Consider the following 56,849-nt stretch of genomic DNA (forward strand, 5'->3'; position numbering starts at 1 on the left):
TAGTGCTGCCTTTTTCTGCAACTGTGGCCTTTTTCTGCAACTGTGGATTTAATTTTCATGGGAGTTCAGTCACTAATCGGGAATAGTTATGATTTGCTCCCCTTCTTTAGATAGGCCGATTATTGTTGGTGGAAGTGCACCATTTTGCCCAATTGAATTCTCATAAGTTATGAACCATATCCTGGTTCCACCCGACATTTGGATAATCTTAGCTTTGTTTTCCAACGACTGAACTTCGAAAATATCTGGATCTGTTATAACGCCGTATGAAAAATATAAAGCAATCTCATCCATATTGGAGTGAATTACTGATAAACCGCCGTCAGGATTAAGGTTAGTGTATCCTGAACCCGTTACCCATTCCCAATTATTCGATTGCTGCTTAAAAAATCCTGTACCCAAACCTTCGTTGTTTTTAAAGAAGACAAGCAGACCATTTCCAATCATCTCGGCATGCAAAATTCCTTCATTTTGAAAATCTGAAGGAAATTCTTTTTGAATTCTTTCTTTTATAGATTCTTCATTTTTTGTGCATCCACTAGCCACAAATAAAATCATTGTAATGACAACAATTATCCAAGGTTTTAAACGCAAATCGACTCCCCCCGATATATGATCACCTACCATAATTTTACGATTCCAAAGGTTGGAAAGTTGCGTTAAACTGCCCGTTAGGTGAACAAAGACTGCCGTTCATGCCGGCAGTCTACTCCTGGGTGTCTATTCAGCTATCGTGCCCATTTAGTTGAACAGGCCACCGATCTTGTCGGCAACTGGTGTCAGTGTGTTAGTCTCCCGTCAGCCTAATGACAAGTCGATATTGAACTTGGGATTATTTGTGTAAATACGGTTGGAGCAACAATACAAGCCCGATGATCGCACATATTGCAGTTCCAATTCGAGAAAATACAAAATAGGCAGTCGAAGGCTCGCGTGTTGCCTTCCAACCTTGGGTTATGCTCCAAAAAGTTTTTGGTTTTATAGTGGCGAACAAAGCGGCTCCAGTCCAAAGTACAGCGCACTGCCGTTTCGTACTCCCATCGTACCGAGGCGCTCTTTTTTTTTTGCAAAGCGGAAATATAACGCTCTACAGGAATGCGAACGGGCAGTTTAGTCATAATGAACGAGGCGGCCCCATTCGCTTAACGTAGGTTGCGTTTGGTTACAATGTGTAGTGGATTCTACTTAAAACACATGCAGAGCTACACTCGAAAGGAGCCGCTAATATGAAGGATTTCACAAAATTTGTTGGTTTAGACGTATCAAAAGATATCATCTCTGTTGCTGTCGCAGATACTGGTCGTGGTGAACCACGTTTCCTAGGGAACTTTCCACACACACCTGAAGCCATGCGTAAACTCATGAAGAAAATTGGAACACCGGAGCAATTGCACGTCTGTTACGAAGCTGGACCAACGGGGTATGGTCTCTTCAGGTTTTTGTTATCGCTTGGAATTGACTGTGTTGTTGTTGCGCCAACACTCATTCCAAAGCGTGCTGGAGATCGTATCAAAACCGATCGAAGAGATGCATTACGATTAGCACAACTTCTTCGAGCCGGAGAACTTACGCCTGTTTGGACCCCAGATGAAGATCATGAAGCGTTGAGGGATTTGGTTCGTGCTCGTCATGACGCAAAAGAAGACTTGCACCGTGCTCGCCTTCGCCTTGTCCAGTTTTTACTTCGTCATGACCTGCGTTCACCAAAGGGTACACGAAACTGGTCCGTCACACATCGAGAATGGCTGCATGGTCTTCGCTTTGAAAAATCTTCATTACGAATGGTATTCCAAGAATATCTTCATGCCATTGATGAAGTGACGGATCGAATAAAACGAATTGAAGCTGAAATCCATGAACAAGCAACATGCAGTACTCACGCCCCTGTTATCCAGGCTCTTCAAACCATGCGTGGCGTAGCAGAGGTAACCGCAACCACGTTAGTAGCGGAAATTGGGCAGTTCTCTCGCTTTTCAAGTCCCAGGCAGTTAATGTCGTATGCAGGTCTCGTTCCTAAAGAATATTCAAGTGGTGCTAGTCGTTGGCAAGGATCCATTACGAAGGTTGGGAATGCTCACATTCGTCATGTCATCGTAGAATCTGCTTGGTCCTATCGCCACTCTCCTTCTCTAAAAGGACAACTCCGCTCTCGCCAGGAAGGCCAAGATCCAGAAGCCAAGCGTATTTCCTGGAAAGCTCAACACCGATTGCATCAGAAATATGAGGGCATTACTTCTCGGGGGAAAGCCGGGAAGCAAGCTGCTGTTGCTGTTGCCAGAGAACTCATCGGGTTCGTTTGGGCTATTGGGTGTGCCATTGAGAAGAAGCAGTCGGAAACAATATTAATCGCTTAGTTTGTACGGAATGCGTAAAACTACGGGGGATTTGAAATCTTGGCTCGGAGGCAAACACCGGTAAGGAGAACCCTCATATTAAGCTATGCACTAGGCAAGGATTTTTAGCCGAACGTGCGCCTTTAGTCCGAGGCAGCTCCGCGACGGATGGATTGAAATGCGGTACCCAACCCGCGCATATCAGACTGTTAACTACCGTCAACGCTTTGCCTTCGTGCCAAGATTTTAAAGCAATTCCCCCTTATAAAATGATTTTTGAAAAGAGGTATTGACCGCCTCGTTCATATCAGTTTAATGATCAAAAATAATAAGCAGGAGATAATATCGTAACTCCGAATTGTTAAAGTATAAAAATATTAGGAGTTTAGAAAAGGGGTATCTACGTAATTTTATTGCGTAAAACGATCTTATTACGGTAATTACGAATTGAATTTCGTAGAATAAAAGTTAATATGACATATCCGAAAACCAAATTTCACATTTTACTATACTGTGACAAGATGTTAATCGATTGGAAGGAATTAGTAATTCTTGATAGAATAAATATGAAGATGATCAGGTAATAAATTTGTACACATAAGGAGATAAAACTATGGCAAAAAACAAATTACTAAGAATGGACAATGTTGGCATCGTTGTAGAATCCCTTGATGACGCAATCTCTTTCTTCGAGGAGATTGGCTTGAAGCTCGAAGGGCGAGCTACTGTCGAAGGTGAATGGGCTGGTCGCGTAACCGGGCTGGGTTCACAGTGTGTAGAGATTGCTATGATGGTTACCCCAGATGGCCACAGCCGACTTGAACTTTCGCGATTTCTCACCCCTCCTACTATATCAGATCACCGAACTGCTCCTGTAAATGCCCTCGGTTATCTACGCGTCATGTTCACCGTTGAAGACATTGACGAAATGGTATCCAGACTCACTAAGTATGGTGCTCAGCTCGTTGGCGAAGTGGTTCAGTACGAGGACTCGTATCGGCTCTGCTACATTCGTGGAAATGAAGGACTTCTAATCGGTTTGGCGGAACAACTCGGTAATAAATAAGTGACGAGACTTACATGACCGAAAATTCATAATGACGAAGAATATCCTCGACAAGAACCGGTATGGGTAGGGATAGGCTCTTGTGACATTTTCTTGCTCTTTCTCTTGCATTGGCAGAACATCAGCCGGCGGTTCAAGGAATTGTATTTTCCGTCGGACTTAGTGTGGAGAGCGAAGGCCGTCGCGGACTGCAGGCGCGCCTATGAAGGGGTCATTCGGGGATTTGAATAATAGAACAAGGATTTTAAAAACAAAAAAGCTCCATCCCGCTAGAGATGGAGCTTATCAGATGATTCGATGTCAAAACAAGCTGCTGAGCATAACGCATACGATGATCAGCTTAAGCAGACCCACAGGAGCAGCATGCCCACGATGCTTCCCGGAATCTGAAGATGGAGAGCTTGCTGTACCGCGTTTCCTGCCAAGGAAAACAGAAAGAGCAGAGCAATCTGCAGGAACACCTTCATGAACTTCATCGCAAAATAACGCTGCCTTCTTCCTTAGTCAATAAGCGCGTACTTTTTATCGATTTTCGCTACGAGCGAGTAATTCGGATCGACCATGTTGCCCACATACAGTTCGCCGATCTGAGTCAGTGCCTGATAAGCCTCCCATTTGTCCCATCCCAGCTCTTCAAGCCAGACAATTAATTCAGCGTATGCGATACGGGCAGCATCCTCCATCGGACGGGCGCTTCCTACGACCATATATTCTGTATCGCTTTCAATTCGGGGCCAATTAATAGACTTATTCTTGATTAAGTCGAATTGAATCGTCACTTTAGCGGAAATTTCAAGTGCCACGCCGCATAATTCGCCTTGGCCTTGACCGCCGTGAACATCCCCCGTAAAGAAATACGCTCCGGGCACCCGAACCGGCAAGTAAATCGTATTTCCCGGCTTCACATCAGGTACGTCCATGTTGCCGCCATGATCATATGGGGTGATGGAAGAAATGGCTTCCAATGCGGGAGCTGTACCGATCGTCCCTAAAAAGGGGCGCCAGGGAAAAGAGAGTCGTTTATTGTTGGTCAAAACCCCATCCTCTAACTTATAAATCCATACCTTTTCAGGGATAGGCTCATTTAAAGTACGCGTGATGTTGGTATTCGATAGTCCTCCAAAATTAGGAATCAATGCACTTACCGCATAATCCCGGGTCGGTTCAATTTCGATAATGCGGGCAACCAAAGTATCCCCCGGTTCAGCCCCTTCAATATAAATCGGTCCTGTCTGAGGATTTGGGTTGGACATAATTTGTGAAGGGCGGTCGGTTTCTTTAGAAATTTGATCCGTAAACGCATCTTTGGTATAGATGGCTACCGTTTCACCTGGTTTAACAGTAGCGATCGGCTCTTCATATTTTCCATATACGTAACTATAAGCTCCGGGTTGTCTAATTTCTCGCATTGATAGCAACTCCTTAATATGTGATGAGTTATACAGCCAGATAACGTTGAATCGTTCTGTAATCCGATAAATCTTCCCTGGGAATCTCTCCGACAATACTTCCTTTATCCATGGCATAACAACGATGGGACATCTTCTGGATCATCGCAATGTTTTGTTCCACAAAAAGTACGGTTAAACCCAGTTCGCCGTTAATTCGGCCAATGGTTTCGCTGATTTGTTCAACCAGATTCGGCTGAATCCCTTCCGACGGCTCGTCAAGCAGTAATAAATCCGGATTCCCGACCAGCGCGCGGCCAATCGCAAGCATCGCTTGTTCACCGCCGCTCAGCGTACCGGCCATTTGTTTATGGCGAGTCTTCAATTTGGGAAAGAAATCGTAAACCAGGTCATAGTTCTTTGCAGTCTTTTGTTTGTTGATCTGTTCACCCATTCGGATGTTTTCTTCCACCGTTAGTCTGGGGAACATTCCGTGCCCCTGGGGAACGTAACCTATGCCTAGATGAGCGCGCTCATAAGGTTTAAGACCGACCATATTCTGGTCTTTAAAAACAACATTACCGCTCTTGGCTTTAAGAAGACCGATAATCGTCTTGATAAATGTGCTTTTTCCGACTCCGTTCCTGCCGATAATCGAAACGACTTCTCCATTTTGAACGTTGATATTTACATCGCGCAGGATCATGACCTTGTCATACCCGGCGACCAGGCCTTTCACTTCAAGCATTCGCCATCCCTCCGGCAACGTAAGATGTTGATCATGAATGGGGATTTAAATGCTCCCCAAATAAATCCTGATCACGTCTTTATTAGATTCAATTTCGGACATGCTGCCCTCCGCAAACGGCTTGCCGTAATGAAGCACGGTCACTTTCTCTGCCATGGTCCGAACAAACTCCATGTCATGATCAATAAATAAAATGGTTAACCCCGCCTTGTTGAGAGAACGTACCAATTGAGCCGTAAACTCCGTTTCTTCCGGCCCCATACCGGCAGCAGGTTCATCCAACAAGAGAAGGTCCGGTTTTGAAGCCAATGCCATGGCAATCTCTAGCCATTGCTGCTGTCCGTGCGATAAATTTTTCACGAGAGGATTGCCTAAGTTCTCAATGCCCACCAAATGGATCAGACGATCGATTTCTTCATGAATCTTGCGCACCGGCACATAGTTCTGAACGGCAATTCGCATATTGTCCCGAAGCGAAAGCTCGCCATAAACGCCGGGTATCTGCATTTTGATGCTAAGACCAAGTCGCGAACGTTTCCATGTATTCAAGTGGGTAATGTCTTGCCCTTTGAACCGAATCTGTCCTTGAGTAGGAGCGTACAAACCCATGATCAGCTTAAAGACTGTACTTTTGCCGGCGCCGTTCGGCCCAATGAGGCATCGCAGCTCGCCGCGATCCACCTTCATGTTTACGCCGTCTACAGCCGTTAGTCCGCCAAACTGCTTGATAATGCTTTGCAGTTCCAATAGCGGTTCTGTGCCGGATACGTCTATCGCCTGCGCTGTACTCGTTACATTACTTTTCATGCAAAACCTCCTTGACAGGGTTTATTTCGTACGAGGCCCGTGCCTTCGGCCGCAGCTTCAGCGAATCAAGCCAATTGAAAAGGGCAACGAGCATTCCTTGCGGCAAAAGCAAGATGACAACCAATAACAGCAAGCCCAGGATGACCAGCGCATATTGATTTCCGTTCGCAGACAAGTACTGAGCGAACCATAAATAAATCAGCGTGAAGATCATTCCTGCGGTTAAATTCTTCCGGCCGCCTGCAGCTACTAGGACAACCGGAAGCGTCGCTGCGCTTAGGCTCATGGTGGATGGAGTCATGTAGCCTCCCCAACATGCATACAAAATGCCGCTAAGCGATGCCAAAGCTCCGCCTAATGCAAACACCATCGTTTGAATAAAAGGAACATTGTATCCGAACATCTTGCTGCGTTCCCGGTTTTCCCTGATGGCAATGAGCGCGTACCCCCAGCGCGATACCACAAGCAATCGAAGGGAAATGTATACGACCAAAAGCAGGATCAAAATGAAATAATAAAGATTGTTGCCGACAAGCGAAAATGATCCGATGGAAATGGTAGGTATACTATTAATGCCGTTATAGCCGCCGAGCGATACATTGCCGATTTTCCATTCAGGCCCTGCCGTTTGTGCCATAAACGTTTCAATAGCCAGCGTCACACACAACGTGATTAATCCGACAAACATATCGTTGACGCCGCCATAAAAAATAATGTAACCCAATAACCATGAAACCAGCCCTGCAACCACTACTCCCAATATAAAAGCGACCAAAGTAAATGAAGGTTGAGTGACATTCAGCATCAAAATTCCATAGAAATAGCCGCCGATTCCAAAAAACAGAGATTGGCCGGAACTGAAAATGCCCGCATATCCCCAAATGAGCGCTACACTCAGCGAAATAAAAACCATCGAAAGAAAGCTGGCCAAATTTAACACTTTGTAAGCGGATGTCATAAGGGGATAAACGATCAGAAATAAAAATAGCAATGTCGCAATCATATTTTCTGTATTCATTTTTATTTTCATAAAATTACCTCCTTTTCATTGCGATCTTCTCTGCGATTCCAGAAAAACCATTCGGAAGAATTCGTATAAAGATAATCGCAACAATCAACAAACCTAATTTGCCAAAATAGGTCCCAAAGAAGGTCGACAAGGAACTGTGCACGATGCCTAACGATCCGCTGGATAATAAAGTTCCTACCAGAGGATTCCCTCCGCCTACAATGACCGTGACGAAGCTCTCCATGATAAATCCGGAGCCAAAATTAGGGGTAATCGAAGCCATCGGCGCATAGAGAGCACCGGTTAAGCCGGCAAATGCCGATCCTAGCATAAACGTGACGGTATACATTTTATTCGTATTGGTCCCTAAGCTGTTGGCAATCTGATGGTTTTGCATCGTCGCTCTGGCACGCAAACCAAACTTCGTACGCATAAATAACCAAAGCATAAAAGCAAGCAACGCGATGGCACATACGATTAACAATACACGATACATTGAGTAAGTAGCTTCTCCAACGGTGAAGGACCCTAACGGAGTCGATGCGCCCCCTTGAAAGGTGGGACCCATCATAATCAGCATTCCTTGTCCCAATATCATGCTAAGGCCCCAGGTCGCTACCACCGAATCCATGGGCCTTCCATACAAATGCCGAATAATCAGTCTTTCAATGACAAAACCAAAAATACCTACACAAACCGCTGAAATAGGAATCGCTAAAAGCAATGGAACGTGTGCGAGCGTAAGGAAGTTCACGGCGTAGGCCCCGAGCATAATAAATTCCCCATGAGCCAAATTTACGATTCCCATCATACCAAATATGATCGCCAATCCAATTGCACACAGGACTAGGTACGAGAAGCTATCGAGAAATTGGTAGATCATATTAAAAATGCTGTATAAAATTTGCATCCGGGGTCTCCTTTCGGTTTCAAGTATGCAGGGATTGGCACCTTTTTCATGATTCCATACTGCACCAAGAGCAGATCGCATCTTGGTCCAGCATGGATGAAAAGGACCAGATAATTAATCCAGCGGTGTATATTGCTTATTGTCGTTCTTCTGCGTCAAGTCAACGCCTTTTTCCTTCGACAACCAATCCGGGTGAATCTGCTCCAACTTTTTCACGAATTCAATGTTTTGTTTGTCATCGGTGCGAATTAACCAGAGATCTTTGATCACATGATGCGTCTTGCCATCGATCGTTACTTTGCCCGCAGGGCCATCATAGCTGATCCCGCTTTCCAGAGCTTTAATAACAGCTTCTTTGTCCGTGGTGCCGGCTTTTTCCACCGCTGCCTTATAGAGATAGAATGCGGTATATTCGGTTTCGGCTTCCATCCCGATATACGGATCATCCGGGAATTTCTTTCTGTAATTATCTACAAATTGCTTCGCTTCTGGCGATTTTGTTGCCAACTCTTCAATAAAAGGAGCTGTGACATACATGTTGGCAAGCGCCGGCGGTTTAAACTGCTTGTGTTCATATGCCTCTGCAATCGTTACAGTTGAAGCCATCGGTACTCCCTTGATTCCCGATTTGCCCCATTGCTCGAAGAAGGAATATTGCGGTCCTCCAGCCAACAAAGTAATCAGAATATCAGGCTTCGCCTGTTGGATTTTGTTGATGCTGCTGCTAAATTGCGAGACGCCGAGAGGCACGAATTCTTCGCCAATGATTTTGCCGCCATTCTCTTCCGCAACCTTCTTGACCCATTGAGCGGTAATTTGGCCAAAGTTATAGTCAGCAGCAATGGTATATATATTGGGCCCATATTCCTTGATCAAATCCGGCAGCAAGGTGACCACTTGGTGATCCGGCACAACTCCGGTAGCAAACGTATAATGGTCGGCTACACCGCCCTCATACTGTTGGTTATAAAAGTACAACATTTTATTTTGATCCATAATGGGGCGGATAGCTTCACGAGAAGCGCTGGTAATCCCACCAAACACAACATCGACTTTATCTTCAAGAATTAATTTTCTTGCCATTTCCTGATACCGTTGGTTATTAGACTGCGGGTCAGGAGCAACCAGTTCAACCTGGCTGCCCATAATACCGCCGGCATTGTTGATTTCTTCAACAGCAAGTTGAGCCGCATGGTATTTATACTGGCCGACAATCGCAAAATCCCCCGATTGATCCTCGAGCAAACCAATTTTAATCGGTGTTTTATCTCCGGAATCTCCTGAACTCGTACTTGATGCAGGCGTTGAAGAACTGCAACCCGCTAAAATAATTGTTACAGATACTAAAAGAAGAACTACGAGACGAAACTTCGCAGTCATATGTACACCTCTCATCCATAAAGTAAGTTCAAGAATGTTCAACAATGCCGAGAACTACATTTCATTTCACATTTCATATTTAATAAATCTAATATATATCACCTCCTAAAAAGCGGTAAGTGTACACCGTATTATGTATTGTGTATACACAATACGAGTGTAATATTTCATGACACAAATGATCGCGCACCTTTAATACTTCTCATTAATGTCAGGTTTCTTTCCATTAATTTATATTGTGGTAATAATTTTACTACGCGATCCTCATTTATGCAATATAGTTTTCTTGGATCTGTAATAAAACTTTCATATGATGTAATAATTCTTAACATTTAGTTAATGCTTCACAAGATACGCTTGCGATGAGGCAACGTGATGCAAAGTACCAATTAGCAGGCTTTGTTGAGCTCGATGACGCTTTTTTCGGCGGTGAAACCGAAGGAAAAAAGCGTGGCAGAGATACCGATCAGACCCCCGTTCTTGTCGGCCTCTCATTAAATGAGAGCGGTAATCCACAGTAACTGTGAAAGAAAACCCGATCATCTGGATTGGCTTCATAAGAAAATTTCCAATGCAAAAGCCTTTGTCGGCGGAACCTTTCATGGACTAGACAGCAAGCACCTACAAGCTTATTTGAATGAGTTTTGCTGCCGTTTTAATCGAAGAAAAATCCGAAATCGAGTTCTGGATCATCTCATGACTTTATGTGTTTCGTCGTTGAGAATTACCCATTCTGAGTTAGTGGGATAGCCAGAAACATTTATTATGAGCTCCGCTGATTGACTTGAATTTTTGTAACTGCTTAGGTTCATTAGAAGCTAAATTGGCCCTTTAAAGCGTTGGTGAGCGAGGAGAGAACGGGACGATGCTGTTTGAGCAACGTGGAAATGACGCTGCGCATAAGGGCAAATCGCTTTGCACCGGAGGCGGTGCGGAAGGAACCGGAAACTTTTTGCTTGACCTGTACCATGCGAAAGTCTCGTTCGGCCTGGTTGTTGTCAAATGGAATCCGGGCATCCCAAAGAAAGCGGAGAACGGCGAGTTGCCAGCTTTCTTGGAGCAGTTCGGCCATCCGGCCCGACCAGACCTGACCGTCATGCTCCGTAATCCCGCGGCACTCTCGCAAGAGATGGCATTACAAAGCGCATGACCGAAATGGTACCGATCTTTGAAGTAGGCTGGCCAGCAGTCATGCACCACGTCGCCCAGATAGAAGGGAAAAAAGCCGAGTTCATCCCTCTCCCGTAATCGACGGGAGACCTGAGCAGTAACGAATTTTTAAGAATTATCCATCGAGCTTAATTTTTACATTATTATTTTCTTTGATGTGTAACATTAATTAACATAAAAAATGAAAATGCCACTGTTTGATGGACCTTGAAACCGGCACCACAGTGGCAAATACTTGGATGCAATTAGTTATTCAATGATTCTTTCGTTCTTATTAAGTGATCTCTCATAGCAGCTGCCGCCAATTCTTCGTTCTTCATTTCTAAATGGTGAATGATATTGCGATGCTCGGACAAAACTTCGTTCATTCTGTTGTTCTTTTTAACCGATCGCATGCCAATAAGGTGGTATAAGTTATGCAAATTGTGAAGGACCTGCTCAATCAATTTATAGTCAACAAATTTCGTGATGGCAATATGAAAAGATTGATCGAAATTCAGAAATGCCACTTCATCATTTTGATTCATAGCCTCTTCTTGTTCCAGACATATTTCCTTCAATTCGTCAATTTGCTTCGGTGTGATGAATTTTGTTAATTTGATGATTACTTCGCTTTCAATTGAGGTTCTAATCAAGAAAATTTGTTCGATTTCGCTTTTGGAAACATTCCGTACCTTCATTCCTTTTCTAGGAACGGTTAAGATTAACCCTTCTCTGATTAGGTCTTGGAGCGCTTCACGAACAGGGGTTCTTGACGTATTTAATACTTCAGCCAATTTAACTTCGGTAAATATTTCATTCGGAGAAATACCCCCGTTTAAAATCACGTTTTTGATTTCCTTGTATGCCCGTTCTTTCGTCGTAAAAATTTTTTCTATCGGTGTTAAATTAAATTTAAGCAACTGTTATACCTCCTCCCGTATAGACTGTATACATTGTACATCATCAATCATAACACACATGTAAATGATTAAAAAAAATAACCGATGGAATCTTTGTAGGATCTCCAGATTTATACTTTTCCGTCCGATACCAAAGTCGCCCAAATACTCAAAACCTCCGTCGCAGTAGTAGACCCCTGGGTGCTCCTTCGGTACTTCGTACCAAAATCGCTCAAATTCAAAACCTCTGCGCTGCTTGGACGTTAGGCAAGGATTGCTTAATAAAAGGGCTGAACCAGCTTCGTAGTAAGCCGCTTCAGCCCTTCTATTAAGATCTTGGCAGATGATTCTCATCAAATATGAAAACTTCAGCGGCCGGGATGCCGATCGTGACACTATCAGATGGAGATGTGTCTCTTAGCCTGACCTTAAACGATTCCTTATACTCGCGCAGCCCATCATCAGCAAAAGGGATGTCGATCAACTTTTCCGTTTCACCGGACTTGAATGTCACTGATTGCGGCGTTTGATAAAAATCTTTGCCGATGATCGGAACATCGATCCGTTTCCACGATTCCCCGTCAGCAAAGGCGATGGTGCCGCTAGTTCAAAGAAAAGGTCAAATGCCATTATTTTCAAGAACTTTATATCCATTTTTCACTAGTACTTCATTTGCATAATTTATCTGTGGTTCTTCATCAAAGTTGATGTAAAGTTGTCCATTATATCCTTCACGACTTTCTAACAATATTCCTAATGTTTATGTTGTTTTCTCCTAATAATGATGCAACTCTTATACCCAAAGCCATTTCCCACATCATCTGAACTGCTTTATATTTCGATTCAGCTGAGTGGGTGTGTTGGATTCTGCCCATGAAAAATCCCCTCCAAGTTAACAGTAAGAGTCATTCTCTTATCTGTCTACCTAAAGGGGATAATATCATTCATCAGGAGTCATCTTTTTTAATGTCCATTGGTAACGCTCCGAATTATAGTACGCGTTGCCTAAACGCCATCCGCTGCGTTTTACTTAGTAAACAACTTCTCGGCATCATCCAGAGCCATGCTTTGACCCATAGAGGAATAATCCAGCCATCTTTGTCCATCGAGGATATAAACATGTTTATTTTTCACGGCTTTCAGGTTTTGCCACACAGCATTTTTCTCCATCTCTTCGAAATTGCTCTTCGCTTCACTCCCGACGCTGATAATAACGAAGATAGCGTCCGCGTCAAAATCCGGAAGAACTTCTTTGGAAATAACCTCGAAAGGCTTATCGGCGCCGATCTTCTCCACACCAACCGCCGGTTTCAGCTTCAGATCCTCAAACATAATCGGTCCAACAGGATTTCCAGTACTCATGACGCGTAGCTCCTTGGCTGTCATGCGAATAGCCATAACTCTGGCATCCGCGCCGAGCTCATTATGGACTAACGTTTGAACCCGCTCTGCTTTGGTTGCATAATCCTGGATAAAAGCATCCGCTTCCTTCTCTTTCCCCACATGCTGGGCAAGGAGCTTCAGGTGGTCGCGCCATGTTCCTTTATTCATATCTACAACGATCGTTGGGGCAATTTTCTCAAATTTGGAGAGGTCCTTGCCTGAATATTCTTCATCGAGATAGATGTAATCCGGCTTCGAGGCAAGCAGGGCTTCCATATCCGGATCGGATACGGTGCCGTATTTCGTAGCACCCTTCAGAAGATCCGCGACATGGGGCAGAAAGTCCTTCACATCGCCTCCCACTACCGAACCGATTGGCGTAATGCCAAGAGCAAGCAGGTTGCTTGTGATATGAATGGACATGGAAGCAATCTTCGCGTTGGCAGCGTGAACGATAAAGTCCGGTGCCGAGGCTGCCGTATCCGTGGAGGTATTCTCAGGCGCTGCAACCTCAGGTGTTATACCTTCAGCAGCCTCACCTGCTGTATTTTGCGATGCCGGTTTATTGGAGTTCGCCGATTGCCCGCAAGCGGCCAAAAGACCAATTATCATAATCATGGATACGAGTACCAATATCTTCTTCATTTCGTTGTCCCTCCATTGATGTGTAATTCTATTTGTTTGTTTTAAAGAGCAAGTAGAGAAAATAGGGTCCTCCAATGGCTGCGACCACAACCCCCGCCGGAATCGCATTAGGACGAAAAATAGAACGTCCTATGGTGTCTGCCGCGACGAGAATAACAAGACCTACCAGCGCCGCTACTGGAAGAAAATGCCGATGCTGCGGTCCGGCTAGCCGTTTGGCGATATGAGGTGCCGCCAGTCCGATAAAACCGATTCCTCCTGCCATCGAGACGCTGATGCAGGATAGCGCCACCGCAAGCGACAGCATATGAAGCCGGTTTTTCGTCACATGGCTGCCTACGCCTGACGCAACATCATCACCCAAAGCGAAAATATCCAGGGTTAGGGAGCGCATATAGATGAAGGGAACGATCAGCACAATCCATGGTAGCAGCGCCCATACATGAATCCAGTCTCTTCCCCAGACGCTGCCAGCCAGCCAACTGGCCGCGAAGGAATATGTATCCTCATCAAGACGCAATGACAACAGAAGCGTGATTGAGCTGATTCCGGCCGCAACGGCGATGCCAACCAGAATCAGGCGGATGGGCAGTAAGCCTCTGTACCGGTCATAGGCAAATATGAAAATTATAACAGCCGTCAATGCTCCCCCTGCAAAAGTAAACATAGGAATCAGCAGCGCGGATGGGCCCTCTATCGTGCGGAAGAAGGACACGAAGATAATAAGTCCGAATGCGGCCCCTGCATGAATACCAAGTATGCCGGGATCGGCAAGCGAATTTCGGGATATCCCTTGAAGTACGGCGCCGGAGATGCCAAGTCCAATGCCTGCAAGCATCGTAATCAGTATACGCGGAAGCCGGAAATCAAACATGATGATCGTCTCATCCGTCGAGCCGTTCCCAATCAACGTCCGTACCACGGCTAATGGGGATAAGCGAATCGTGCCCGTATTCAGGCTGATGAGAACAACCGCCAGTGCAACCAAAAATAAGACCAGACTGGCATAAACCGCTCGCCTTGCTCTTTTTTTGTCCTGCGCCTCGATGTCCATCTACAAATCTCTCCTTTCTTTACGCGCCAGATAAAGAAAGAAAGGCACACCTACAAGGGAAACCATTGCTCCTATTGCAAATTCTCTGGGAGGGCTAACCATCCGGGATGCAAAATCCGCCCAGATAAGCAATACCGCCCCCAACATAGCCGATAATGGAATCAATATACGATAATCCACTCCGATCAGCCGCCGCGCGATATGAGGAACAACTAGGCCGACAAACCCGATGGAGCCGGCCGCCGATACGGATGTTCCAGCCAAAATGACGGCCGCAGTCATGCCGAACAGACGGATTCTTCGGGTCCGCACACCCAGGCTCACAGCCGATTCCTCTCCCAGCGACAGGAAGGTAATGGAGCGTCCCATCGTAATGGACCAGACCAGAGTAAGAATAATCACGGGAACCAGCACCCTAAGATGCTCCCAGGTAACACCCGCTACCCCACCGGCATACCAGAAAGCCAGATCCTGGCTCAAATCGAAATATATCGCAACTCCGGTACTGAATGAATGAAGCATGGCTGCGACAACCGCTCCCGCAATTGTGAGCCGCAGGGAAGTAAGTCCGCCTTTCGCAGCCGAGCCAAGTCCTATAATAAACAAGGTAGTCAGCGCCGCTCCGATGAATGAGAAGATCATCAGCATGGAGTAGGATAAGCCAGGCAGGAAAGCAAAGCAGAGCGCAACAACGAACGCTGCCCCCGCATTGACACCAAGGATGCCGCTGTCCGCCATCGGATTCCGTGTGACCCCCTGCATAAGCGCACCCGACACCGCGAAGGCCATACCTGTAATCATGGCCCCCAGTACGCGGGGAAGCCTGAATTCATGAATGATCTGATGGGTTGTCACGTTAGAATCATAATGAAAAACGGCCGCCCATACTGTAGCAAGCGTCATATCTTTGGCGCCGTAAGATATTGCAAAAAACATGCTGAGCAATAATCCTGCCGCTACAGCGAAAAACCATATTCCTGTGATGAATCCTTTACTCCATTTCATAGTAGACGAGTTGAAAGGCCTCCCTCTTGCGATAATACTGATAATCATTATCAATAACTTTTTATATCTTACCACAGAAGTTGTTGAATGGCATTAATTAAGATTTAGAAATTCGGAACTTTTTTCGGCACGCGGTATCCTCCTGCAAAGCTAATATAAAAAGCAGATGGGGCAGCCTATCTGCTTTTTTTTTGAATATGTGATATTACGAAAAAAACAAGTCCTATCAAAAGTGAAAAGTCTAAAATAGATACACTAGAGTTAAACATTACATTTACCCTGGTTATTATAATGAGCGGAATAATAATAGAAAACATCGCGGCATTGTATGGAAAGTAAATAACAGCACCAAAGTAGTAATTTCCTGTAAATGTTTGTTCCAATATAAAGACACCAAAAATAAAAGAAAATAAAAACGAAATAACAGTTATCGTTCCTCCGATTAGACAACCGAGCACAATCCCCTCCATTCTACAATACTTTGATGTTGGTACCCCACCATTACCCACCCTAGCTTGCGTTTGCAGCTCCTTATTTTTCTCGCCGGCGGTCTTGTATTCGTCAACCAAGCCGGAAAGCGTATCGATCACAAAATAGTTATGTATCGAATTTTTACCCTCATTTTACTACTGTTATGTATCGAAAAAACCAGCCCCCTTATAGGACTGATTCGCCGAAGTACGTTTGGCCGTCAATGATAACTGAATAACCGCCGTTAACACAATTCGCTGAGGACGCCGCTTGCGCGGAGTTACCGAAACCAATTGCCGAGTATAAAACAATAACCGCTGCCAACAAAACTGCTGCTAATCTCTTCATACTGTGATTACCTCCATTTTTTAAAATAGCCTATCGGTAATCGCCGAGGTGGTATATAGGTTTGATCATCAATTATTCATTAACCATTTGCAGCTCCTTCATCTTTTATCCACACGATTTCATTACAACGTGCTGGAAGGTGACCGACTTGCACATGGAAACTAAACAAGATTACAAGGATGATTATAAGCTTCTTGCCTTTAACTTCTGTCATGCGTTCCTTCGCATAACAAAAAAATCCAAGTCAGATTATTGGCCTTGGCATGGACCTGACTTGGATATATTTTTGCTGACGATTATTGCAGCTTGTTCGTTTGCTGGTCTTCAGACTTTTTATCCTCCGTTATATCTTCAACGATTCCTTTCGTGGAGCTGCGAAATTCGCGCAGCGTGTCGCCTACTGCACGGCCAAGCTGGGGCAATTTCGAAGGTCCGAAGATAACCAAAGCAATGATGGCGATAAGGACTAATCCGGGAATTCCAATATTATTAAACATGGTTTAACACATCCTTCGTAGTGGCGTCCGATTTAGGAACGCTTCATTTTTTGCGAATACCAGGCGGATACAATAATGCTTAACTCGAACAAGAGAATCAACGGTACCGTAACCGATAAGTGGGAGACAAAATCAGGCGGTGAAATGGAAGAGCCTACAAAGACCAGCGCCAGATAGGCATATTTTCTGCTTTTCTTAAGCTTGCCCGGGTCGAGCATGCCTAATTTCGTCAAAAACAGGACGACGACCGGCATTTCAAACGTGACTCCTATCGGAAAAATAACGCTGAACATGAAAGAAAAGTAACGGTCAATTCCATATGTTTCCACTGCACCGATACTGCCGTTGATTTTCGCCATAAAGGAGACCATCGACGGAAACACAATATAATAGCTAAAGCAGACTCCTAGCAGAAAAAGCAGAAAAGATGCGGGTACAAAGGACAGAGTCCCTTTTGCTTCCCTTACGGTTAAACCCGGCTTTACAAAAGCCCAAATGTGATATAGCGCAAGAGGCAGCGTAAATAGAATGGAAACCAGAAAAGCGCATTTCATATAAATAAACATGCCATCTGTCATGGAAAATACATTCCACTCGATATTTACGGCAGCAGGCTGCGTTTTGATGTACAGCATAACATGGGGCGACACATACAAACCGACGCAAAGCGTAATAAAAAACCAAATAATAATATAAACCAGACGTTTTCTAAGCTCGGAAAGATGGACTATGAATTCATTTTGGGTTTCCATTCTACTCACCTGCCATTTTTTTTACTTCAGTTAAAAATCACTTGATTAAAACCGAGGTGTCGGACCAAATGCGTTAAGTACATATTCAGCAGACGCACTTGCCAAACGGCGAACGCGATCCAGGTCAACGTTCAATAATTTCCCATTTCGTTTCATCGCTTTACCGGCAACAAATACGGAATCGATGTTGCTTGGGTTAGCGCAAAGTGTCGCCAAACCGATAGGATTGTTGACAGGAGTGAGATTGAGATCGGTGGTTCGAACAAAGATCATGTCCGCTTCCTTACCCGGAGCCAAGGTGCCGATTTTTCGATCCAGGTGAAGGGCGCGGGCGCCTTCAATTGTAGCGAATTCAAGCGCATCCTTTGCAGAAAGATGCAGCTGCGCAACATCTTTTCCGCTTTCCAGAATTTTTGCATTCTCAATGGCGCGAGTTACCTGCAGAGCAAATTTCATTTGGGAGAACATATCCGGTCCGGTAGATACCACAACATCGACACCCAATGAAGGACGGTATCCTTGTGAGATATATCTTCCGACGGCTGTCCAACCGTGACCCATCTGCGATTCCACTTCGGGAGTTGACGATAAGGACCCGCCGCTTTGACCGATTAACATAAGTTCTTCATCCGTAAGCGTCGTTGCATGAACAAAGTTCAAATCCGGGCCGAGCAGATTTGCATCACGCAGTTGAAGAACGGGTTTCTTTTGAACGCCGGCGATCCCTACCCCAACGTGCATAGAAGCAATCGCTCCAAGCTCCCGGGCAAGCATGATGTCTTTCCTTGTGACATCAATGGATACAAATTCGGGTCCCCGAATCGCTAAAGCCATCGTCAACAATTGATCGTCGGAAGAAAAATATTGCTTCTTGATGCGTCTGCTGTCCAAAGGATGCATGTTAGTACTATCGGGAGCCCAATAGGTTGTAATATTCGTAATTGGGGTGCCGTGGGCGAATACACCACGAATTCCTGATTCTTTCAGACCCTGGATCAGGGCGTCGGCATGCTCCGGAGTATTGATCGCAGTCCAGTCCAACATTGTGGTAACCCCTGCATTGAGCGCCTCGAGTGCTCCCAGAAGATCGGCTATATAAGAATCCTCGGGCCGCAATTTACCTCCGAGTTCCTGGAAGTAGATCGTGTTCAGATAGGTTGCAATCGACCAGTCGGTGCCAATTCCCCGAACAAGGGCTTCCCACACATGGCGATGGGTGTCTACAAAGCCTGGCATTACGATCATACCCGACGCATCAATGACTTGGATTCCCGAAATGTCTATGTTTGGTTTAATCGCTGTAATTTTACCGTTCTCCACCAAGATATCGGCTTTCATAAAATCTGGATCTGATTTTTCTAAAGTGATGACCAAACCGTTTTTCACCAAAAAACGGGCCTCTGTTTCCAAGTCTTTTGGTTTAACCTTGTCTACCGATGATTTATCGGCAGCCAACGCTTTGCCACTTAACAGATCGTTGAGGATTCCTCCGCCAATAACTGCGCCACCTACCGCAAGCGAAGCATTTTTCAAAAAGCTTCTTCGGGAAGGATTAACTGAATTATTCTTTTGTTCTTCTTCCATGTCATTCACCCTTTGTCCCATTAATTTTTGATCCAACGTTGAACACTACACCATGCCCTTGTTTCAATACAAAATGAGCAGCACACCCTTTCTGAATATAAATGTAAAAATGTTTGTTATTTGCATAACGCACAATAATGTCTTGCCTATTCCCAAGTCATTATTTATAATTTAGATACTAAACGAGTCGTTTCTAAATTGCAATAAACTTTTTTTAAGGGAGAGAAAATATCATATGAAAAACACGGCATGGAGAACAGGGATGTTTTCCGTTCAATGGTTCGTATTTTTACTCGCTAATTCTTTAATGCTTCCAATCCTGGTCGGAAAGATATTCCATATGTCGCCTGGAGAAATTATAGATTTAATCCAACGAACGTTCTTGGTTGTAGGACTCTCTTCCCTTCTATCCGGATGGCTTGGACTCCGTCTGCCTATTGCCGAGGGTCCTGCTGGAATCTGGCTCGGCATTTTTGTTCTCATGGGACAATTGAGCGCATCTCAGGGAACGGACCAGCACCTTACTCTGCGGCTGCTTGAAGGCGGCATGCTGATCACCGGGGTAATCGTTGTTTTGATCGGGTGGGCAGGGTGGATGCATAAGATGCTTGCCATGTTCACACCGCTCGTTACCGGTATTTACTTGATATTGCTGACCTTTCAGCTTAGCGGAACATTACTGAAAGGGATGATCGGAATCAGCGATACTGCCGCACCGATTGAAGCTGCCAATGTGGTCATTCCTTCGCTGTGTTCATCTTCGTGTTTGGCCTCTCAGTGTGGGGAAAAGGGTGGATGAAAAGCTATGCTGTGCTGATCGGCGTCATTGCCGGATGGATGGCTTATGCATTGGCGAACGGTTCGGCGAGCTTGCCCGAATCCAGTTCGTTGATTAAAGCACCCGAATTATTTGCATGGGGCATGCCTAGTTTGGATGGGGGGATGGCGATTAGTTCTATTATGGTTGCTTTTGTTCTGATTTCCAGTGTAATCGCGAGCATGTCAGCCATGCAGCAGGTTCTGGGCGACAAGGAGCAGGCTTATGTCAAAGTAACGCCATTGGACCGGGGTGGAATCATAGCAGGGGTCACGAACATTGTTTCTTCCTTATTTTCAACCATAGGTGTAGTTCCGCTGTCCATTTCCGCCGGATTTGTACGACTTACGGGTCAAAAACGTATCTTACCGTATTTTATTGCCTGCCTGGCACTGATTGTGGTTTCTTCTATTCCGGGCGTCTATTCGCTTTTATCGGTTTTACCTGCTCAGGTTGCCAATGCGGCCATGCTGGCATCTTTTGCGCAAATGATTGGCATTGGCTTGAATTCCATCCTCAAAATACCGTTTGACGAGCGCCGATTGACCATCTTGGGACTGTCGCTTTCGTTCGGAACCGGCGTCATGTTCCTGCCGCAAAGTCTCTTTTACGGCCAGCCAACCATCTGTCAGTACCTACTGGGCAACGGAGTCATGGTCGGTATGCTGGTTGGATTGTTGTTGGAGCAGACCTGGAGAGTCAAGCCTAATGCGGAAGTTGCCGATACAGTCAAGTCATGATCGGTTTAAAAATCCGGTTGATTATGATACCTTATATCTATATTGGGATAATGGCAAAATGCGGAAGGGAATAAGAGATGACCAATCAAAAAAACTTGCAGCCATCCGTTGGGAGACCGCGAAGTGAGCAATCCAAAAAGGCCATTCTGAACGCAACGATCAGCCTGCTGGAGCAGTCCGGATATTCGTCATTGACGATCGATGGGATTGCGGCCCGTGCGGAAGTAAGTAAAGCAACCATCTACCGTTGGTGGAGTAATAAAAACGTGCTGATCATAGACGCTTTTTTAATGCAGATTTTACCCCAAATTGAATTTCAGGAAACGCTGTCCGTTCGCGAGAAATTTCTGAAACAGTTGCAGGGGTTATCCAATGTATTCAACAGTACACTCGGTCGCACCATGCTGGCCATCATTTCCGAGAGTGATCCGGATTCGGAGGTTGTCCAGATTTTTCATACACAATACCTTGCCCCGAGAAGGGCCGCTGCGAAGAGGATACTCGAAATCGGCATTGCCTGCGGAGAAATCCGCTCCGAAATAGATCTGGACGTCACATTGGATATGATTTACGGCCCCTTATACTTCCGAGTTCTCATTTTCAAAAAAACTTTGGATCCATCGATTATCGAAATATTGATCGATAATATTATGAAAGCGATCTGCTTGGAATAAAGCACTAGGCTCTAACCTCGCAGCGATTGCCTTTCATTAATCTAATACTTCATTCACTTATTGAACCGAACACCCAATACTATAACACTAACGGCGAAAAATTAAGGGCTCCTCAAGGAGCCCTTTTTCAGCGCATTTCAAATCTTTAGGTCTCATTAATTGAACAGATAACTTACATAGGAGCCTTTGGTTTCCCCGAGGTGCGGGTATGCCATAAAATGATCGGTGATGGTTCATTTGCTATTCCCAAAGAATAGCCGACTCACTCGTTTAGAGAAGTCCTCTATTCCAAAACTTGCCTTATCGATCCGGTTATACCAGTTAGTTATGGTTTCCAAGATCCATATAGGTACTTGTATGTCGCATATTAGAGGATAAAAATGTTTGTATGCCCATACCAAGTGTTCCCACCGACTATCGTTTCCTTCCTTGATATATTCCGATACATCAAGAACTTTTCCTCTTCCCTCTTGCAAGAGAACATTTTTTAGATGAATGTCCCTAGGGTTCAGCCCCTGACTTCGGACAAACTCGCGGGCGTCCTCAACGTCTTGGATCGCTTGCTCTGAAATAGGAACACCCTGCAGAAGACAATCATATAAGGTAACTCCTTGTTCATAACTTAAAACTAAATAGTTAGGTCCGGTTCCAAAACATTGGGGGAAATACTGTGATCCTTTTAAACGTTCGTATATATCTGCCTCCACTTCCTTTTTCTCTAATGCCTTATCAGAATAAACTTTAAATGCGTAATTGGGAGTGTTCGTGTAATAAAAGACCGCCGCATCCGTTCCGATACCGATACAACGCAAATCATCTGAAAAGCTTATGACGGAAACAGGCTTATTGTTTTCATAACCAACGATCTCAACGTCCCTCAATGCTTCCTCAGCTTGTTTCCAATCTGAAATCATAAGCATCTTCTCCTCATTGTTTTGGCATTATTTCGTCAACTGATCCATTTTCCTACTTTAATCTATACACCACTATCGTTTCCCGTTCACGCCACCGATCTCAATAAACATCGCGGCCGGCACGGGCTCTGCTATAACAGGTTCTAATTAAAATGATTATACTATAAAGATTTTAAAGAGGCTTTCCTGGACTTTTACACGAAGTCCAGGAAAGCCTCTGATATTTTGAAATCGGTCTGCAAAGGTTTGTTATTTCAGCTTGAATACATTTGGGTGGTAGTACCAGATAAATTCCATCCAAGGTGGCGCTACATCTGTAAAATGACTCCAACTGCCGGGCAGTAACTCCTCATCTTTACTTTTAATTTCAGAGAAATAGGCAAGAAGAAACCCTTCTTTAATTAGTCCATTCATTATTCTGCTTAATGTTTGTCTGTATTCGATCGGCTGCTGTATTTTATCACCGGACTCCGACTGATCATATACCCACTCTTGATCCGGATAAGAAGTCACTCCTTCATCTTCATAGGGGAATTTCAAGGTGTATCCCTCCCCATTCCAATCGGAATGAGTTAACCCTGAGAAGAAAGGATTCGCACACATTAGATGGTATAGCCCGCCCACTTTGAGAATACGAGATACTTCATGAAATACGACTCGCGAATCCGGAACAAAAGTCAGGGAGTATGGATGCCATATGATATCAAATGAACCACTCTCGAAACAGGATAAATCGCGCATGTCGCCTTGAAATACACGAATTGCAACCCCATAATGTCCGGCTACAGCCTGATCACGTTCCAATTGGGACGGAGAAATGTCAAAGACCGAGACAACGGCCCCAAGCAAAGCAAATGCAGCTGACTGCTGCCCCCCGCCGCTTGCTAAACAAAGAACATGTTTTCCAGTTAAATCCCCTGTAACTCCTAACCGTTCCAAGCCCAAATACTCACGGGCCGCCTCTTTATCAAGATCAAGCTTGGGACGCGTGAATAAGGCATTTGCTTTAGCCAACGCTTCCCAACGTGCGTGATTATATCGATAGACATCATCTTTCATACCCCACACCACACCACCTAAATTTGTATTTAACTGGATTATAGCATCTAACTAAGCCCAAGTGTTGATAGCGTTTACTTTTCTCCATCATACCGGACATAAAGAAAAGGATCCGCCGTGAGGGGTCCTTTTCGCTTCCTTCAATATATTCACGTCGATATGCAAAGTTTAGGGGGGATGGTTTAATGCTCTTCACAAACGGTTTGCGATAATTATTTCGATAAATGGAGACAAAATAAGTGTTTCCCTCTTTAATAAGCGGAAGGATAATTTGAGGAACATTGACTGTTTGTTCGGTATGATCTGCATAACGTATTGACATCGTATGCTTTTCTTTCTTCACTACTGTAACAATAGCTGCCGTTCGTGCGAATACAAAATTATAGTAAAACGTATAATAGCCGGCTATACACAGGAGAAGAATGATAATCCAACCTTTCTTCCTCACTTTGAGTGTAGTGCTGCTGTCCATTTCACCAACTCCTTACACTTTTGTATTCAGACGTTGTAAGATGGTGAAGACTAAGGCGTTATTAAAGCGCTTAGTCTTCGTTAACACCCTTAAAGAATCGGATTAAAGCTGCCGTTGAACTGAAATTGATAGTCATCGGCAATTCGGATATAACCGAGTATACAGTGCCCCCTGTCCCTGCGAAAAACGCAGGAGTAATTCTGGTTATCCCGGTTGCCCTCTGCCACCACTATTTCTTGTTCGTCGCATGCCAGAACGATCCCGATATGATCATGGGCATCATCGGACAGCAATTTCTCGTAGATCACGATGTCACCTCGCTGCGGGGTAAATCCATCCTGATTATCGGCATAAAAGAATCCGGTTTCGGGCAGCTGCGCCCACTCCAGCCAAGCCCCTACACCTGCAAACCGGCAGATTCCGTTCGGGTATCGGATCGGCATACGCAATCCGGCTTGCCTGCAGCAGTGATATACGAAGGCTGCGCACCAACTGTTCTGCAGTACTTTATAAATATCCGGATCAGGCCAATATTGGCAGATTTCCCGGTACCGCTCATCTCCCGGCACTCCAATAATGGAATCTCCCGCGAGTGCCTCGGCAATATCAGCTAGTTTACTGCGCCTTTCTGCATGGGAGAGAAGCTCCTCTCTATCACGGCCAGGATCTTCTTCTTCCGCAATCTCTCCCGGAATTCCCAGTTCACGAAGCAAATTGCGAAGTCTTAGTGTATCCTGCTGTGAAACGGTGCGGCTCGTATTATGAAAATAGCGCTGCAGTACATAAGCATCCTTCACGATCTCATCATATGGGCCATGGCTTCTGCTTCTCTCTTCAAGGTAGAAGATCACCTGCTGGAGGATAAACTGCTCCTCTTTCGTAAAAATCTTCATATCTCTTATCCAAGGCCGTACGGCCTCCGCGCTGTTGACCCCAGGGAAGTCTTTGATACCGGTTTTGAAGTAATAATAATGATGAAGCAGTCCTGCGATCTCCGCCAGCTCCTGATTATGTCCCCGCCTCATTGCGAGCATTGAAGCAAAGGCGGATACCCCATAGAGCTGAACAGCCGCATCCTGCCTCCGGCTCGCACTGTCGATGACATAATCATTTGTTGAACATGTACATGTACACTGTCTATTCGTCGGTTCATTGTCACACTCTTCAAACCTTTGCCTCCTCCGGCGTTAATTGAATAGTCACCGCATCGGCTGCGTCCTATTTCTTGCTCACTCCACCGCCAAAAGCAATGCGATACCCGTCTGCATCCCTCATCGTAAATTCGTTCCAATGCTCCGAATAATTAGGGCCATTTACTATTTCCACGCCTTGGGCACGGCATTCTTCAAGCAGTAGATCTACAGCGTCAGTGTATGCAAATACGTCAAAGTACAGCCCGCCTTCTACTGAAGAGGCAGGTCTAACATCCCGTTTTACCTTTGCAGGATGCAGTATAAACGTCATGTTATCTCTTGAGACATGTACATGGGCAACCTCGGGCCCGCCAATTTCCTCATATTTAAATCCCAGACCTTTATAGAAGTCTGAGGCTGCCTTAATGTCTGAAACCAGCAATACAATGGATGCCCCTAATATATTGGCTGTTACCGCTTGCTTGCTCATGCCATCCCGTCCTTTGTCAATGGTATCCTCGTGCTCATTTCTTTCTTTAGGCTCGTTAAATGTTTTCTCCTCGCCATAACTTTGAACTACTTTCAAGGATTTCGGGATGACACTAGGTTTATATGCATCTGAGTTTTGTTTGGCCTTGATATCAGCAGCCACCAAGCAGCCCTCCTTTATATTTCAGAATTTTACCACGTCAATTGTTCGATTGAGTGTCTTTTTTTTATCAAACTTAGGTGCCCGGCGATTCTTCTTAATCATAGCCGCCTTCTGGTTCAGGCAAAGCCTTGTAAGCCTCTTTACCTGCAACCAGATGCTGGATGTACGTCCGCAGCTCCAACAAATCCTTTGCATCATCGGTCGGTTCACAATTCTCACCGGACCAGGTAAACGTCTTCGTCTCATCATTTATTGTAATTTTCCAGCTGTCGACGGAGTAAGGTGTGACATGACAAACATCAACCTTAGGTGCTGGCACGAGCTCTTTGTCTGCCATAATGTTGATTTCTCTCATCTTCTTATAGATGCTGCGCATCTCATCCATGGTTAATGTGATGTCGGCCGTTGCTGTGCCTTTCACGACCAAATCCTTTGTGACCGTATCCTCATAGGTATTCACTTCATTCTTCGTAACCTCTCCATAACCGAAACGGACCAGAAAATCGAATTGATCCGGCATTTCTTCTGGCATAGAGTTTGGCTGCTCCGTGATGCTAGGAATGGATTGCTCCGCACCAGCGCTTTCTTTCGAACCGGTTTCCGCAGCACAACCGGTCATTAGCAATAGAAGTACAGCTGCTATTGGGATAAATCGTTTCATTCCAGACATTCCCCCTTTATAGAATTAAAGACGGGAATGGGAGGTTTTTGTTGCCGCTTCCCTTCCTTTATCTAACAAAAAAAGGAACCTGCATGCGCAAGCACCTTCTCTATCCGATCCTTTGAGGTTACATCAGGCAAACTGGGCTAGAACAGCTCCCTCAGTTTCTGTCTTGTACGGTCCCCGTCTTCCTCATTCCACCTGCTCATATTTCTGAAATCCGTGTTGTCCGTGATCTGGTCGATACTGCCGATCAACCGCTTGCGGGATAGCTGCTGAAGGTTTGTATCCGCAATCCGGTTCGCGATGAGCTCAGCAATCCCGCCGCCGTTCATGACTTTAAAGGGACGGTCGAAAAAGAAAGAAACGTCATCCGGGATGTTCGCTGTGATCCCAAGCCCATTATGTATTTGCGATAAATATCTATAAGCATGATTCAATGCTTGCTCGCGTTCTCTCCACGCAGCCGCCGTTTGAGCCGTCCACAGATAAGGATCTATTTGCTCCGAGCCTTTCAACCGCTTAAATGCAGTGCCGAACCATTTGGGATAAGGGGCATATTGACGCTCCATCAAGAAACACAGGTTCATGATATCCCGGACAATCCGTGAAGCGATAACCGCCGAGCCAAGCTCGTCACCGATAAACCCCGCGCGGAGCATCAAATGTTCTTCCTGACCGATGCGCTGCCAAATAGAGGCCATGATGTACTTCTCCGCCCGTTATCTCAAGGAGAGTCTGCGAAGGGAAGGTCAGCCAATCCACTGGCTCTAAGGGTTTGTTGATATCAACAGACAGACAGCTCTTAATAAATCTTGGCACCGTTGTGATGACTGTCATGCGGGTATCGACGGGAAAACCGTAAAAGTGCTCCGGAACCTGCCTCACAAGCAATTCCCGAATTTCCCTTGATAACCCCCAATCAGGTTCTTGCAGAAAAAGATATACGCGAGGTCCCCAATCATGATCTCTCGACATCTCCGTATCATAGCCGAGCACTTCACTACCGGGGCCCAGAAGAGCAGCGGAATAGGCCGCGGACGGGAAGTTATTCTTCATCAAAGGCTCAATGATTTCAACATAGAATCGACGGCATAACTCAATACCCTGCATCAAGAAATCCTCCATTAGTATGAATTCTATATTCATAGTAATCCTTTAGCCAACCGAACTTACCCAAATGCGATGTTAGTCCAGGGCCGATCCCTCCCGTTTCCTGCCTGCTCCAGGCATCTATACTGGATAACTACAGTTATTTCAGGTTTTTCCCATCCAGATGGGCACCTATACTGGATATTTCCACTTCAATTGTCACAACTAACGCAAAAAAGCATCGCAGGGGTCGAAGTAGCTGTATGAAATGCAGTATAGCTGCCTCTTAGAGTAAATATCGCTCTCTATCCTGTATGAAATCCAGTTTAGACTCTCCTCTGCAAGGGCAGGAGTTGAATGGGCGGCGCAGCCCGCGGCCACAATGATGCAGATTTCCATCCCAGCCTGCCCGTACAGAAGCACTAAAAGGCTCCCCGCTAAGCTAAGAGTGCCTATTCGTACTTTGTTCGACTCACAACTTAGTTACTTTGACAGCATCCGCATTAAGACATCCACGTCAGGCATTCCGTACTCTTCATTTCCCTGCTCCTGCATGATAAGACTGCTAATGACAGCAAAGAACCAAGACAGCAGCTCCCGGGGATCGCCTGCCGAGAACTCGCCTGCCTGCTGCCCTTTAACAATGATTGGAAGCAGCTTATCGATAAGAACGTGAGCGGAATGCTGCGCAAGGATCTGTGCAACCTGCTCGGGAACTTTATCCGCCTTGCGCGCCTGCTGAATCAGCATGAAAGTATGCTGATTATTCTCATCAAGCATGTTTTGAGTCAAAGCTTTAATCTGTTCGAAGGGCGTTCCAGGCAAATGGTGAATATACTCGATCTCTCTGGCTGCTTCTTCCATCAATTCTTGGACAAGTGCAGTGAAAAGTTCGTCTTTGGATTTGAAATGGCGGTAGATAAGGCCTTCGCTGATGCCTGCTTCCGCGGCGATCATGCTCGTCTTCGTTCCAGCAATTCCTTGACGGGCAAATAATTTGAGCGCCGCTTGCTTAATCTGTTCTCTGCGTTCGTCTCGGATTTGATCCAGCTGTTGTTTATTTAGTGGTGACAAGATAGATCTATCTCCACTCTTTGAGAATGCTGCCTTTATTTTAGCACGTAATTGATGAGTTATGTTTGCCTATAGGACTAACTGCTTGAAGCGGCCGCTAGCGGACGAACCCGCTTGAGCAGTTCCTCGAGAAACTGCTCGGTCCGTGCAAAACAAGCAAGATAGCCCGCTTTCTTAATCAGCACAAATTCCGAGGAGCCTCAATATGGTCGAAATACGCTTCGCCGCGGCAGTTGACGTTATGATATCGTTATCTCCTTGAAGGATAAAGAACGGCAGTTCAAACCGTGTTCCGAGCTTATTAAAATCAAAGTTTATTAATTCAATAAACAGGTGTGGTTCGCTGCAAGTGGCTTGTTGCATGTGGCTGGTTGCGTGTGGCTGGTTGCGTGTGGCTTGTTGCATGTGGCTTGTTGCGTGTGGCTGGTTGCATGTGGCTTGCTGCATGTGGCTTGGTTGCATGTGGCTTTTTGCATGTGGCTTTTTGCATGTGGCTTGGTTGCATGTGGCTGGTTGCATGTGGCTTGTTGCATGTGGCTGGTTGCGTGTGGCTTGGTGGCATGTGGCTTTTTGCGTGTGGCTTGCTGCATGTGGCTTGGTTGCATGTGGCTTGTTGCGTGTGGCTGGTTGCATGTGGCTTGCTGCATGTCGATGGTGGCGTATTACGGGGCGGCATGCATATCTATACTGGAATTTTCCAGTTAAAAATGCTGAATTGAGCTCAAAAAGGCTCATTTGGGGCGATTTAACTGTATGGATTGCAGTATAGAGGCATCCTCAAGCGGATGGCACTCTTTTAACTGTACGAATTCCAGTATAGTCTTCAAAAGCTAGTAAATTTCCTTACCGCACATTAAAGAAGGCTGCCTGGCGGCAGCCTCCCTTGATCCAAGAACAGTGAATTGAAATACCTCTGTGATTCGAGATTTATTTTCCCGGCGCATTCGTACGCTACCCTTTGACAGAGCCTGCCGTCAATCCGCGGATGAAGCTCTTGGAGCCGAAGGCAAACAAGATCAGCACCGGGATCGTCCCAAGGGTGAGCCCGAGAATTTGCGCGGCCAAGTCCGTGCGGTACGCATTGCCAAGCGATGTAATGCCAAGCGGAATCGTGAACAGTTCCGGCTTGTTGATAATAATAAGCGGAAGCAAGTAGTTGTTCCATGACCACAGAAACACAAGCAGCGACAGTGTCGTAATCGCAGGATAAACAAACGCCAGCACGATTCGGAAAAACACGCCGACATCCGAGCAGCCGTCTATTCTCGCGCTTTCGAGCACCTCGGTCGGAATCGCGCCTTTCATGAACTGCGTCATCCAAAAGACGCCGAACGCATTGGCCACCCAAGGCATGATAAGCGGGAGCAGCGTCCCGGAAACACCCAAATACCGCATTTCAATAACATACGCGACCAATCCCAGCTGGCCTGGAATCATCATCGTAAGCAGCACAGCCCCGAAGATCTTGTTCTTGTACTTAAACTCATGCTTGGCAAATGCAAATCCGGCAAACGCGCTGACGAACACCGACAGCAGCGTACTGGCTATGGATACGATCAGGCTGTTCAAATACACCAGATCAAACCGGCTTTGCGCTACCGTTTTGAAATTTTCCATGAGGTAGCTGCCGGGAACAAGGACGATTTTCTGAAATAAATCCTCATTCTGATACGTCCCCATCACGATCATGATATAGAAGGGCAGCAGGGCGAATACGGAAAGCAGGGCAATGGCTGACGTGGCGATCGTGGTCCTTGCGGCGCTGCTCATTCCTGATCCCCCCTTTGCAGCCTAACCCCGATAAACGAGAATATGGCGATAATGATGCAAAGCCCGTATGCAATAGCAGCTCCGAGTCCATACCTTGTCGTGCTGCCATATGCGGTGTCATACATATTCCAAACCGTTGTCAGGCAGCACCGCTCCGGCCCGCCGATTACAGCTACGCTGGAACCCATTCCGGAACCGCCAAGCAGCAGCATCGGCTCCTCCAATAATTGAAAGCCGCCGATAATTCCCGTAATTACGATAAATGTCATCACCGGCTTCAGCAGCGGCAGCGTGATGGACCAGAAGTTCCGCAGCCCGGATGCTCCGTCCACCTGGGCAGCTTCGTTCAAATCCTTCGGGATGTTGGCAAGGCCCGCCAGGAAGAAGATCATCGTATACCCGAACCCTTTCCAGAACAGCATCAGGACGATAACCATGCGGGCGTACACCGGATCGCCGAGCCAATAGATGCCTTCGTCGATCCATCCGAAATGAATCAGCACCTTGTTGACAAAGCCTGCCTGCCAGTCGAACAGCAGATTAAACATCAGCCCAACTGCGACCGGCGTAACGATATACGGCAGGAAGTTGATTAATTGGAAGAATGCCTTCCATTTCACAAACTTGCTGTACAGCAGCGAAGCGATCGCAAGGCCGAAAATAATCTGCAGCGGCAGCGTGAGCACAATAAAGAACAGCGTGTTGCCGACAGACTGGAAGAAATAAGAGTCGGGATTAAACAGAAATTTATAGTTGGCCAGTCCGACGAAGGTTTTGCCGCCGATGCCGTCCCAGCTTGTCAGACTGACATAGAACGAGAAGATAATCGGGATCAGGCCCAGTACCAAATAAAACAACAGATAAGGGGAAAGAAAGAAATACGGAACCCATTTTCGTCTAGCGGTATCCATCGCTCACACTCCTTACAGAAGCCAAAGAACAGCCGGTACGTACAGCCGTTCTTCGGTCTTCCCTCTTCGTTTATTCAAACGTAATGTTCGGTGCTTTTGCTTTGAGCTCTTTCTTGATTTTGTCCATGGCCTGCTCGACGCCGAACGAGCTGTCTTTGGCAAACGTTTGAAGCACAATGTTAATGACATCGTTAAGCAGCAGATCGTTTACGTTCTCGGTTACGGTCTTGGTCGTTGCAGAGATATCGACAAAGTACTTTTCGCCAATATCCTGCGTGCCGAAGCTCGGCCACGTCCACTTGGTGAATGCTTTATCTTCGTACGCCGCTTTGTAATGTGTGAACACGCCGTCCTGCTTCTGCGCCACCGCTCCCTCCGGCGTCATAGAGGTAAATTGAATCCATTTCCAGGCAAGCTCGGCATTCTTCGCGCCCTTCGGAATCCCGTGCGAGGAGCCGCCGGAAATAAAACCTCCGTTTGGCGGGACCATCAGTCCCCAGCGGCCCTCCGCCTTGTCATTCGCTCCAATTACATACTGCGGCATCCATACCGGCGACATCGCAAACATATACTTGGACTGGGCGAACGTTGCATTCCATGCCGGCGTCCATTGATCCAGCTTATCCACGATACCCGAATCCCGGAAGCTGACCAGGTCCGTTAACACTTGCTGCAGTACAGGGGTATTCAGTTTGTCGCCATCAAAGTATGGCCCGGAGCGCTGACCTTTGATGATGGAATAGACATCGCCGAGTCCCGGGAACATTTTGACTTTGCCCCCGCTGTGCTCCACTACTTCCTTCCCCTTCTCGATGAACGCATTCCAGTTAGGAAGCATCGTTTCCAGTTCTTTCGGGTCATCCGTTCCCAGATATTCCTTCGCCAGCGGCTTGAGATACGCTGCACCGGCAATGCTCATATCGTCCGGAATTGCAACTAAATGCCCGTCCATAGAGAAGGCGTCGATATCATAATCGAAGAGCTGTGATTTATCTGCGCTGTAAGGCGCCTCTTCCAAATTCTCCAGTACATTCATATCGAAAATTTTGGCCTTCTGGGCACTTTCAATCCGAATCACGTCCGGCAGCTCCCCGCCTGATGCGATTGTCGTTTGCAGCTTTTTGGTTACATCCCCCGCCGCCACATTAACGCGTTTTACTTTGATATTCGGATACTTCTTGTTGAAGGCCGCAAGCGCGGTCGGATGCTCCGGTTCCCATGTCCATAACACGAATTCGCCTTTATAGTCCGCATCTGTTGCCGGTGCAGCATTACCGCCGTCTCCACTGGCAGCTCCTGAATTGTCAGCGTTCGTGGCCGCTGTATTGCCGGTTCCGTTATTCGCCCCATTACCGGCCAGGCTATTGCCCCCGCCGCAAGCCGCGAGCAAACCAAACAGCATGACGGCGGTGAGTGCGGCACCGGTCCGCTTCATCCAATTTTGATCCAACATCGATGAACCTCCCTATACACCATTATTGTATCCGCTTTCAATGTTACCCTCTAATCCATGCAAGCGTAAACATCATGATTCTACACTTTTGGTTGCAATCCTACACTCCGCTTGCTGGCCGGACTCTTTTATAGGTTATAATCGAGTTATCATTCTTTTCTCATGGAGGTCTGGAGACATGAAAATCATAGTGGTCGACGATGAACGAATTGCGATCGAGCATATCAAAAGCCTCCTTGCATGGGAGCAGCTTGGCTTTACCCTTGCAGCGACCGCGACAAACGGGAAGAGCGCCCTGCGGCTGTGCGAAGAGATCCGCCCGCAGATCATGATCGTCGATATCCGCATGCCCGTTATGGATGGCCTGGAGCTGATTCATGCGGTATGCGAGAAGCGTTTAGGCGTGAAATTCATCGTAATGAGCGCTTACCAGGATTTCGAATATGCCCGGAAGGCGATATCTTTGGGCTGTGTTTCAAGTTACCTGATCAAGCATGAGGTGGACAGCCATAAACTGCTGCTGGAGGTAAATAAGGCCAAGGAGGCATGGGAGGCGGAAGAAGCGCGGCGGCATATGCAGCGGAGCGAGCAGCTCAAGGATCTGCTGGCCGGCACCGGTCGGCCAGGCCTCATGAACAGCTTGGCCACCCCCCCTTATGCGGTCGCCCTGTTTCATGCAGATACGCCGTTCTCAGCTGTGCCCTCAGGCACCGCCATCCCTGAAGTCTCAACGCCTCTGCGGTGGACATGGGAGGAAGAGCAGCTGGTGGAAGGCAGCGGAGTCTGGCAATCGGCAGGTGAGTTTCCGCTTGGCCCCGGCCAAATGGTCGTACTGTTCTCGCTCAAGGGCAAAACCGCCACACCCATGAGGGAAAGGCTGTACGAGCTGCTGCTGTCCATCAGAGTACTTCTAAACCGTAAGTCCGGCCATACCTTCTCCATCTACTATTCATGCGCAGCGGACGAGAAGGCCGCGCTTTCCGTTTCCTACCGCAAGGTCAATGCCGCTCTCCTGCACGCCGTTTTTTGCGGACCTGAGGCCATAATCTGCGCGGATGAGCTGCCGCTTCCTGACGACTCTGCCGCCTACGCGGCCCCTGTGATCCGATTTCATGAAGTTGTTGAAGGCTTGGAGCAATACGATGCCGATTTTGTTGAAAACGCTATCAACAAGCTGATTGCTCAGATTAGTCATCCGGTGTGGAACCTGCGCGGGTTATTCCATGCCGTCAGGGGACTGACAGCGCTCATGAATGAGCGCCGTGTTCAGAGAGGGATGCTCGAAACCGATCCTTTCGAAATCGGGGATTATAAGCCTCTCTTCGGAATCCATGACATTCGGGAGCGGTTCACTTATCTGCTCAGGGAGCTCTGCGCCAACCCGAACGACTCGAAGCGAATCTCGGCTAAGCTGATGAATGCTCTTCGCTATATGCATGAACATTACCGCGAGGATATTAATATCGATGCGGTCTCATACGCGACGGAGATCAGCGCGTCTTATCTCCATCAGCTGTTCAAACGGGAGCTTGGACGAACGTTCCTCGATTATTTGACGGAACACCGGATCCATCAAGCCAAACGGATCCTGCGCCATGGAGATGCCAAGATGACCGAGGTCGCTACGAGCGTCGGGTACCGCTCGCCGCAGCATTTCAGCCAGGTATTCAAGAAGATGACAGGCACGCTTCCTCATCAATATAGAAGTGAAGATTACAAGTCATGAGAAGCCTGCGTTCCGTTATTCTGCAGCGTATCATTATTGTTGCCGTCATCAGTTTTCTGTTATCCGCAGCGTTCACCTATTATTACTACCGGACCATTCTTGTCGGTCAGATGGTTCACGACGATGAATCGAAGCTCGGACAAACGGCCAGGCAGCTCCAATACATGTCCGATGATATCTCCCAGTTCGCGTCGTCTCTCATTATCTCCGATCAGCTTCAATCGTTCTTCAAAACTTATAACCACTCGGAAACATTCGATAAATTCGCTTTGCTTCAGGATACGTTCAATTATTTAAATGACAACAAGGGGCTCCGCAAGGAAGTCACCAGCTATGCCCTGGTTACGCGAAGCGGCGAAGCATTCTGGAGCGAAGCGCGGTATGACAGCTATTTTGCAGACCGTATGCAGGAACCCTGGTACCGGAATTATGATAATTCAGGCCAAAGCAATGGTTTTACCGAGCCCCATCAGATGTTCTTCAATGCCTTAACCGAAAGCAAGACCATCAGCTATATCGTCAAGGTGAGGGATATTCAGAAGATCGGCAGTGAGATCGGAGAGCTGATTCTAAATCTCGATTACAGCAACTTTGAAACGCTGCTCGGATTCGGGGGTGCTGATTTCGACGGCTTCCTGTGGATGAACGGCGCCAATCATCTGCTGTACGAGAAGAAGCCTAAACCGAATACCTTGAACACTGCAGGCCTTGAAAAAGCCGCTTCAGCGCCTAATCTTGAAGGTTTCCATGCCATCAAGGGCGGTTACATGCTGATCGATCGGTTGGAGGAAAACGGCTGGAAGCTCGTATCGTTCACATCACGGCATTCGATGATCGACCGGGCCAAAGTCGTTATTTATCTGCTCGGCGTCTTCTCGCTCACGAGCACCATATTGATTCTTCTGCTTATGATGCCGGCCATATTCCGCATCACCGGGCCGATCATGAAGCTGTATCATGCTATGAATGCCGCTTCGACTGGCAACCTGCAGACATCCGTCACAATCCGCTCGGGAGATGAGCTGGAGAAGCTCGGGCAGGGCTTCAACCGGATGATCGACCAGCTTCGCGTGCATCTGGAGGAATCGATCCGTTATGAGAAAGAAAAGAAGGAGATGGAGCTTGAGCTGCTGCTCTCTCAATTAAATCCGCATTTCGTCTACAACACCCTTAATGCCGTTATCTACATGGCGCAGAAACAAGGAAATGAAGATATCGTGAGGATGGTCGGCTCCTTTATTCGGATTCTGCAGGATGCGGTCAAGATGGGCGGGGCGCAATCGATGATTCCGCTTCAAGATGACATCGCCATATTAAGGGATTACCTGGCCATTCAATCCTATCGATATGCGGATATGTTTACGGTTGTCTGGGAGATTGAGGAAGCCGCGCTGACTTGTCTAATCCCGCGCAACCTGATCCAGCCTTTTGTTGAAAATGCCATTTTTCACGGCATTTGCCCCAAGGACGAGCAGGGCGTTATCCGTCTTTCCGCTGCAGTGCGGGAAGGAAGACTTACCATTACGATCGAGGATAACGGTGTAGGGATTGAGGAGGAGCAGCTTGCAGCCGTCTGGGAGTCCAGCGAAAGCAGGAAGAGCCCGGGACTCCGGCATATCGGGCTGCCTAACAACAAGCAGCGGTTAGAGCATTTATTCGGAGGGCAAGCGGAGCTCCGCATCGACAGCATAGCGGGGAGTGGAACCACGATTACAATTGAGCTGCCCGTGCCAGTTCACGATCCGGTAAGAAAAATCACATAAGCTGCAAAAAAGAAGCGATCATTAACCGGATGAACTGCCGGCTGGATCGCTTCTTCGTCATTCTATAACCTGTAATCGCAACCTCACCTAACGGTAGTTCTTAATAAACTCTACGGCACGCTTAATATCAAGCTCCGGCTGTGCGCCAACCTCACGCTCAATGGTCAAATAGCCTTTGTAGCCAATGGTGTTTAATGCCGTAAAATAAGCCTCGAAGTCGACCTGCCCGTCACCCAGCGGCACTTCCTCGAAGTCCGCTCCGGATGACGCCATAACGGCTATTTGCTCGTGGCTCATTTTCTCATAACCAAGGAAGCCATAGACCTGTCTAGGATCAACTGCACGTAATCTGCGTCCATCCTTCACATGGGTATGCACGATATAATCTTTGAGCGTCAATACGCCTTGAGCCGGATCATCGCCTGTAACCATGACCATATTCGCGGGATCAAAGTTAACGGAAACGCCGTTCGTGCTGAGCGTATCGAGGAAGCTCTTCAAGTGAGCTGCCGGCTCCGGCCCTGTCTCAATGGCAAAATAAGCATTCAAGCTCTTCGCATACTGGCCCAGCTCCTCGCAGGCCTGCTGCATCGCTTCATAGATCGCGCCGTTCCGATCATCCGGCACAATGCCGATGTGCGTCGTAACAATATTCGTTCCGAGCTCGACTGCAAGATCGAGAATCCGCTTGGATTGTTCGATTTTGTCCGGATTGACAGTGCGGTCCTGAAAGCCGTGACCGCCAAGATCGCCGCATAAGGCGGATATCTCAAGGCCTAATCCGTCAATGTAGCTGCGAAGCTCGCGCCTTGCCTGCGCGTTCAGCCGCTGAGGATCCATTTCACCGGAAACGGCATAGATTTGCACACCCTCTGCACCGACTTCCTTTGCTTTGTGCAGGCCTTCACGCACGCCGATACCGAAGCTGTCCACGATAACACCGATTTTATTCGTTACTTGCAGCATGGTGCTCATCATCATCCTCTCACTCTGAGAATTGAATTTCCTTGCCTGAAGCTGCCGACTCGTAGATGGCACAGAGAATCTTCGTGATCTCAAGACCATCCTCTACCGGACTTAACGTTTGCGCACGGCCCAGACCGCTTTGCACAAAATGATTAATTTCCTGGGAGAAGGCCTCTTTGAAATTAAAGCTTAGATTATCGACCTGCGGGCTGATGTTCACTATGGTATTCTGCTGCTCCGTCATGATGGCGAGTTCAGGCTCGAGCTCTGCGCCGCCCTTGTCCCCATATAGTTTAACCGATAACTCATCCTTCTTGGCATGAAGCGTGAAGCTGACATCTACAAGCAGCGAAGCTCCGTTCTCGAACCGGATAAGCGCGTTGGCCAGATCCTCCACATCATTGAGCTCCGCATTATAATCCGCCGCTTTGTAGAAGGATAAGTTCTGGATATGCGCACGATTGCCGAGCTTACGGTACGTATTGCCGCTGACGGATTTCACCTTCGGTTTGCCCATCAGGTACCAGCACACGTCGATGATATGTACGCCGAGATCAATAAGCGGTCCGCCGCCGGAGCGCCCGGAATCCGAGAACCAGCCGCCGGGATTGCCCAATCTGCGCAGGCAGGTAGCTTTGGCATAATAGATTTCACCGAGATCGCCGGCATCGAGGAATCGCTTGACCAGCGCTGTATTGGAAGCATAACGGCGGACGAATCCGACCTGAAGCACTTTGCCCGATTCGCGCACAGCAGCCTCTACGCGCAGAGCCTCCTCAACCGTCCGGCAAAGCGGCTTCTCACAGAGAACATGCTTGCCTGCTTGAAGAGCAGCGATGCTGATCTCCGCATGAGTGTTATTCCACGTGCATATGCTGACCGCATCAATCTCCGGATCTGCTAACAGCTCGTGATAATTCGTGTACACCTTGGCCGCACCATATTTGGCCGCTGCCTCCTGAGCACGTGTTTCATTCAGATCGCATACGGCGATCAATACCGCTTCCGCGCAATCGGCATAGGCATCCAAATGTGCGCTGGAGATCGATCCATTTCCAATTACTCCGATATTCAGCTTGGTTTGTGCAGTTGTCATTTGGCTTATTCATCCTTCCTAAGGGCTTCGAATAGGGCTATACTGAGAATAAACATGAACGTTATGATTAGACTGACGAAGAACTAGCTCTCTTGCCTAAACTAATTCTAACGTAACATTACCACAGCTCTGCGGAACGGAGAATGCACGGTATGCCAACAATCATGGATTATATGATCAGTCCATTACCCATACGCCTCTTCGACTGCATGGTTGATCGGAGCAAGCTTCGCCTGAAATCACTCACGATCACAAATGCCGGGCATTTGCCGGGCAGAACGATGCAGCGGGCCAATGCCCGCTTTGAACGATGGGCGTTTGTGTATATTGGCGCGGGCCGCGGTTACTATGAGACAAGCGCGGGCCGTCAAGTCGTAGAGGCCGGATCGTTATTCTGCTTATTTCCGGGTGAAATTTTCCAATATGGCCCTGATTCGGACGGTTATTGGGATGAGTATTATTTTACCCTTGAGGGGGAGCGCATTCAGGAGTGGATGGCGCATTGGTTCGAGCAGCCGGAGCTTGTGAAGAAGGTCGGAGTGGATGATACCCTTGTCACCAAAATGGAACTGATCTTCCAGCTCATAGAGAGCGGCATTCCGGCCAATCTCGATCGTGCTGCTCTTGCACTGGAATCGTTGCTGTTCGATATGTCGCTGCGACTAGGCCAGCAGGAGAGCAGCAACCGCAGTCTGTTCGTGCATAAGCTGATCGATGATCTGGTAAGTTCCGTCTATCAGCCCCTCGATAGTGAAGCCGTCGCAATGCGGCACCATATCTCGATTCCAACGCTGCGGCGCATCGTCCACGACTATTCGGGCTACCCGCTTGGCGAATATGTCCACCGGCTGAAGATGGCCGAGGCGAAGAAGCTGCTGCTCAATACGGACAAAAGCGTGAAGGAAATCGCTGATCTATTGGGCTATAAAGATGTCTTCTACTTCTCCCGTCTATTCAAAAAATACGTCTTGGCTGCGCCGAAGACGTATCGTTCACGTATGGGTTGATTGCGTTATTCACCGATCGGACAAGGGTCGCATGCTCAGCGAGAATAAGCCACTGTGCAAAGTGGGATAGAGGAACTTGTCCTCAATCGTTAGTCAGCTTCCCTCTATAAGTGAAACGGTCATCCGACTGAATCTCAATCGTACTGCTGCCCAGCAGCGCGTCATCCTTATAGGCGGTTATCTCAATTATGCTCTTCGTTCTCAATGGCGACTGGCCTTTCTTGGCCAAAGGGGACCAATAGATCGTATCGCCTGGATGCAGAGAAGCCTCGTTACCCTGAGGCCGCACCTTGGAATCCTGCGGACTCCATCGCAACAGCTCCCCCTCTGAAGTATGCAGTCGAATCTCGTCTGCATCCTTAGCGGAGATGGTAATCGGAAAGCCCGGCACACTGCTCATCAAAGGCGAATATTGTCCCAGAGGAAATTCCACATCGGGTTTGACCGTTTGCGGAGCACCGTCTGCCGCATAAGCCGTAATGACAAAACCTCTGAACAAAGTTGTGTCCGTGCTGCCGGCCTGATTCCCAAGGTGAAGAATATTCGGTCCTCCAAGGACAAACAGGAATAGCAGTATGCAAGCCGCAGCAGCCATAACGATTTTACCGCGAATTGACCAGGCTGCACCTGCTGAGGGTTCAGTATGCCCTGGGTTAATCCGGTTAAGAATGGCTTGCTTCCGCTCATCGTCCATCTTGATTTCGTTCATCCCGTTTGCGTACTTATCTCTCATCGTCATCCTCCAAGCCTCCCGTTATCTTCTCCTTCAGGAGCTCCCTTGCCCGCTTCAGCTGCGTCCGGACCGTACCTTCTTTGTGTCCCAGAAGCTCGGCAATCTCGGCTGTTTTGTAGCCTTCATAGTAATAGAGGTGAATAACCAGCCGGTATTTCCGGGGGAGTTCCAGAACCAGGGAAACGACTTCCCTGCTCTGCGTATGCTGAATGGGCAGCAGCGCCTCCTCTATCGGCGAGAACCACCTTCTCCATGGACTTCGGATCACATCTTTACAGGCATTAATCGTTACGCGGATGATCCAGGCCTTCTCATGCCCGGTATCGTTAAAGGCACGATCATGCTTGAAAAGCTTCATGTATACCTCTTGGGAGACATCCTGCGCATCCGCCAGGCTCCCGAGGTAAGCCAGCGCCAATCGCAGAACCATATCTGCATATTTGTCCACCAATACCGCAATGTAATCATTTTTGCCCATCGTCCCGATTTCCAATTGCCCCCCTCCTTCACCCTTAACACGCCGGAACATGGGAAAATGTTTCATGGGGTTAAAAATAAACGGCATGCCTTTCAAAAATAAACGTATGCTGTCCCGCTGAGCTATATTTGGAGCTGTCCTTAAATTTGATGAGACTGCAGCGTATAAGAATCCATTATACTTGTGGAGAAGGGGAACCGTCAGCCCCTCAGCTCAGGCGGAAAACCTTCGGCTGTTCGGATAAAGAAGCGAACGGCTCCGCCCCAGGCGATCATTAACGATATTTATCTTTTGGCGCATAAGAAAACCGCTGGAGATCATCACTCCAGCGGTCTTGTATCCTTATTCAGCTTATTTGGTTACGTTAATAATGATAATGCTGGTTGTTTCCGATTCCCATACAACCTTGGATTTAAGTCCTTCCCCGAGGAAACGCATCGGTACGAGCACGCGGTTGTTTTTAACCTGCCCTGGAACATCCAGAGAAATGGCTTTCCCATTAACGTAAGCGATCTTGCTGCCCAAGACAAACTTTACTTCCAGCCCGTCACGTTTAACGGTGACCGTTTTGGTCTTTGCGTCCCATACGACTACCGCTTTCAAGGATTCGGCGATGCCACGGAAAGGAACCAGCGTACGTCCTTCTTTTACAACCGGGGGCACATCAAATTTGGTCTCTTTTCCATTTACATAGGTTTTGATGCCTTTTTGCCCCAGCTTTGATTTAAGATGACCTAATTTTTTATATTGTTCAACATTCGCTGCATCATCTTGCGTAATCTCTGCTTGTACATCCGCAGCCGCTTTAATGTTGCCTTTCTTTGCCAACGAATCGACCAGTGCTTTCAGATCCGAATCCGCATTCACATCGATGTTATACTTCGTTTTGAGCAGTGCGGCAATTCTTTCGCCAGCAGGCTTGTCTTTCACATTATCATAGGCGTTGAGCAAGCCGCCTGCTCCGTTATGTCCCTTATATACGGAATCGGTTACCGTTTCATCCTTATACACGGAATCGGTTACCTTTACTTTATCGTTATTCCCGTGGACGGATTGAGCAATCGCATGATCCGGCTTTTCTTTGCCGTTATTGTTCCCGCCCTGCGCCGCATATGCTGTGCTGGCCATCATGCTGATTGCAACTACAGTTGATAATAGAGCCAATTTCATTTTCATTCTTTACTGCCTCCTAAGAATAATACTGATTTTTATCCGGATATATCAATAATTGTTCGCAGATAAGATTTATTTTCAGCGGGTACACAGTTAAAACATAAAAAAGAAGCCTCATTACGAGACTTCTCTGTGAAGGAATTTTTAAATGATTAGGGTATGTACTGCTGCACGATCTTAACGACTTTGCCGTCCTTAATCGTCAGATGGTACGGGTACTCGCTGACATCGAGCACATCCTTCTTATCGTAGATCGCTTCGAATTTGGCAAGCGGAATCGCTTGATCCCATTCAGTCGTAATATCATAGATATTGCCGGTATGATCATAGATTTGCATCACAACAACAGCATGAGGATCGACTTCTAACGTCTTCACCCGCTTATCATCATTGATGATATAGTAGCCATCCGGAGAACCGTCAAGTCCGGAGTCCGGCTCCCGCTCCAAGAACATTTTATCCGCTTCTTTGCCCTCATACCACTCGATATCATCGGCCTGCAATGTAACTTTTCCGTTGGTATGATCTATGTCATTAATGAATGCCGTTATCGTATCTGGAGCCTTGACTACCGGTTCATAGCCGTTACTGCCCGCATAAGCCGTCGATATAAAAGCTAGCAATCCAATTATAGCAACCGAAACACCTATCGCTCTTCGTTTCATGATATCCATCTCCTTGGGCTGAGTCCGGTCTCTTCATTTCGCCTCTGAACATCCGACTTATACTTCTACTATACCCCATATGAAGCGCAATAAAATCTCAAAAAAGTAACAAAATGATAAAGAATTAATAAAGCTTCTTGAAGGCGCTGTCATTGGCGGAAAATGGAGAAGGACCGGTCAGCTTGCTTCATGATTTCTCTCGTTTCGTGTTTTCTGTTATTGTAGAACGGATAGGCAACACAAACCTTGCGATACCTTGGAGGAACCATGAAACGCTGGATCGTACTTCTGCTTTATGCAGCTGCTATTGCTGCGGCATGGGTGTATAAAGATGTCCTCTTGGACTGGATGAAGCATGGACATGCCCCTGTGTATCTGGCTTTCATCATCGTCACCGCGCTCGCATTCTTCCCCATCGTCCCCTTCAGTGTCGTTATCGGGCTTATGGGTTTCTTGTATGGTCCTGTTATGGGGGCCCTGCTCAGCTGGATGGCTGCATGGGTGGCTGGGATGATTATGTATGGATTATTCCGCTATGCCTTTCGCGCACAGGGACGCGCTTTATTAGCCCGTTATTCGACCTTGGACCGATGGACCAGTCTGGTTGAGAAGCATCCCTTCCGATTTGTACTTGCCGCACGCCTTATGCCGGTTATGCCGCAGTATGTCGTGAACTGTTATGCCGCGGTAACGGGGATCCGGTTTCCCGTCTATGCCTTAGCGTCCGCAATCGGCAAATTGCCGGCGATGTTCGTGTTTGCTTTTATCGGTCGGAATATATTCTCGGATACACGGTCCTTGATCCTCATGCTGGGTGTTTATGCATTATTTCTATTAATCGTTTACGGTGCGTTTCGAGTCTGGAAAAGGATGAATTAGCGGCTCGTCACTAGAGCCGTTTCTCGTACTGTCTACAGGTTCAATGAATAATTCAGGAATGCCGCGCTTACGACATAGCCTTTCTTCTCATACAGGCCTTGGGCCGAAATATTGGTATGCGCGGTGGCCAGTTCAATTCGTTTGGCCCTCGTTAAGATGGCATACTCCTTCGCTGCATCGAGCAGCTGCCCCCCAACCTGATTACCCCGGAACCGCTCATCAACGAACAAATCATTCAAGATCCATATGCGCTGCATCGACACCGAGGAGAAGGAAGGATACATCTGTGAGAATCCAGCCGCTTCCCCCGTCTGGCTGTGGATGGTAAGGAAGAAAATGGATTCATTGTGCTCGAACCTGCTCCATACAAATTCCCTTACCGCTTCCTTGTCAGATACCTGACCGTAGAATATCCGGTATTGGTCAAACAGCTCAGCGAGATGGTCCAGGTCCTGAATAGCCGCTTGTCTCGTCACAAATCGATTCATCCGTAACACTCCCTTTTGGAGATGATGTAAGTAACACAGTGAACTTCTAATAATGCGCAGCAGCGCACCTCGCCTAATCAACCTTGACCGGGCTTAACTCCCGGCTCGATAAACTCACCGCCTTGATGCATTTCCGGTATAAATGGCTCTCCTTGTTACTTGCCTAACACACCCGCCTTCAAGCTTCAATACTATACCTTGTGCAATTAACTCAGGAGGAGTGATTCTTCAATGAGCAGAAAACTATCAAAAAAATGCAAGCTAAAAAGAATGCAGACACATGTGCATGAATTTGAGGGCAGCACGAAATTAGCTGAACAAGGTAATGATCGACATAATCACCGTTTTGCCGGCGTTACCAGTCAAGTAATCCGTACAGGAAGAACCCATGTTCATGAAATCGTTTTTACTCATACTGACTTCCTGGATCATTTTCATAATCTCAAAAAAATAAGAACCGGTCCGGCAATACCCGTTGGCAACGGCAAACATGTCCATTTCGTAACCGGATCTACCACTTTGAATGATGAACATAGGCATCAGTTTAATTTTGCCACTTTAATTCAACAGCCGCTTGTTTAAACCGGCGCATAAAGCTGCCCCTAACGGAGCAGCTTTTATTCTGTTATTGGGCCCGGTAGCTTTACGGGAGCCTTCGGAGAGATGTATCTTCCCCAAATTCTCGTCCCGGCTAGAGGCAGCCCTATCCCTGCAAGGATGTTAATAATCAGCCCATAATCTAAGTTAAATCCCCAATAGGCAAATGCGAAGAAAATGACAAGCTCAACTATAAACCGAACCGTCAGACATATTGTCCGGAACATACGCCCATCCCACCTGCCTTGTCGCCGCATGAAGCATGAAAGAATCGACTAAACAATGAGGCTGATCACATGCAGAGTGAAGCTGGGGAACATAAAGAGTACCGATAAAGAAGCGGTGCGAAGGCAATTCAACAATTCTGGGTTCACCGAAAAGGTCCGAACCGACGATGCACAGCCCTGCCTCGTTCAGCCGTGCTGCATAGGAAGCATCCAGCCCATAGCTGCACCTGAACGCCTCAATGGTTTGCTCGCTTTGATAAATCCGGTGTACGGCGGACTGCTGCTTGATGAGAACTTGTCCCTCTTGTCCGGCTAAGGAGCAGCTTAGCTTGCTTATTAGGAAATGATTGGCCCCCGAATTATACTCCTCATGATGGACATCGGTCATACCGAGCACGTTTCTTGCAAACTCCATAATGATGAACTGAAACCCTGCGCAGGTTCCGAGTAAAGGGACGTCATGCTCGCGGGCAAAAGTAATGGCATGAAGTACGCCATCCACGGAATCAGGAACACCCGGCGCGATCCATAAACCATGATAGCTATTCAGCCATTCATCCGATTTTCCCGCAATAGAGGCTGTCGGCAGCCACTCCGTTTCTACAGCCAGGTTTGCTTTTGCCGCGGAATGAGCTAGAGCCATAGTCGTTGCCTGATGGGTCGGTGATTCCGGATTATAGTCGCCAATGATTCCGATTTTCAAAGAATTGCCCTCCCTCCACACCTATTTATCCGAAGGCCGGCAATCACTTCAGTTAACGCCATATCTTCCATAGATCCGAGCAGGAGATCATACCCGCTAAAATCAAAAAGCTTCGTAAGCTCATTCGGCACAACAACACAGTGCAGGCCAGCCGTTCTCGCTGCATGAAACCCATTCAGTGAATCCTCGAAGGAAATAGCCTCTTCGGCATGAACCCCAAGCCGCTGTAAAGACAACAGATACAGCTCCGGATCGGGCTTCACAAGGCTAACATCATCAGCCGTAGCCAGGCTGTCAAAGTATGGCCTCAGATTAAATTTCGATAAGTAGGGCTCAATCCAAGCTATAGGCGAGCTTGATGCCAGCCCGATTTTCAAATTCAATTGCTTAGCCGCTTCTAAGTACTGCATAACACCGGGACGGAGTCCAGTTTCTATGAGCATTTCCGCATGATAGAGCTTGAACCTATCTTTAATTAAGCTGTGCTCGATCGTCTCGCCGGCCACTTCAGACAGATACGTATAGGGGTTGAACTGATCGAAGGAAGTCCCAACGCACTGCGCGTAGAGCGGCAATGGAAGCTCCGCACCGTATTCTCGATAGATCTTATTAAAGGCATGATAGCAAGGTGTTTCCGTATCTATAATCAGACCGTCAAAATCAAAAACAACCGCTTTAATCAATTTCGGCCAACTCCTGTCTATTATCAATTGGGCTGGACACCAACCTCATTCTTCATTAACCGGGACCTGCTCCAGCAGATACCGCTCCAAAATAAGGGCAACCCCGTCCTTATCATTCGACGCGGTTACCTCCCTGGCTATGGCCTTTAATTCATCAATCGCGTTCTCCATCGCAACCGGCCAGCCGCACTGCTGGAAGAGACCATAATCATTAATGTCATCTCCAAAGGCGATCACGTCATCCATAGAAATATCCAGCAGGCCGCACAGATTGGAAACCGCTGCTTCCTTTGAAGCTTTTAACGAGGAAATTTGAATCAGCTCGCCTCGATCCGTATGTAAGATATTGAATTTCGAACCGAAATTCCGATGCAGCTCTTCATAGGGAACAGCTCCGGTCAGCAGCACTTTGGTTGCTTCACAACGCCGTAATTCATCTAATGTTCGGACAACAGGATTGCCTTTAACATTCATGCGGACCGTATAATCGATTTCCTTCAGACTGAACCACTCGTCTCTTACCTCTACTCCCAGCTCCACGTCCGGGTTATGCAGCAGGCAGAAATCTATGAGCTCCGCACAATCGGAGGCTGCCATAGACTCATGACTTTCAATTCCATATTGCTTACAAATGGTTAGAGCTCCGTTATAGTAGACGAACAAACCTGCCTCAAGCAGTTCTTGAGGCAAGAACTGTTTAACTGCCCTCGGCGGACGGGCGGTTGCAAAGATGATCTGCATCCCCTGCTGATGCAGCCGAAGAATAACGCGCTTACTTCTGTCCGATACCTGCTTTTCACTGGTAAGCAAGGTTCCGTCCAAATCCAGCACAACCGCGGAATACGCCACCATTCATCCTCCGTCTCAACTACATATCATTGCCGAGCTTCTCAATAATGCTTCGGATAGAATCATCGAGACCGATTTTTCGGTCTGCCGGGATATTGACGATTAAGAAACCGCCGAATACCTGCTCCCAATTGCCATTCATTTTAATGATCTGATTCTTAAACTCTTCTATTTCCTGAGATTCCGTAGCTTCCTTGCTCAGCAGCCAGGAATGCCGCACCAAATCCGATTTTCGCACCATTTCCTGGTAGTAATAGATGTCCTTGTCTTCTCTTACTCTTATAATATCCCCATAGGAAACGACATCTGAGAAAATTGGATTCTCCATGATTTTAACCGTATCCTTACTCATTCGTTTCACATCGAGAACCTCGATTTCACGCCCGGCTCCATCGAAGCATAGATGCAATTGAACGTTACCTTTCATCGTCCTCACCTCTTTTGAATCGTTAATCGGCTTGCCGGATTACATAGCTCCATTGAAATGCAAAAGGCTCCAGCCGTACAACAGTTGACCGCTTGTGAAGGGCTGGATTCATCTGTTAACGAGCATGGAGCCTTGGTGATTCGTTATACAATCTAGCTGCTTGATAAGGGGATTTTACATAGAGGATAGCGTCTCAACCAGTTAATTTCCATTCAACCGCCTGTGCTATTTTCACTCCTCTTCTTAGCTTCTTCCTCCCTGCCCTTTGGAATCGTAATCTGAGCGTGATGAAATCCAATAATCATCCGGGTCGGTCATCCCCTCCAATATGAATCTTTAGAACCAGAATCCATAATTGCCGGTCAAGTGCAGACTCAACATTTAGGAATACATGCAAACAACTTAATTATCATTGTGACAAAAAGTAAAGGATATGTACACCAGCACGCATCAGAAACCGCATATAAAGTGAAAGAGGGTGCCCCGCCTGCAGCGGAGCACCCTCTTATTTATATTCATCTGACTCAGCGTTGGATGCTCGGATACCGGATAGAGCCGTTTCCCCGTGTGAGGCGCGGCTGTGCTAACGCAAATCCGGCAGACTCCGGGCCATCGCGTCGATCAGCCTTCCGGTCGGATCTAAGCTGTATTCCCAGAACATGATGCCGGCCAGCCCCTGCTCCCGGACGTAATCACACTTGCAGGCGATGGACTCCTCATCGTCATAGGAGATGAAGGTGCTGCCGTTGAACAGGTAGGGCGCCTTGGCCGCATCATCCCAGCGGCGCACGAAGCCGTTCTTGCCGATGTAGCTCTCCACCAGCTCGCCGTAGTCGGGGCCGTAGCCGCCGGTCGTTCCTGCCATCTGATGCAGGCCGCTGTCACGGTCCGGAACCTGCTGCCAGAGCCGGGAGTAAAAGGCTGCGCCGAGTACGATCTTGCTGCGCGGCACGCCGGCACGCTCGAACAGGCGGACGGATGCATCGGCACTGATCCGGAACAGGTCGCCGGGAGAGGTATAGAGATTGCTATGATGCCCGGTGAGGATCTGGAAGCCGCCGCGCATGTCATAGGTCATGAGCTGAATAAAGTCCAGATACTGCTGGACCTGATCCATCTCGGTGCCGTCGACATAGTATTGGTCGGCTCCGGCGGCGATCGTCAGCAGATAGCGGAAGCCATCCGCCGAGCCTTTGCGGTCCAGCGCTTCGCGCATTGTGCGCAGCAGCAGCGTGAAGGTCGTCTTGTCATCCGCACTGTAGCCGATGCCTGCCTCGCCATAGCTGGGATACTCCCAGTCGAGGTCGATGCCGTGAATCGGCAGCTCCTCCAGCGCACGTACCGCAGAGGCAGCCATCCGGTCCCGGCCGGCCTCGGTGGAGGCCGCCTCGGAGAAGCCTCCGGCGCTCCAGCCGCCGACCGACAGCAGGATGGTCAAGTGCGGATGTGAGTTCCGGATACGGGTCAGCACATCCAGATGGCGGATATGCCCCGTGACGATCTCATCATTCTTGACATGGCCGAAGGCCACATTAAGGTGGGTCAGCTTGCTAAGGTCCTCATCCGTCATCTTCGGCAGATGGATATCGTTCACATAACCGGCTCGGATCAAGCGGTTCATCGTCATCATCGCTCCCATTGGTTAGTCATCTCAAAGCAAAGCCTATACGCATTCTTCCCATAGGCGGCGGACATTGTCCATCGCGATGCGGGAGGCTGAGCGGCACTCTTCAATCCCTTCGAACTCGATCGTGATGTACCCGTCGTAGCCGGAATCCTTAATCAGCTTAATGATCCGGCGGATCGGCAGATCTCCGTGTCCGACGATGGCGCCGCGCATATAGTTGCCGTGTGAGGTGCGGAACCAGCATTCGCCGCCCGGATTCTGATCGTACGGACGGATATAGAAGTCCTTGAAGTGCACGAGCGAAGCGTAAGGGAGATTGTTCATCACGCCGATGATCGGGTCCTCATCGACACACAGGAAGTTGCCGACATCGAGCGTCGTCTTGAAGTTCGGACGGTTCACACCCTGCAGCACCCGCTGGACGCGGTCACTCGCCTGGGCGCTGAAGCCATGGTTCTCAATTGTGGTGGTGATACCCCGTGCGGCTGCGTAATCCGCGACCAACTGACTGCCTTTAACCATCTGATGCAGGTGAGCATCGAACCACCCGATCGTCATCAGCTCCTGGGGGATGGTGAAGGCCGTTACATCGTGGCGCATATGCTTCATGCCGAGCCGGTGGACCAGATCGACATGCTCGCATACGCGGGCGACTTCTCGCTCGAACAGTTCGTCGGTTTCCTGCACGAAGTTGGCCGGCATGGAGTAGTTGGACAGCTCAATGCCGCGCTCCTTGGCTTTCTCCCGCACGGCGTCCGCCAGCTCCGGATTGTCCACGAGCGTGAAGCCGTAAGGAACGATCTCCATGTGCTCGCCGCCGTTGTCTGCGATCCAGTCGATCGCATCCAGCACGGTCATCTCTCCAGCCTTAATAGCGGCCAGCAGGCTGTAAGTACTAAGTCCGATTTTCATCGATAGGCCTCCTCATCATCATCATCTATTTTACTGCTGCAGTCAGGGACGTCTTGCTCGAATAATGTTTCTTCGGTCCCGGCCGGTTCACCTGCTTTTTTTGTCGCTCATTATTTATTTCTCCATGTTGGAATGGCCCGAAACTTATCCGTCGCATCCTCCTCGCGCGGGCGGAGCGCTGACCCTGAATGACAGTACCTTGAGCTCCCGATTCATAATTGAGTGGATGTCTGCTATCATAGATACGGTGTAGATGTCAGACGAACGGCTCCTGCTGTCGCTGCACCCTACAATCTACCGGAATTATACAGATGACATCATGCGGGCAGGATCACATCAATCCCCCTGCCGAGATTTGTCACGACAGGAGACAAGGCGATGAAACGGAGTTACTTCAAATCCCGATTATTTCTGCAATACATGCTGTCCTATTTAATCATCCTATTGGTACCGCTCGTCTTGCTGACCGTACTCATCTATCAGAGCGCAGCAAGCAATCTGAGGACCGAGATCGAGCGCGCCCACCTCAACCAGCTGGACCAGGCACGTACGACGGTCGATGCCCGGATGAGTGAGCTGAGCGAGATCGCTTCCCGCATCTCATACGACAACCGTCTAACATCCTACAGGGTACATGATGCCTACTATAGCAGCGAAGCGATCAATGCGCTGGGCCAATACAAAGCAACGAGCTCGATTATCGGGGAAGCGTTCTTATACTTCCATGGTGACGACCGGATCTACTCGACGGCCGGCATGTCCAGTCTGGAGGTTTTCTCCCAGCGCTACAACTTTCACAACTGGAGCCCGCAGGCGCTCAAACAGGATCTGAATCAGATGAAATTCCCGACCATGCGGCCTGCCGATCTGGTGATGCGCAATGAGTCACTCGAGCAGTCGCTGCTCGCCTACATGGTCCCGATCACGCCCAACAGCCCCAACCCGCACGGGACGCTGCTGTATCTGATCGACGAATCGGAGTTCCGCGGGCTGATCAGCTCAATCCTGGGGAATTATCAAGGCTTGACCTATGTGTTTGACAATAAGGGACATGTACTGACAGCCAACCAGCAGGGTGAGTCGCTGAGCACGGCGGACACGCAGCAGCTGTTCGCTCAACCGGGCGGCATCCACAGTCAGCGGCTCAATGGGAAGACCCACTCGGTCGTCTCCGTCAAGTCGGAATTGAACGGCTGGACGTATGTCACCGCCATGGAGAGCAGTCAATTCTTCAGCAGCGTTAGCCACATCCGCAGCGTCATCCTGTTCATCTTCGTCATCGTCTTGGCGGCCGGGGCGATCATCGCGCTAATGCTGGCGCTGCGCCAGTACTTCCCGATCTCGGATCTGGCCGACTTTGCCAGCACCAAGGCCGACCGCCTGAATCCCGGGAGCGGAGGCGGATCCGCCAGCGACGAGCTCGCGCATATCCGGCGTGTTCTGCTCGACTCCAGTCTGAAGGCGGACCGGCAGGAGCCTTATGCCAGGAACCACTACCTCCTCATGCTGCTCAAGTACGGCGATGCCAAGATGCTCCCGCCGGATCTGATGGATGCCTTCCATATCCGATTCGACCGGTCGCGGTACATGGTCCTGGTCATCGAGTGGGAAGAGGATTACGCCCTTCAGGAGCAGGATGATGACCTCGCCCCTGTATCTTCCCTGGTCAGCGAGCTAACGGAGCGGGAGTTCCCTGAGCTGTCGGCTGCCGTTCATGCAGTCGAGCTGCCGGAGCCTGGCCGCCTCGCACTGATCGTCGGGTTCGACCAGGCAGCGACACTCACCCAGGATGAGCAGGTACAGAGCATCGTTGCAGCCATCCGGCAATCGCCGGACGAGCAGCCGCCATTGACGCTGACGCTTGGCGTCGGCACGGTCTACGACAATCCCGATCATCTGAACCAGTCGTACATTGAAGCCTGCTCCGCATTTGAGTCCCGTCTGTCGACTGGACCGGGCAGCACGAGCTACTTCACCCAGCTGAACGATGCAGAGGATAAGGCATTCTGGCTGCCCGCCAGCGTGCTGCTGAAGCTGACTCAGAGTCTCAAGCAAGGCAACTTCGATGTCGCGGTACCGACAATCGGCGAATCCTTCGTCTATCTGCAGTCCTCCGGCGCTTCGCTCCCGCTCATGCGCTGCATGTGCTTTGATATTCTGAATGTGATGCTCAAGGCGGCCTCGGAGCTCGGGATCACCCATGTGAACCGGGATATCCCCCCGCTGTCAGCCTTCAGCTCCCTGGAGGAGCTGGAGAACAGCTTCCTCAGCCTGGCTTCGCGCATCTGCTCTCAAGTAGAAAGCAACGCCAAGACTGAGGAGCTCACGCTCATGGACCGCATCATCACATACATCGATGAGCACTATGGCGATCACTCACTCAGCCTGGAGTCGATCTCCCACGAGTATGCAATCTCACCTTCCCACTTCAGCCGCTCGTTCAAGGAGAAGTTCGGACTGAACTTCACCCAGTACGTCTGGCAAAAGCGCGAGGAGGAAGTCAAGCGTCAGCTCGAAACGACCAGCGATCCGCTGAAGGATATCATTCAACGGGTCGGATATCAGGATACCCCGAACTTCATCCGCAAGTTCAAGAAGGAGACGGGGCTGACACCGGGACAGTACCGCAAGCAGCACGCCGAAAGCAGCGGCGCCGTTCTCGCGGACGAAGATCTGGATTACGACTGAGCCGCGTCTTCCATGCCTCAGCTGGAGAGATGCTGCAAGCGGGTATTCGTTCAAATCCCTTATCTACGAGGACAGCAAGAGCCGGCACCCCCAGGGTGCCGGCTCTTGCTGCCATGCATCCCAGCGGGTGCCAGTAATGAAACAGCAGCCGGTCCGGCCTGCTGTACTTGCACGCTGTCCGCATTTTCATTCAGCCTAGCTTATGACCGGCTTATTTCTTCTCAGCCGAATTCCAGCGGTCGTAAGCAGCTTGATAGATCTTGACGATTTTATCGCTGCCCATTTTCTTGAGCTGCGCCGCATATTTATCCCAGTTCGACAGCGACTCTTGGCCTGTAACGAACTTTGCTTCCATTTGGGTGACGTACGTATTCAAATCGGACAGCATAGCCGTAACTTGAGACTGCTCGTCCGGCGTCAGGAATACGTTCGGGAAACCGATTTTGGCATACGGCGTAAGCTTCTTGGCATTCTCTTCATCGATGAAGGCATCGAAGTCGCTTTTCAGGCCTTTGGTCACTTCAGGATCGTTGATGCCCGGAGTCAGGATGCCGAAGTTAGGAGTCAGCTTGCCGCGGTATTCTTCACGGTCGCCGCCGCCTGGTACAGGCAGCCATTCCTTCGTGTGCGTCGCTTTATCTTTATACTTCCACAGTGTATTCTCCGGTCCTTGGGAGAACAGCGTAGCACCGTCATAGCCGTACAGATAGTCGACCCAGCGCATCGACGCTTCCGGATTCTTATTCGTCTTGGATAGGGCGAACACGCCGTTGGCCGATTGACCCGGGTGCTTGCCGTAGACTGGCGTGCCTGGGATCTCGCTCTTCAGCGGCTGCATGATCGGGTTGTCGCGGCTTGGCTCACCGCCCAGGGTGAAGTATGGATAGTAGTCGTTGAAGACAGCCACTTCGTTTTTCTTGCCTTTGGCTTTCTTCTGATCCGACGTCTGGGAGAAGATCTCGTGATCGAGCAGATTTTCTGACCAGAGCTTATTTAAGAACGTCAGGTAGCCTTTATAGCCTTCCTCTTGCGGCGAATAGTGAACCTTGCCGTCTTTGTCATTGTAGATGACCTCGTCGTACATGCCCCAGAAGCCGAACATGAACATGCGGATGTCATCCAGCTTGGTCGACGTCAGCGGGATTTCATCCGCTTTGCCGTTGCCGTTAGGGTCTTCTGTTTTGACGCGTTTCAGATAGCTGTAGAACTCATCGGTCGTCTTAGGCAGCTCAGTGACATGAAGCGCTTTGAGAAACTTGCCGTTGTACCACATCGGGCTCATATACCAGACAGCTGTGATGTCGATGTTAGGCAGCGCGTAGATATGGCCGTCGGGCGTCGTAATATTTTTGCGGATCTGCGGATTCGCATCGAGAATCTTCTTCAAGTTCGGCGCGTAGCCTTCGTCGATGTACTTCTCCAGCGGGAGGAGCGTGCCTTGGCTGCCGTAGGTGACCTGCTCAGCAGGCTTTAGGTCGGCAGCGTAAAAGATATCCGGCAGGGTGCCGCTTGCGAAGACCAGGTTCTTCTTGGTCTCAAAGCTGTCAATCGGAGAGTTCTGGAACGTCAGCTTGATGTTCGTGAGCTTCTGCATTTCCTGAATGACCGGCATCGTATCCCACTTGGCTTCCCCGGAGTCCGGAGCCATCATCGTGAGCGTGACCGGCTCTGCGACGATCGGCATGCCTTCTTTGTTGACTGATGCTGCCGTGTTGGACGGTCCTTTGTCTGCGGTGTTATCCGCTTTGCCGCAGGCGGCGAGCGGTGCGGCGAGCAGAGTGATGCCAAGCGCCGAGGCCATGATTTTGTGCACGGGTGCCTTTCTCATAGATGTCTGTTCCCCCTTAAATGTGGTTGTTTGTTTATATCAGCCCTTAACGGAACCAATCATTACCCCTTGAACAAAATAACGCTGCAGGAACGGATAGATCACAATGATCGGCAGTGTCGAAACGATGATGACCGCATATTTGACCAGTGCAGCAATCTCCGCTTTGTTGTTAAGCGCAGATGCCGTCGAGGCATCAACCGTGCCTCCGGCTTGAGCGGACATCTCCTGCAGGACCAGAATCTGGCGCAGGATGATCTGCAGCGGATACTTGGCTTCATCGTTGAGATAGATGAGGGCCGAGAAGTAGCTGTTCCACTGGGCTACACCGTAGAATAGAGCCATAACGGCGATAATCGGCATCGACAGCGGGATTATGATCGTAAAAAACATCCGCGTCGTCGATGCTCCATCGATCTGAGCCGCTTCCTCAAGCTCCCTGGGGATCGAGGACACGAAGAAGGTGCGCGTCACGATAATGTTGTAGATGGATGCAGCACTGGGCAGGATGATCGCCCAGATCGTGTTGACCATGCCCATGTCCTTCACGAGCAGGTAGGTCGGTACGAGGCCGCCTCCGAAGAACATCGTAACCATGAACATGCCCATGAAGAAGTTGCGGCCTATAAAATCGCGGCGGCTGAGCGCATAAGCCGCCGGCAGCGTTACGGCGAGACTGACGGCTATGCTTGCCACCGTATATAAGATCGTATTGGCGTAACCGCTCCAGATCTTAGAATTTTCAAACACCCGTTGGTAACCATCAAAAGTGATGCCTTTGGGCAGCAGCCACATCTCGCCCGATCCGACATACTGCGGATCAGAGATCGAAGCGCTGAGCATATAAATGACCGGATAGGCCACAATTACAAATGCAAACAACAGATACACATAGTTCACAATCAAGAATACCTTATCGCGCGGAGATTCCTTAATGGCGGTAGTCATGACGCATCCTCCTCTCTAACCTTACTATAATTAAGCCGGCTTCTACCACAGACTGTTCTCGCTCGTGCGTCGTACAACCTGATTCACGACAACAAGCAAGATGGCATTCACGACGGAGTTGAACAGTCCAACAGCAGTCGAGAAGCTGTACTGGGCATCGACAAGACCGGACTGGTAGACAAATGTTGAGATGATGTTGGACGATTCCATATTGAGCGGATTTTGCAGCAGCAGGATCTTCTCGAATCCGACCCCGAGCAGGCTCCCGACATTCAGGATCAGCAGGATCGTCATCATTGGGATGAGGGTCGGGATGTTGATGTGTCTCATCCGCTGGAAGCGGCTTGCGCCGTCGATAATTGCGGCTTCATGCAGCCCCGGATCGACACCGGACAGAGCAGCCAGATAAATGATCGTTCCCCAGCCTGCGCTTTGCCATACGCCGGAGAAGACGTACATGGTCTTGAACCATTTCGGATCCGTGAGGAAGTCCGGAGGGTTCAGGCCGACCCACTCAAGAATATGGGTGACGATGCCTGTCGTAGGAGACAGGAAGGTGATGATCATACCCGCCATAACGACGACGGAGATAAAGTGTGGTGCGTAAGTGACGGTTTGAACCATCTTTTTGAAGAAGCCGGTTCTGACTTCGTTGAAAGCAAGTGCCAACAGAATCGGGATCGGGAATCCGACGGCCAGCTCGTACAAGCTGATACTGAGCGTATTCCAGATGAGATCCCAGAAGTAGTAGGAGTTGAAGAAATGGGTAAAATGGTCGAAGCCGACCCATGGACTCCCCAGGAAGCCTTCTGTAGGTATAAAATTTCTGAACGCGATCTGAATACCGTACATTGGACCATAACAGAAGATGAGGAAGTACAGAAAGGCTGGAGCGATGAAGATGTAAAGCTCCCAGTTGCGTAAGATGCCTTTCCAAGTACGATTGATTTTGCGTGTTCCAACGATGCGGTTGTCCACCAGGACAGACTCGGTATTCTGCATTCTGTCACCTCCTTGAAAATATGTGCTGCTTGATTGCCAGCCGCCTCAAAATGCTGCACTCTCCCCGTCAGGATGGATTGGATACACATGATTGCATACGAGGAGAGCCCAGCTAAGCGGTGTGCACTGCAAAAAGAGTATTGAAGCGCATCCAAAAACATAAAGCAGCATGAATTTCACTTTAAATATGTCGATTCGCTTATACAAACATGTTTATTTTGATCGGACAATTCCAGGCAAAATCCAGCTTTAGCAAGGTTTTGCCGGACATTGCTCCGTAGATGCTATGCGTTACAGATACTTGTGCTGCGTGCGCCTACTTGCCGGATGCATCCCAGCGATCGTAGGCATCCTGGTAGATCTTAACGATCTTCTCGCTGCCCATTTTCTTAAGCTGAGCGGAATATTTATCCCAGCTGCTGAGCGGCTCTTGTCCGGTGACGAATTTGGCTTCCATCTGCTCAACGTACGTATTGAGATCGGACAGGATAGAGGTCACTTCGCTCTGTTCGGCTTCAGTTAGGAAGACGT

Annotated in this window: 58 protein-coding genes and 3 pseudogenes (1 of these 61 running past the window's edge); 12 read left to right on the forward strand and 49 right to left on the reverse strand. The window is 48.3% G+C overall.

Annotated features, from left to right (window positions below; genetic code table 11):
- Positions 1 to 72: 72 nt before the first annotated feature.
- Entirely contained in the window at positions 73 to 594 is a 522-nt protein-coding gene (locus ACFPYJ_RS24850; protein ID WP_379190922.1) for a hypothetical protein, read from the reverse strand.
- 238 nt (positions 595 to 832) lie between these two features.
- Positions 833 to 1,081 (reverse strand): DUF6199 family natural product biosynthesis protein, encoded by a 249-nt coding sequence (locus ACFPYJ_RS24855; protein WP_465263368.1) that lies wholly within the window; start codon positions 1,079 to 1,081, stop codon positions 833 to 835.
- Between the two features lie 145 nt (positions 1,082 to 1,226).
- Between ACFPYJ_RS24855 and ACFPYJ_RS24860 the strand changes: the two genes are divergently transcribed.
- Both ACFPYJ_RS24860 and ACFPYJ_RS24865 read left to right on the forward strand, forming a co-directional pair.
- The gene (locus ACFPYJ_RS24860; protein ID WP_379190924.1) at positions 1,227 to 2,354 is read left to right on the forward strand and encodes an IS110 family RNA-guided transposase; all 1,128 of its coding nucleotides are present in this window, start codon (positions 1,227 to 1,229) and stop codon (positions 2,352 to 2,354) included.
- A gap of 592 nt (positions 2,355 to 2,946) precedes the next feature.
- A complete protein-coding gene (locus ACFPYJ_RS24865) occupies positions 2,947 to 3,399 on the forward strand; it encodes a VOC family protein (RefSeq protein WP_047679368.1) in 453 nt (150 codons plus the stop codon).
- A 335-nt stretch (positions 3,400 to 3,734) separates the two neighbouring features.
- Here the strand turns inward: ACFPYJ_RS24865 and ACFPYJ_RS24870 are convergent, their stop codons facing one another.
- The 7 genes from ACFPYJ_RS24870 to ACFPYJ_RS24900 all read right to left on the reverse strand — a co-directional run bounded on the left by ACFPYJ_RS24870 (position 3,735) and on the right by ACFPYJ_RS24900 (position 9,641).
- A complete protein-coding gene (locus tag ACFPYJ_RS24870; protein ID WP_379190925.1) occupies positions 3,735 to 3,875 on the reverse strand; it encodes a CidA/LrgA family protein in 141 nt (46 codons plus the stop codon).
- Between the two features lie 24 nt (positions 3,876 to 3,899).
- Positions 3,900 to 4,808, reverse strand: a complete 909-nt coding sequence (locus ACFPYJ_RS24875; RefSeq protein WP_379190926.1) for an acetamidase/formamidase family protein — start codon at positions 4,806 to 4,808, stop codon at positions 3,900 to 3,902.
- Positions 4,809 to 4,836: 28 nt separating this feature from the next.
- Positions 4,837 to 5,535, reverse strand: a complete 699-nt coding sequence (locus ACFPYJ_RS24880; RefSeq protein ID WP_379190927.1) for an ABC transporter ATP-binding protein — start codon at positions 5,533 to 5,535, stop codon at positions 4,837 to 4,839.
- 45 nt (positions 5,536 to 5,580) lie between these two features.
- Positions 5,581 to 6,342 carry an ABC transporter ATP-binding protein gene (locus ACFPYJ_RS24885; protein ID WP_379190928.1) on the reverse strand — a complete coding sequence of 254 codons (762 nt, stop codon included), beginning with the start codon at positions 6,340 to 6,342 and terminating at the stop codon, positions 5,581 to 5,583.
- On the reverse strand, positions 6,332 to 7,372 hold the full coding sequence (locus ACFPYJ_RS24890; RefSeq protein ID WP_379190929.1) for a branched-chain amino acid ABC transporter permease: 1,041 nt from the start codon (positions 7,370 to 7,372) through the stop codon (positions 6,332 to 6,334). The genes ACFPYJ_RS24885 and ACFPYJ_RS24890 overlap by 11 nt, the downstream gene beginning before the upstream one ends.
- Positions 7,373 to 7,376: 4 nt before the next feature.
- Complete coding sequence (locus tag ACFPYJ_RS24895) at positions 7,377 to 8,261, reverse strand: ABC transporter permease subunit (protein WP_379190930.1); 885 nt, start codon at positions 8,259 to 8,261, stop codon at positions 7,377 to 7,379.
- 114 nt (positions 8,262 to 8,375) lie between these two features.
- Complete coding sequence (locus ACFPYJ_RS24900; protein WP_379190931.1) at positions 8,376 to 9,641, reverse strand: urea ABC transporter substrate-binding protein; 1,266 nt, start codon at positions 9,639 to 9,641, stop codon at positions 8,376 to 8,378.
- A 336-nt stretch (positions 9,642 to 9,977) separates the two neighbouring features.
- Here ACFPYJ_RS24900 and ACFPYJ_RS24905 point away from each other — a divergent pair.
- Positions 9,978 to 10,076: pseudogene (locus ACFPYJ_RS24905) on the forward strand (IS1595 family transposase); the annotation flags it as partial.
- A gap of 63 nt (positions 10,077 to 10,139) precedes the next feature.
- Positions 10,140 to 10,241, forward strand: a pseudogene (locus tag ACFPYJ_RS24910) (hypothetical protein); the annotation flags it as partial.
- 211 nt (positions 10,242 to 10,452) lie between these two features.
- Here ACFPYJ_RS24910 and ACFPYJ_RS24915 read toward each other — a convergent pair.
- From ACFPYJ_RS24915 to ACFPYJ_RS24960, 10 genes are all read right to left on the reverse strand, one after another.
- Positions 10,453 to 10,713 (reverse strand): IS66 family transposase, encoded by a 261-nt coding sequence (locus ACFPYJ_RS24915; RefSeq protein WP_379190932.1) that lies wholly within the window; start codon positions 10,711 to 10,713, stop codon positions 10,453 to 10,455.
- Between the two features lie 343 nt (positions 10,714 to 11,056).
- Positions 11,057 to 11,713, reverse strand: coding sequence for a GntR family transcriptional regulator (locus ACFPYJ_RS24920; RefSeq protein WP_379190933.1), 657 nt, complete (start codon positions 11,711 to 11,713; stop codon positions 11,057 to 11,059).
- 307 nt (positions 11,714 to 12,020) lie between these two features.
- On the reverse strand, positions 12,021 to 12,287 hold the full coding sequence (locus tag ACFPYJ_RS24925; protein ID WP_379190988.1) for a Calx-beta domain-containing protein: 267 nt from the start codon (positions 12,285 to 12,287) through the stop codon (positions 12,021 to 12,023).
- A 431-nt stretch (positions 12,288 to 12,718) separates the two neighbouring features.
- Positions 12,719 to 13,720: an ABC transporter substrate-binding protein gene (locus tag ACFPYJ_RS24930; RefSeq protein WP_379190934.1), complete on the reverse strand. Its 1,002-nt coding sequence runs from the start codon at positions 13,718 to 13,720 to the stop codon at positions 12,719 to 12,721.
- A 28-nt stretch (positions 13,721 to 13,748) separates the two neighbouring features.
- Complete coding sequence (locus ACFPYJ_RS24935; protein ID WP_379190935.1) at positions 13,749 to 14,774, reverse strand: FecCD family ABC transporter permease; 1,026 nt, start codon at positions 14,772 to 14,774, stop codon at positions 13,749 to 13,751.
- Positions 14,775 to 15,779: a FecCD family ABC transporter permease gene (locus tag ACFPYJ_RS24940; protein WP_379190989.1), complete on the reverse strand. Its 1,005-nt coding sequence runs from the start codon at positions 15,777 to 15,779 to the stop codon at positions 14,775 to 14,777. It abuts the gene before it with no gap.
- Positions 15,780 to 16,436: 657 nt separating this feature from the next.
- Entirely contained in the window at positions 16,437 to 16,598 is a 162-nt protein-coding gene (locus ACFPYJ_RS24945; RefSeq protein WP_379190936.1) for a hypothetical protein, read from the reverse strand.
- A 296-nt stretch (positions 16,599 to 16,894) separates the two neighbouring features.
- Positions 16,895 to 17,095 (reverse strand): twin-arginine translocase TatA/TatE family subunit, encoded by a 201-nt coding sequence (locus ACFPYJ_RS24950; RefSeq protein WP_379190937.1) that lies wholly within the window; start codon positions 17,093 to 17,095, stop codon positions 16,895 to 16,897.
- Positions 17,096 to 17,127: 32 nt separating this feature from the next.
- Positions 17,128 to 17,847 carry a twin-arginine translocase subunit TatC gene (tatC, locus tag ACFPYJ_RS24955; RefSeq protein ID WP_379190938.1) on the reverse strand — a complete coding sequence of 240 codons (720 nt, stop codon included), beginning with the start codon at positions 17,845 to 17,847 and terminating at the stop codon, positions 17,128 to 17,130.
- Between the two features lie 45 nt (positions 17,848 to 17,892).
- The gene (locus ACFPYJ_RS24960; RefSeq protein WP_379190939.1) at positions 17,893 to 19,431 is read right to left on the reverse strand and encodes an amidohydrolase family protein; all 1,539 of its coding nucleotides are present in this window, start codon (positions 19,429 to 19,431) and stop codon (positions 17,893 to 17,895) included.
- A gap of 307 nt (positions 19,432 to 19,738) precedes the next feature.
- Between ACFPYJ_RS24960 and ACFPYJ_RS24965 the strand changes: the two are divergent.
- Both ACFPYJ_RS24965 and ACFPYJ_RS24970 read left to right on the forward strand, forming a co-directional pair.
- Positions 19,739 to 20,988, forward strand: a pseudogene (locus tag ACFPYJ_RS24965) (purine/pyrimidine permease).
- 77 nt (positions 20,989 to 21,065) lie between these two features.
- Positions 21,066 to 21,662 (forward strand): TetR/AcrR family transcriptional regulator, encoded by a 597-nt coding sequence (locus ACFPYJ_RS24970; RefSeq protein WP_379190940.1) that lies wholly within the window; start codon positions 21,066 to 21,068, stop codon positions 21,660 to 21,662.
- 233 nt (positions 21,663 to 21,895) lie between these two features.
- Here the strand turns inward: ACFPYJ_RS24970 and ACFPYJ_RS24975 are convergent, their stop codons facing one another.
- The 12 genes from ACFPYJ_RS24975 to ACFPYJ_RS25030 all read right to left on the reverse strand — a co-directional run bounded on the left by ACFPYJ_RS24975 (position 21,896) and on the right by ACFPYJ_RS25030 (position 32,853).
- Positions 21,896 to 22,576 (reverse strand): protein kinase family protein, encoded by a 681-nt coding sequence (locus ACFPYJ_RS24975; RefSeq protein ID WP_379190941.1) that lies wholly within the window; start codon positions 22,574 to 22,576, stop codon positions 21,896 to 21,898.
- 249 nt (positions 22,577 to 22,825) lie between these two features.
- Positions 22,826 to 23,635, reverse strand: coding sequence for a class I SAM-dependent methyltransferase (locus ACFPYJ_RS24980; protein ID WP_379190942.1), 810 nt, complete (start codon positions 23,633 to 23,635; stop codon positions 22,826 to 22,828).
- A complete protein-coding gene (locus ACFPYJ_RS24985) occupies positions 23,625 to 24,107 on the reverse strand; it encodes a hypothetical protein (RefSeq protein WP_379190943.1) in 483 nt (160 codons plus the stop codon). The genes ACFPYJ_RS24980 and ACFPYJ_RS24985 overlap by 11 nt, the downstream gene beginning before the upstream one ends.
- A gap of 89 nt (positions 24,108 to 24,196) precedes the next feature.
- On the reverse strand, positions 24,197 to 25,132 hold the full coding sequence (locus tag ACFPYJ_RS24990) for a CHAP domain-containing protein (protein WP_379190944.1): 936 nt from the start codon (positions 25,130 to 25,132) through the stop codon (positions 24,197 to 24,199).
- A gap of 193 nt (positions 25,133 to 25,325) precedes the next feature.
- On the reverse strand, positions 25,326 to 25,892 hold the full coding sequence (locus tag ACFPYJ_RS24995) for a VOC family protein (RefSeq protein WP_379190945.1): 567 nt from the start codon (positions 25,890 to 25,892) through the stop codon (positions 25,326 to 25,328).
- A gap of 94 nt (positions 25,893 to 25,986) precedes the next feature.
- A complete protein-coding gene (locus ACFPYJ_RS25000) occupies positions 25,987 to 26,553 on the reverse strand; it encodes a hypothetical protein (protein WP_379190946.1) in 567 nt (188 codons plus the stop codon).
- A 146-nt stretch (positions 26,554 to 26,699) separates the two neighbouring features.
- Positions 26,700 to 27,257 carry a DUF4037 domain-containing protein gene (locus tag ACFPYJ_RS25005; RefSeq protein WP_379190947.1) on the reverse strand — a complete coding sequence of 186 codons (558 nt, stop codon included), beginning with the start codon at positions 27,255 to 27,257 and terminating at the stop codon, positions 26,700 to 26,702.
- A complete protein-coding gene (locus ACFPYJ_RS25010; RefSeq protein WP_379190948.1) occupies positions 27,190 to 27,666 on the reverse strand; it encodes a hypothetical protein in 477 nt (158 codons plus the stop codon). The genes ACFPYJ_RS25005 and ACFPYJ_RS25010 overlap by 68 nt, the downstream gene beginning before the upstream one ends.
- Positions 27,667 to 28,128: 462 nt before the next feature.
- The gene (locus ACFPYJ_RS25015; RefSeq protein WP_379190949.1) at positions 28,129 to 28,719 is read right to left on the reverse strand and encodes a TetR/AcrR family transcriptional regulator; all 591 of its coding nucleotides are present in this window, start codon (positions 28,717 to 28,719) and stop codon (positions 28,129 to 28,131) included.
- A 951-nt stretch (positions 28,720 to 29,670) separates the two neighbouring features.
- On the reverse strand, positions 29,671 to 30,489 hold the full coding sequence (locus ACFPYJ_RS25020) for a carbohydrate ABC transporter permease (RefSeq protein WP_379190950.1): 819 nt from the start codon (positions 30,487 to 30,489) through the stop codon (positions 29,671 to 29,673).
- Positions 30,486 to 31,400 (reverse strand): carbohydrate ABC transporter permease, encoded by a 915-nt coding sequence (locus tag ACFPYJ_RS25025; RefSeq protein ID WP_379190951.1) that lies wholly within the window; start codon positions 31,398 to 31,400, stop codon positions 30,486 to 30,488. Before ACFPYJ_RS25025 ends, ACFPYJ_RS25020 begins: the two co-directional genes overlap by 4 nt.
- Before the next feature lie 70 nt (positions 31,401 to 31,470).
- Positions 31,471 to 32,853 carry an ABC transporter substrate-binding protein gene (locus ACFPYJ_RS25030; RefSeq protein ID WP_379190952.1) on the reverse strand — a complete coding sequence of 461 codons (1,383 nt, stop codon included), beginning with the start codon at positions 32,851 to 32,853 and terminating at the stop codon, positions 31,471 to 31,473.
- Between the two features lie 178 nt (positions 32,854 to 33,031).
- On the opposite strand from ACFPYJ_RS25030, the gene ACFPYJ_RS25035 reads away from it, so the two are divergent.
- Both ACFPYJ_RS25035 and ACFPYJ_RS25040 read left to right on the forward strand, forming a co-directional pair.
- A complete protein-coding gene (locus ACFPYJ_RS25035) occupies positions 33,032 to 34,579 on the forward strand; it encodes a helix-turn-helix domain-containing protein (protein ID WP_379190953.1) in 1,548 nt (515 codons plus the stop codon).
- Complete coding sequence (locus ACFPYJ_RS25040) at positions 34,576 to 36,342, forward strand: sensor histidine kinase (protein ID WP_379190954.1); 1,767 nt, start codon at positions 34,576 to 34,578, stop codon at positions 36,340 to 36,342. Before ACFPYJ_RS25035 ends, ACFPYJ_RS25040 begins: the two co-directional genes overlap by 4 nt.
- An 87-nt stretch (positions 36,343 to 36,429) precedes the next feature.
- Here ACFPYJ_RS25040 and ACFPYJ_RS25045 read toward each other — a convergent pair whose 3' ends face one another.
- The gene (locus tag ACFPYJ_RS25045) at positions 36,430 to 37,317 is read right to left on the reverse strand and encodes a sugar phosphate isomerase/epimerase family protein (RefSeq protein WP_379190955.1); all 888 of its coding nucleotides are present in this window, start codon (positions 37,315 to 37,317) and stop codon (positions 36,430 to 36,432) included.
- Between the two features lie 10 nt (positions 37,318 to 37,327).
- On the reverse strand, positions 37,328 to 38,404 hold the full coding sequence (locus ACFPYJ_RS25050) for a Gfo/Idh/MocA family protein (protein ID WP_379190956.1): 1,077 nt from the start codon (positions 38,402 to 38,404) through the stop codon (positions 37,328 to 37,330).
- A gap of 152 nt (positions 38,405 to 38,556) precedes the next feature.
- Here ACFPYJ_RS25050 and ACFPYJ_RS25055 point away from each other — a divergent pair, with 152 nt between their 5' ends.
- A complete protein-coding gene (locus ACFPYJ_RS25055; protein WP_379190957.1) occupies positions 38,557 to 39,411 on the forward strand; it encodes a helix-turn-helix transcriptional regulator in 855 nt (284 codons plus the stop codon).
- Positions 39,412 to 39,493: 82 nt separating this feature from the next.
- On the opposite strand, the gene ACFPYJ_RS25060 is transcribed toward ACFPYJ_RS25055, so the two are convergent.
- From ACFPYJ_RS25060 to ACFPYJ_RS25075, 4 genes are all read right to left on the reverse strand, one after another.
- Positions 39,494 to 40,150 (reverse strand): hypothetical protein, encoded by a 657-nt coding sequence (locus ACFPYJ_RS25060; protein ID WP_379190959.1) that lies wholly within the window; start codon positions 40,148 to 40,150, stop codon positions 39,494 to 39,496.
- Positions 40,134 to 40,637, reverse strand: coding sequence for an RNA polymerase sigma factor (locus tag ACFPYJ_RS25065; protein WP_379190960.1), 504 nt, complete (start codon positions 40,635 to 40,637; stop codon positions 40,134 to 40,136). The genes ACFPYJ_RS25060 and ACFPYJ_RS25065 overlap by 17 nt, the downstream gene beginning before the upstream one ends.
- A 336-nt stretch (positions 40,638 to 40,973) precedes the next feature.
- The gene (locus ACFPYJ_RS25070) at positions 40,974 to 41,798 is read right to left on the reverse strand and encodes a copper amine oxidase N-terminal domain-containing protein (RefSeq protein WP_379190961.1); all 825 of its coding nucleotides are present in this window, start codon (positions 41,796 to 41,798) and stop codon (positions 40,974 to 40,976) included.
- Positions 41,799 to 41,947: 149 nt separating this feature from the next.
- A complete protein-coding gene (locus ACFPYJ_RS25075; RefSeq protein WP_379190962.1) occupies positions 41,948 to 42,460 on the reverse strand; it encodes a hypothetical protein in 513 nt (170 codons plus the stop codon).
- Positions 42,461 to 42,727: 267 nt separating this feature from the next.
- On the opposite strand from ACFPYJ_RS25075, the gene ACFPYJ_RS25080 reads away from it, so the two are divergent.
- A complete protein-coding gene (locus tag ACFPYJ_RS25080) occupies positions 42,728 to 43,339 on the forward strand; it encodes a TVP38/TMEM64 family protein (protein ID WP_379190963.1) in 612 nt (203 codons plus the stop codon).
- A 32-nt stretch (positions 43,340 to 43,371) separates the two neighbouring features.
- Here the strand turns inward: ACFPYJ_RS25080 and ACFPYJ_RS25085 are convergent, their stop codons facing one another.
- On the reverse strand, positions 43,372 to 43,827 hold the full coding sequence (locus ACFPYJ_RS25085; RefSeq protein WP_379190964.1) for a GNAT family N-acetyltransferase: 456 nt from the start codon (positions 43,825 to 43,827) through the stop codon (positions 43,372 to 43,374).
- Positions 43,828 to 44,058: 231 nt separating this feature from the next.
- On the opposite strand from ACFPYJ_RS25085, the gene ACFPYJ_RS25090 reads away from it, so the two are divergent.
- Entirely contained in the window at positions 44,059 to 44,409 is a 351-nt protein-coding gene (locus ACFPYJ_RS25090) for a YmaF family protein (protein ID WP_379190965.1), read from the forward strand.
- A 35-nt stretch (positions 44,410 to 44,444) separates the two neighbouring features.
- On the opposite strand, the gene ACFPYJ_RS25095 is transcribed toward ACFPYJ_RS25090, so the two are convergent.
- The 7 genes from ACFPYJ_RS25095 to ACFPYJ_RS25125 all read right to left on the reverse strand — a co-directional run bounded on the left by ACFPYJ_RS25095 (position 44,445) and on the right by ACFPYJ_RS25125 (position 49,852).
- Complete coding sequence (locus tag ACFPYJ_RS25095; RefSeq protein ID WP_379190966.1) at positions 44,445 to 44,681, reverse strand: YrdB family protein; 237 nt, start codon at positions 44,679 to 44,681, stop codon at positions 44,445 to 44,447.
- Positions 44,611 to 45,354, reverse strand: a complete 744-nt coding sequence (locus ACFPYJ_RS25100; RefSeq protein WP_379190967.1) for a CTP synthase C-terminal region-related (seleno)protein — start codon at positions 45,352 to 45,354, stop codon at positions 44,611 to 44,613. Before ACFPYJ_RS25100 ends, ACFPYJ_RS25095 begins: the two co-directional genes overlap by 71 nt.
- Entirely contained in the window at positions 45,351 to 46,037 is a 687-nt protein-coding gene (locus ACFPYJ_RS25105) for an HAD family hydrolase (protein WP_379190968.1), read from the reverse strand. Before ACFPYJ_RS25105 ends, ACFPYJ_RS25100 begins: the two co-directional genes overlap by 4 nt.
- Before the next feature lie 45 nt (positions 46,038 to 46,082).
- Positions 46,083 to 46,886: a Cof-type HAD-IIB family hydrolase gene (locus tag ACFPYJ_RS25110; protein ID WP_379190969.1), complete on the reverse strand. Its 804-nt coding sequence runs from the start codon at positions 46,884 to 46,886 to the stop codon at positions 46,083 to 46,085.
- A gap of 19 nt (positions 46,887 to 46,905) precedes the next feature.
- Positions 46,906 to 47,313, reverse strand: a complete 408-nt coding sequence (locus ACFPYJ_RS25115) for a DUF4265 domain-containing protein (RefSeq protein ID WP_379190970.1) — start codon at positions 47,311 to 47,313, stop codon at positions 46,906 to 46,908.
- A 583-nt stretch (positions 47,314 to 47,896) separates the two neighbouring features.
- Positions 47,897 to 48,934: a glycoside hydrolase family 18 protein gene (locus tag ACFPYJ_RS25120; RefSeq protein ID WP_379190971.1), complete on the reverse strand. Its 1,038-nt coding sequence runs from the start codon at positions 48,932 to 48,934 to the stop codon at positions 47,897 to 47,899.
- Between the two features lie 42 nt (positions 48,935 to 48,976).
- Positions 48,977 to 49,852 carry a sugar phosphate isomerase/epimerase family protein gene (locus tag ACFPYJ_RS25125; protein ID WP_379190972.1) on the reverse strand — a complete coding sequence of 292 codons (876 nt, stop codon included), beginning with the start codon at positions 49,850 to 49,852 and terminating at the stop codon, positions 48,977 to 48,979.
- A gap of 378 nt (positions 49,853 to 50,230) precedes the next feature.
- Between ACFPYJ_RS25125 and ACFPYJ_RS25130 the strand changes: the two genes are divergently transcribed.
- Positions 50,231 to 52,540: a helix-turn-helix domain-containing protein gene (locus ACFPYJ_RS25130; RefSeq protein ID WP_379190973.1), complete on the forward strand. Its 2,310-nt coding sequence runs from the start codon at positions 50,231 to 50,233 to the stop codon at positions 52,538 to 52,540.
- Between the two features lie 211 nt (positions 52,541 to 52,751).
- Here the strand turns inward: ACFPYJ_RS25130 and ACFPYJ_RS25135 are convergent, their stop codons facing one another.
- From ACFPYJ_RS25135 to ACFPYJ_RS25150, 4 genes are all read right to left on the reverse strand, one after another.
- A complete protein-coding gene (locus ACFPYJ_RS25135) occupies positions 52,752 to 54,368 on the reverse strand; it encodes an extracellular solute-binding protein (RefSeq protein ID WP_379190974.1) in 1,617 nt (538 codons plus the stop codon).
- Between the two features lie 39 nt (positions 54,369 to 54,407).
- Entirely contained in the window at positions 54,408 to 55,316 is a 909-nt protein-coding gene (locus ACFPYJ_RS25140; RefSeq protein ID WP_379190975.1) for a carbohydrate ABC transporter permease, read from the reverse strand.
- 42 nt (positions 55,317 to 55,358) lie between these two features.
- Entirely contained in the window at positions 55,359 to 56,318 is a 960-nt protein-coding gene (locus tag ACFPYJ_RS25145; protein ID WP_379190976.1) for an ABC transporter permease, read from the reverse strand.
- 316 nt (positions 56,319 to 56,634) lie between these two features.
- On the reverse strand, positions 56,635 to 56,849 hold the end of the coding sequence (locus ACFPYJ_RS25150) for a type 2 periplasmic-binding domain-containing protein (protein WP_379190977.1). 1,393 nt of this gene lie beyond the right edge of the window; only the last 215 of its 1,608 coding nucleotides appear in the window; the start codon falls outside the window, past its right edge — the gene reads right to left on this strand; the stop codon is at positions 56,635 to 56,637.

The organism is Paenibacillus solisilvae (genome assembly GCF_042656405.1).
Lineage (GTDB): Bacteria > Bacillota > Bacilli > Paenibacillales > Paenibacillaceae > Paenibacillus_Z > Paenibacillus_Z solisilvae.

Excerpts from the sequence above, each read along its gene's own strand:
- ACFPYJ_RS24860 (WP_379190924.1), top strand. The coding sequence starts at position 1,227 with ATGAAGGATTTCACAAAATTTGTTGGTTTAGACGTATCAAAAGATATC.
- ACFPYJ_RS24865 (WP_047679368.1), top strand. The coding sequence starts at position 2,947 with ATGGCAAAAAACAAATTACTAAGAATGGACAATGTTGGCATCGTTGTA.
- ACFPYJ_RS24870 (WP_379190925.1), bottom strand. The coding sequence starts at position 3,875 with ATGAAGTTCATGAAGGTGTTCCTGCAGATTGCTCTGCTCTTTCTGTTT.
- ACFPYJ_RS24875 (WP_379190926.1), bottom strand. The coding sequence starts at position 4,808 with ATGCGAGAAATTAGACAACCCGGAGCTTATAGTTACGTATATGGAAAA.
- ACFPYJ_RS24880 (WP_379190927.1), bottom strand. The coding sequence starts at position 5,535 with ATGCTTGAAGTGAAAGGCCTGGTCGCCGGGTATGACAAGGTCATGATC.
- ACFPYJ_RS24885 (WP_379190928.1), bottom strand. The coding sequence starts at position 6,342 with ATGAAAAGTAATGTAACGAGTACAGCGCAGGCGATAGACGTATCCGGC.
- ACFPYJ_RS24890 (WP_379190929.1), bottom strand. The coding sequence starts at position 7,372 with ATGAAAATAAAAATGAATACAGAAAATATGATTGCGACATTGCTATTT.
- ACFPYJ_RS24895 (WP_379190930.1), bottom strand. The coding sequence starts at position 8,261 with ATGCAAATTTTATACAGCATTTTTAATATGATCTACCAATTTCTCGAT.
- ACFPYJ_RS24900 (WP_379190931.1), bottom strand. The coding sequence starts at position 9,641 with ATGACTGCGAAGTTTCGTCTCGTAGTTCTTCTTTTAGTATCTGTAACA.
- ACFPYJ_RS24915 (WP_379190932.1), bottom strand. The coding sequence starts at position 10,713 with ATGGCCGAACTGCTCCAAGAAAGCTGGCAACTCGCCGTTCTCCGCTTT.
- ACFPYJ_RS24930 (WP_379190934.1), bottom strand. The coding sequence starts at position 13,720 with ATGAAGAAGATATTGGTACTCGTATCCATGATTATGATAATTGGTCTT.
- ACFPYJ_RS24935 (WP_379190935.1), bottom strand. The coding sequence starts at position 14,774 with ATGGACATCGAGGCGCAGGACAAAAAAAGAGCAAGGCGAGCGGTTTAT.
- ACFPYJ_RS24940 (WP_379190989.1), bottom strand. The coding sequence starts at position 15,779 with ATGAAATGGAGTAAAGGATTCATCACAGGAATATGGTTTTTCGCTGTA.
- ACFPYJ_RS24945 (WP_379190936.1), bottom strand. The coding sequence starts at position 16,598 with ATGAAGAGATTAGCAGCAGTTTTGTTGGCAGCGGTTATTGTTTTATAC.
- ACFPYJ_RS24950 (WP_379190937.1), bottom strand. The coding sequence starts at position 17,095 with ATGTTTAATAATATTGGAATTCCCGGATTAGTCCTTATCGCCATCATT.
- tatC (WP_379190938.1), bottom strand. The coding sequence starts at position 17,847 with ATGGAAACCCAAAATGAATTCATAGTCCATCTTTCCGAGCTTAGAAAA.
- ACFPYJ_RS24960 (WP_379190939.1), bottom strand. The coding sequence starts at position 19,431 with ATGGAAGAAGAACAAAAGAATAATTCAGTTAATCCTTCCCGAAGAAGC.
- ACFPYJ_RS24970 (WP_379190940.1), top strand. The coding sequence starts at position 21,066 with ATGACCAATCAAAAAAACTTGCAGCCATCCGTTGGGAGACCGCGAAGT.
- ACFPYJ_RS24975 (WP_379190941.1), bottom strand. The coding sequence starts at position 22,576 with ATGATTTCAGATTGGAAACAAGCTGAGGAAGCATTGAGGGACGTTGAG.
- ACFPYJ_RS24980 (WP_379190942.1), bottom strand. The coding sequence starts at position 23,635 with ATGAAAGATGATGTCTATCGATATAATCACGCACGTTGGGAAGCGTTG.
- ACFPYJ_RS24985 (WP_379190943.1), bottom strand. The coding sequence starts at position 24,107 with ATGGACAGCAGCACTACACTCAAAGTGAGGAAGAAAGGTTGGATTATC.
- ACFPYJ_RS24990 (WP_379190944.1), bottom strand. The coding sequence starts at position 25,132 with ATGAGGCGGGGACATAATCAGGAGCTGGCGGAGATCGCAGGACTGCTT.
- ACFPYJ_RS25000 (WP_379190946.1), bottom strand. The coding sequence starts at position 26,553 with ATGAAACGATTTATCCCAATAGCAGCTGTACTTCTATTGCTAATGACC.
- ACFPYJ_RS25005 (WP_379190947.1), bottom strand. The coding sequence starts at position 27,257 with ATGGCCTCTATTTGGCAGCGCATCGGTCAGGAAGAACATTTGATGCTC.
- ACFPYJ_RS25010 (WP_379190948.1), bottom strand. The coding sequence starts at position 27,666 with ATGCAGGGTATTGAGTTATGCCGTCGATTCTATGTTGAAATCATTGAG.
- ACFPYJ_RS25020 (WP_379190950.1), bottom strand. The coding sequence starts at position 30,489 with ATGAGCAGCGCCGCAAGGACCACGATCGCCACGTCAGCCATTGCCCTG.
- ACFPYJ_RS25025 (WP_379190951.1), bottom strand. The coding sequence starts at position 31,400 with ATGGATACCGCTAGACGAAAATGGGTTCCGTATTTCTTTCTTTCCCCT.
- ACFPYJ_RS25030 (WP_379190952.1), bottom strand. The coding sequence starts at position 32,853 with ATGTTGGATCAAAATTGGATGAAGCGGACCGGTGCCGCACTCACCGCC.
- ACFPYJ_RS25035 (WP_379190953.1), top strand. The coding sequence starts at position 33,032 with ATGAAAATCATAGTGGTCGACGATGAACGAATTGCGATCGAGCATATC.
- ACFPYJ_RS25040 (WP_379190954.1), top strand. The coding sequence starts at position 34,576 with ATGAGAAGCCTGCGTTCCGTTATTCTGCAGCGTATCATTATTGTTGCC.
- ACFPYJ_RS25045 (WP_379190955.1), bottom strand. The coding sequence starts at position 37,317 with ATGAGCACCATGCTGCAAGTAACGAATAAAATCGGTGTTATCGTGGAC.
- ACFPYJ_RS25050 (WP_379190956.1), bottom strand. The coding sequence starts at position 38,404 with ATGACAACTGCACAAACCAAGCTGAATATCGGAGTAATTGGAAATGGA.
- ACFPYJ_RS25055 (WP_379190957.1), top strand. The coding sequence starts at position 38,557 with ATGCCAACAATCATGGATTATATGATCAGTCCATTACCCATACGCCTC.
- ACFPYJ_RS25060 (WP_379190959.1), bottom strand. The coding sequence starts at position 40,150 with ATGACGATGAGAGATAAGTACGCAAACGGGATGAACGAAATCAAGATG.
- ACFPYJ_RS25070 (WP_379190961.1), bottom strand. The coding sequence starts at position 41,798 with ATGAAAATGAAATTGGCTCTATTATCAACTGTAGTTGCAATCAGCATG.
- ACFPYJ_RS25075 (WP_379190962.1), bottom strand. The coding sequence starts at position 42,460 with ATGAAACGAAGAGCGATAGGTGTTTCGGTTGCTATAATTGGATTGCTA.
- ACFPYJ_RS25080 (WP_379190963.1), top strand. The coding sequence starts at position 42,728 with ATGAAACGCTGGATCGTACTTCTGCTTTATGCAGCTGCTATTGCTGCG.
- ACFPYJ_RS25085 (WP_379190964.1), bottom strand. The coding sequence starts at position 43,827 with ATGAATCGATTTGTGACGAGACAAGCGGCTATTCAGGACCTGGACCAT.
- ACFPYJ_RS25090 (WP_379190965.1), top strand. The coding sequence starts at position 44,059 with ATGAGCAGAAAACTATCAAAAAAATGCAAGCTAAAAAGAATGCAGACA.
- ACFPYJ_RS25095 (WP_379190966.1), bottom strand. The coding sequence starts at position 44,681 with ATGCGGCGACAAGGCAGGTGGGATGGGCGTATGTTCCGGACAATATGT.
- ACFPYJ_RS25115 (WP_379190970.1), bottom strand. The coding sequence starts at position 47,313 with ATGAAAGGTAACGTTCAATTGCATCTATGCTTCGATGGAGCCGGGCGT.
- ACFPYJ_RS25120 (WP_379190971.1), bottom strand. The coding sequence starts at position 48,934 with ATGAACCGCTTGATCCGAGCCGGTTATGTGAACGATATCCATCTGCCG.
- ACFPYJ_RS25125 (WP_379190972.1), bottom strand. The coding sequence starts at position 49,852 with ATGAAAATCGGACTTAGTACTTACAGCCTGCTGGCCGCTATTAAGGCT.
- ACFPYJ_RS25130 (WP_379190973.1), top strand. The coding sequence starts at position 50,231 with ATGAAACGGAGTTACTTCAAATCCCGATTATTTCTGCAATACATGCTG.
- ACFPYJ_RS25135 (WP_379190974.1), bottom strand. The coding sequence starts at position 54,368 with ATGAGAAAGGCACCCGTGCACAAAATCATGGCCTCGGCGCTTGGCATC.
- ACFPYJ_RS25140 (WP_379190975.1), bottom strand. The coding sequence starts at position 55,316 with ATGACTACCGCCATTAAGGAATCTCCGCGCGATAAGGTATTCTTGATT.
- ACFPYJ_RS25145 (WP_379190976.1), bottom strand. The coding sequence starts at position 56,318 with ATGCAGAATACCGAGTCTGTCCTGGTGGACAACCGCATCGTTGGAACA.